The organism is Streptomyces siamensis (assembly GCF_039543605.1).
Lineage (GTDB): Bacteria > Actinomycetota > Actinomycetes > Streptomycetales > Streptomycetaceae > Streptomyces > Streptomyces siamensis.
In genome coordinates, this window is the sequence record NZ_BAABKB010000041.1 from 57,672 (window position 1) to 114,918 (window position 57,247).

48 protein-coding genes (2 of these 48 only partly in view) are annotated in these 57,247 nt (G+C 72.1%); 29 read left to right on the plus strand and 19 right to left on the minus strand.

Going from position 1 to position 57,247, the window contains the following annotated elements:
- Positions 1–383: the 5' portion of an NADH-ubiquinone oxidoreductase-F iron-sulfur binding region domain-containing protein gene (locus ABEB03_RS38135; protein ID WP_345657520.1), read on the minus strand. The gene continues 919 nt to the left of window position 1, outside the view; the window shows 383 of its 1,302 coding nt (coding positions 1–383); the start codon lies at positions 381–383; the stop codon falls past the left edge of the window.
- Positions 380–904 carry a hypothetical protein gene (locus ABEB03_RS38140; RefSeq protein WP_345657521.1) on the minus strand — a complete coding sequence of 175 codons (525 nt, stop codon included), beginning with the start codon at positions 902–904 and terminating at the stop codon, positions 380–382. Before ABEB03_RS38140 ends, ABEB03_RS38135 begins: the two co-directional genes overlap by 4 nt.
- Before the next feature lie 524 nt (positions 905–1,428).
- Between ABEB03_RS38140 and ABEB03_RS38145 the strand changes: the two genes are divergently transcribed.
- From ABEB03_RS38145 to ABEB03_RS38175, 7 genes are all read left to right on the plus strand, one after another.
- Positions 1,429–2,670, plus strand: a complete 1,242-nt coding sequence (locus tag ABEB03_RS38145) for an aromatic ring-hydroxylating oxygenase subunit alpha (RefSeq protein ID WP_345657522.1) — start codon at positions 1,429–1,431, stop codon at positions 2,668–2,670.
- A gap of 188 nt (positions 2,671–2,858) precedes the next feature.
- Positions 2,859–3,983 (plus strand): polyamine ABC transporter substrate-binding protein, encoded by a 1,125-nt coding sequence (locus ABEB03_RS38150; protein WP_345657523.1) that lies wholly within the window; start codon positions 2,859–2,861, stop codon positions 3,981–3,983.
- A gap of 1 nt (position 3,984) precedes the next feature.
- Positions 3,985–4,884 (plus strand): ABC transporter permease, encoded by a 900-nt coding sequence (locus tag ABEB03_RS38155; protein ID WP_345657524.1) that lies wholly within the window; start codon positions 3,985–3,987, stop codon positions 4,882–4,884.
- Complete coding sequence (locus ABEB03_RS38160) at positions 4,881–5,762, plus strand: ABC transporter permease (RefSeq protein WP_345657525.1); 882 nt, start codon at positions 4,881–4,883, stop codon at positions 5,760–5,762. The genes ABEB03_RS38155 and ABEB03_RS38160 overlap by 4 nt, the downstream gene beginning before the upstream one ends.
- 4 nt (positions 5,763–5,766) lie before the next feature.
- Positions 5,767–6,837: an ABC transporter ATP-binding protein gene (locus tag ABEB03_RS38165; RefSeq protein ID WP_345657526.1), complete on the plus strand. Its 1,071-nt coding sequence runs from the start codon at positions 5,767–5,769 to the stop codon at positions 6,835–6,837.
- Between the two features lie 44 nt (positions 6,838–6,881).
- The gene (locus ABEB03_RS38170; protein WP_345657527.1) at positions 6,882–8,201 is read left to right on the plus strand and encodes a flavin monoamine oxidase family protein; all 1,320 of its coding nucleotides are present in this window, start codon (positions 6,882–6,884) and stop codon (positions 8,199–8,201) included.
- The gene (locus tag ABEB03_RS38175) at positions 8,194–9,615 is read left to right on the plus strand and encodes an aminobutyraldehyde dehydrogenase (RefSeq protein ID WP_345657529.1); all 1,422 of its coding nucleotides are present in this window, start codon (positions 8,194–8,196) and stop codon (positions 9,613–9,615) included. Before ABEB03_RS38170 ends, ABEB03_RS38175 begins: the two co-directional genes overlap by 8 nt.
- A gap of 72 nt (positions 9,616–9,687) precedes the next feature.
- On the opposite strand, the gene ABEB03_RS38180 is transcribed toward ABEB03_RS38175, so the two are convergent.
- Positions 9,688–10,746 (minus strand): hypothetical protein, encoded by a 1,059-nt coding sequence (locus ABEB03_RS38180; protein ID WP_345657530.1) that lies wholly within the window; start codon positions 10,744–10,746, stop codon positions 9,688–9,690.
- A gap of 141 nt (positions 10,747–10,887) precedes the next feature.
- The gene (locus tag ABEB03_RS38185; protein WP_345657531.1) at positions 10,888–12,531 is read right to left on the minus strand and encodes a sigma-70 family RNA polymerase sigma factor; all 1,644 of its coding nucleotides are present in this window, start codon (positions 12,529–12,531) and stop codon (positions 10,888–10,890) included.
- Between the two features lie 895 nt (positions 12,532–13,426).
- Between ABEB03_RS38185 and ABEB03_RS38190 the strand changes: the two genes are divergently transcribed.
- The 7 genes from ABEB03_RS38190 (at position 13,427) to ABEB03_RS38220 (ending at position 23,588) form a co-directional block, all read left to right on the plus strand.
- The gene (locus tag ABEB03_RS38190) at positions 13,427–15,004 is read left to right on the plus strand and encodes a GMC family oxidoreductase (RefSeq protein WP_345657532.1); all 1,578 of its coding nucleotides are present in this window, start codon (positions 13,427–13,429) and stop codon (positions 15,002–15,004) included.
- A 145-nt stretch (positions 15,005–15,149) separates the two neighbouring features.
- Positions 15,150–15,422: a hypothetical protein gene (locus ABEB03_RS38195; protein WP_345657533.1), complete on the plus strand. Its 273-nt coding sequence runs from the start codon at positions 15,150–15,152 to the stop codon at positions 15,420–15,422.
- Positions 15,423–15,570: 148 nt separating this feature from the next.
- Positions 15,571–16,929 carry a diacylglycerol/lipid kinase family protein gene (locus ABEB03_RS38200; protein WP_345657534.1) on the plus strand — a complete coding sequence of 453 codons (1,359 nt, stop codon included), beginning with the start codon at positions 15,571–15,573 and terminating at the stop codon, positions 16,927–16,929.
- 165 nt (positions 16,930–17,094) lie between these two features.
- Positions 17,095–17,985 carry an MBL fold metallo-hydrolase gene (locus ABEB03_RS38205; protein ID WP_345657535.1) on the plus strand — a complete coding sequence of 297 codons (891 nt, stop codon included), beginning with the start codon at positions 17,095–17,097 and terminating at the stop codon, positions 17,983–17,985.
- A gap of 376 nt (positions 17,986–18,361) precedes the next feature.
- Entirely contained in the window at positions 18,362–21,394 is a 3,033-nt protein-coding gene (locus ABEB03_RS38210; RefSeq protein WP_345657536.1) for a SpoIIE family protein phosphatase, read from the plus strand.
- Positions 21,395–21,689: 295 nt separating this feature from the next.
- Positions 21,690–21,863, plus strand: coding sequence for a hypothetical protein (locus tag ABEB03_RS38215; protein WP_345657537.1), 174 nt, complete (start codon positions 21,690–21,692; stop codon positions 21,861–21,863).
- Between the two features lie 321 nt (positions 21,864–22,184).
- Positions 22,185–23,588: an MFS transporter gene (locus ABEB03_RS38220; RefSeq protein ID WP_345657538.1), complete on the plus strand. Its 1,404-nt coding sequence runs from the start codon at positions 22,185–22,187 to the stop codon at positions 23,586–23,588.
- Between the two features lie 81 nt (positions 23,589–23,669).
- Here ABEB03_RS38220 and ABEB03_RS38225 read toward each other — a convergent pair whose 3' ends face one another.
- The 4 genes from ABEB03_RS38225 to lnt form a co-directional block, all read right to left on the minus strand.
- Entirely contained in the window at positions 23,670–25,595 is a 1,926-nt protein-coding gene (locus ABEB03_RS38225) for a helix-turn-helix domain-containing protein (protein ID WP_345657539.1), read from the minus strand.
- Positions 25,596–25,831: 236 nt separating this feature from the next.
- On the minus strand, positions 25,832–26,632 hold the full coding sequence (locus ABEB03_RS38230) for a 3-hydroxybutyrate dehydrogenase (protein ID WP_345657540.1): 801 nt from the start codon (positions 26,630–26,632) through the stop codon (positions 25,832–25,834).
- A gap of 60 nt (positions 26,633–26,692) precedes the next feature.
- Positions 26,693–27,166, minus strand: a complete 474-nt coding sequence (locus ABEB03_RS38235) for an NUDIX hydrolase (protein WP_345657541.1) — start codon at positions 27,164–27,166, stop codon at positions 26,693–26,695.
- 94 nt (positions 27,167–27,260) lie between these two features.
- Positions 27,261–28,874, minus strand: a complete 1,614-nt coding sequence (gene lnt, locus ABEB03_RS38240; RefSeq protein WP_345657542.1) for an apolipoprotein N-acyltransferase — start codon at positions 28,872–28,874, stop codon at positions 27,261–27,263.
- A 239-nt stretch (positions 28,875–29,113) separates the two neighbouring features.
- Between lnt and ABEB03_RS38245 the strand changes: the two genes are divergently transcribed.
- Positions 29,114–30,148, plus strand: coding sequence for an O-antigen ligase family protein (locus tag ABEB03_RS38245; protein WP_345657600.1), 1,035 nt, complete (start codon positions 29,114–29,116; stop codon positions 30,146–30,148).
- A 47-nt stretch (positions 30,149–30,195) separates the two neighbouring features.
- On the opposite strand, the gene ABEB03_RS38250 is transcribed toward ABEB03_RS38245, so the two are convergent.
- On the minus strand, positions 30,196–30,741 hold the full coding sequence (locus ABEB03_RS38250; RefSeq protein WP_345657543.1) for a hypothetical protein: 546 nt from the start codon (positions 30,739–30,741) through the stop codon (positions 30,196–30,198).
- A gap of 170 nt (positions 30,742–30,911) precedes the next feature.
- On the minus strand, positions 30,912–31,721 hold the full coding sequence (locus tag ABEB03_RS38255; protein ID WP_345657544.1) for a glutamate racemase: 810 nt from the start codon (positions 31,719–31,721) through the stop codon (positions 30,912–30,914).
- 54 nt (positions 31,722–31,775) lie between these two features.
- Between ABEB03_RS38255 and ABEB03_RS38260 the strand changes: the two genes are divergently transcribed.
- A complete protein-coding gene (locus tag ABEB03_RS38260) occupies positions 31,776–32,951 on the plus strand; it encodes a glycosyltransferase (protein ID WP_345657545.1) in 1,176 nt (391 codons plus the stop codon).
- Between the two features lie 4 nt (positions 32,952–32,955).
- On the opposite strand, the gene ABEB03_RS38265 is transcribed toward ABEB03_RS38260, so the two are convergent.
- Positions 32,956–34,350, minus strand: coding sequence for a TerD family protein (locus ABEB03_RS38265; RefSeq protein WP_345657546.1), 1,395 nt, complete (start codon positions 34,348–34,350; stop codon positions 32,956–32,958).
- Positions 34,351–34,644: 294 nt separating this feature from the next.
- On the opposite strand from ABEB03_RS38265, the gene ABEB03_RS38270 reads away from it, so the two are divergent.
- From ABEB03_RS38270 to ABEB03_RS38285, 4 genes are all read left to right on the plus strand, one after another.
- Positions 34,645–35,085, plus strand: a complete 441-nt coding sequence (locus tag ABEB03_RS38270) for a DUF6643 family protein (RefSeq protein ID WP_345657547.1) — start codon at positions 34,645–34,647, stop codon at positions 35,083–35,085.
- A gap of 45 nt (positions 35,086–35,130) precedes the next feature.
- Complete coding sequence (locus ABEB03_RS38275) at positions 35,131–35,955, plus strand: MOSC domain-containing protein (protein WP_345657603.1); 825 nt, start codon at positions 35,131–35,133, stop codon at positions 35,953–35,955.
- 184 nt (positions 35,956–36,139) lie between these two features.
- Entirely contained in the window at positions 36,140–36,745 is a 606-nt protein-coding gene (locus tag ABEB03_RS38280; RefSeq protein WP_345657548.1) for an Rv1733c family protein, read from the plus strand.
- 165 nt (positions 36,746–36,910) lie between these two features.
- Positions 36,911–39,337, plus strand: a complete 2,427-nt coding sequence (locus ABEB03_RS38285) for a right-handed parallel beta-helix repeat-containing protein (protein ID WP_345657549.1) — start codon at positions 36,911–36,913, stop codon at positions 39,335–39,337.
- On the opposite strand, the gene ABEB03_RS38290 is transcribed toward ABEB03_RS38285, so the two are convergent.
- Entirely contained in the window at positions 39,307–41,670 is a 2,364-nt protein-coding gene (locus ABEB03_RS38290) for a hypothetical protein (RefSeq protein ID WP_425589358.1), read from the minus strand. The genes ABEB03_RS38285 and ABEB03_RS38290 overlap by 31 nt on opposite strands.
- 281 nt (positions 41,671–41,951) lie before the next feature.
- Between ABEB03_RS38290 and ABEB03_RS38295 the strand changes: the two genes are divergently transcribed.
- On the plus strand, positions 41,952–42,782 hold the full coding sequence (locus ABEB03_RS38295; RefSeq protein ID WP_345657550.1) for a DeoR/GlpR family DNA-binding transcription regulator: 831 nt from the start codon (positions 41,952–41,954) through the stop codon (positions 42,780–42,782).
- 155 nt (positions 42,783–42,937) lie between these two features.
- Complete coding sequence (locus ABEB03_RS38300; protein WP_345657551.1) at positions 42,938–43,417, plus strand: SRPBCC family protein; 480 nt, start codon at positions 42,938–42,940, stop codon at positions 43,415–43,417.
- 167 nt (positions 43,418–43,584) lie between these two features.
- On the opposite strand, the gene cds1 is transcribed toward ABEB03_RS38300, so the two are convergent.
- Positions 43,585–44,712, minus strand: coding sequence for an L-cysteine desulfhydrase Cds1 (gene cds1, locus ABEB03_RS38305; RefSeq protein ID WP_345657552.1), 1,128 nt, complete (start codon positions 44,710–44,712; stop codon positions 43,585–43,587).
- Between the two features lie 357 nt (positions 44,713–45,069).
- On the opposite strand from cds1, the gene ABEB03_RS38310 reads away from it, so the two are divergent.
- Together ABEB03_RS38310 and ABEB03_RS38315 are read left to right on the plus strand one after the other, a co-directional pair.
- Complete coding sequence (locus tag ABEB03_RS38310; protein ID WP_028799621.1) at positions 45,070–45,393, plus strand: hypothetical protein; 324 nt, start codon at positions 45,070–45,072, stop codon at positions 45,391–45,393.
- A 477-nt stretch (positions 45,394–45,870) separates the two neighbouring features.
- On the plus strand, positions 45,871–46,416 hold the full coding sequence (locus tag ABEB03_RS38315) for an ATP-binding protein (protein WP_345657554.1): 546 nt from the start codon (positions 45,871–45,873) through the stop codon (positions 46,414–46,416).
- Between the two features lie 98 nt (positions 46,417–46,514).
- Here ABEB03_RS38315 and ABEB03_RS38320 read toward each other — a convergent pair whose 3' ends face one another.
- The 3 genes from ABEB03_RS38320 to ABEB03_RS38330 are packed head-to-tail and all read right to left on the minus strand — an operon-like array spanning position 46,515 to position 50,133.
- Positions 46,515–49,076, minus strand: a complete 2,562-nt coding sequence (locus ABEB03_RS38320; RefSeq protein ID WP_345657555.1) for an ABC transporter permease — start codon at positions 49,074–49,076, stop codon at positions 46,515–46,517.
- Positions 49,073–49,831, minus strand: a complete 759-nt coding sequence (locus ABEB03_RS38325; RefSeq protein ID WP_345657556.1) for an ABC transporter ATP-binding protein — start codon at positions 49,829–49,831, stop codon at positions 49,073–49,075. The genes ABEB03_RS38320 and ABEB03_RS38325 overlap by 4 nt, the downstream gene beginning before the upstream one ends.
- Entirely contained in the window at positions 49,828–50,133 is a 306-nt protein-coding gene (locus tag ABEB03_RS38330; RefSeq protein ID WP_345657605.1) for an SHOCT domain-containing protein, read from the minus strand. The genes ABEB03_RS38325 and ABEB03_RS38330 overlap by 4 nt, the downstream gene beginning before the upstream one ends.
- Positions 50,134–50,303: 170 nt before the next feature.
- On the opposite strand from ABEB03_RS38330, the gene ABEB03_RS38335 reads away from it, so the two are divergent.
- Genes ABEB03_RS38335 through ABEB03_RS38345 form a run of 3 tightly spaced genes read left to right on the plus strand, consistent with a single transcriptional unit; the run spans position 50,304 to position 52,444 of the window.
- Positions 50,304–50,879, plus strand: coding sequence for a TetR/AcrR family transcriptional regulator (locus ABEB03_RS38335; RefSeq protein WP_345657557.1), 576 nt, complete (start codon positions 50,304–50,306; stop codon positions 50,877–50,879).
- Positions 50,880–50,933: 54 nt separating this feature from the next.
- A complete protein-coding gene (locus ABEB03_RS38340) occupies positions 50,934–51,518 on the plus strand; it encodes a DUF4865 family protein (protein ID WP_345657558.1) in 585 nt (194 codons plus the stop codon).
- 2 nt (positions 51,519–51,520) lie between these two features.
- Entirely contained in the window at positions 51,521–52,444 is a 924-nt protein-coding gene (locus ABEB03_RS38345; protein WP_345657559.1) for a phosphotriesterase family protein, read from the plus strand.
- 59 nt (positions 52,445–52,503) lie between these two features.
- On the opposite strand, the gene ABEB03_RS38350 is transcribed toward ABEB03_RS38345, so the two are convergent.
- Positions 52,504–53,745 carry an ROK family protein gene (locus ABEB03_RS38350; RefSeq protein ID WP_345657560.1) on the minus strand — a complete coding sequence of 414 codons (1,242 nt, stop codon included), beginning with the start codon at positions 53,743–53,745 and terminating at the stop codon, positions 52,504–52,506.
- A 13-nt stretch (positions 53,746–53,758) separates the two neighbouring features.
- On the minus strand, positions 53,759–54,469 hold the full coding sequence (locus tag ABEB03_RS38355) for an alpha-ketoglutarate-dependent dioxygenase AlkB family protein (protein WP_345657561.1): 711 nt from the start codon (positions 54,467–54,469) through the stop codon (positions 53,759–53,761).
- A 65-nt stretch (positions 54,470–54,534) separates the two neighbouring features.
- Between ABEB03_RS38355 and ABEB03_RS38360 the strand changes: the two genes are divergently transcribed.
- Positions 54,535–55,677, plus strand: coding sequence for a methyltransferase (locus ABEB03_RS38360; protein WP_345657562.1), 1,143 nt, complete (start codon positions 54,535–54,537; stop codon positions 55,675–55,677).
- Here the strand turns inward: ABEB03_RS38360 and ABEB03_RS38365 are convergent.
- Positions 55,667–56,440 carry a helix-turn-helix transcriptional regulator gene (locus ABEB03_RS38365; RefSeq protein ID WP_345657563.1) on the minus strand — a complete coding sequence of 258 codons (774 nt, stop codon included), beginning with the start codon at positions 56,438–56,440 and terminating at the stop codon, positions 55,667–55,669. The genes ABEB03_RS38360 and ABEB03_RS38365 overlap by 11 nt on opposite strands.
- A 71-nt stretch (positions 56,441–56,511) precedes the next feature.
- Between ABEB03_RS38365 and ABEB03_RS38370 the strand changes: the two genes are divergently transcribed.
- Positions 56,512–57,247, plus strand: partial view of a phytanoyl-CoA dioxygenase family protein gene (locus ABEB03_RS38370; protein ID WP_345657564.1) — the 5' portion only. 98 nt of this gene lie beyond the right edge of the window; the window shows 736 of its 834 coding nt (coding positions 1–736); its start codon is at positions 56,512–56,514; its stop codon lies beyond the right edge, outside the window.

Here is a 57,247-nt window from a genome sequence, read left to right on the forward strand (position 1 = left end):
GCCAGTCCGAGGCCGTCCAGGACCAGGTGCGGGCGGTGTCGCAGCAGCCAGCGGTCCTTGACCGACCCCGGCTCGCCCTCCTCGCCGTTGGCGACGACGACGGGACGGCCCGGCGCGTCACGTACGGCACGGATCTTGACGGCGGCGGGGAACCCGGCTCCGCCCCGGCCGCGGAGTCCGGCGGCGGCGATCCGGTCGAGGAGCAGGCCGGGCACCGGCAGCGGCGCGTATCCGCCCTCGGCGAGGTACCGGGCGAGGTCCTCGCCGCCGGAGGGGGCAACGGCCTCGGACGGCTCGCGGACACCGGGGAGCCCGGCGCCGGGCAGCGGCGCGCCGAGGAGGCCGTGCCGTCCTTCGGGGAGGAGGGAGAGGACGCCGGTCATGCGGTGCTCCTGGGCTCGGGGTGTTCGAGGGCCTCGTCCAGCCGGCGGGAAAGGCCTGCGGGACCCGTGAGGTCCGGCGGACCGAAGTGCTCGTCCGGATGCCCGGACGGTCCCGAGCCCGCGGAGAGGTCCGTGCCGTGCCGGGACCGCAGTCGCTGCAGCGCACTTTCCAGATCCCGCCGTTGCGGGGCGGTGCGGGCGTAGCCGGCCCCGGGCAGGCCGATCAGCATGCGGTGGTGGTCGAGGACGACCTCGCCGGCCACCAGCGCCGGGCGTGGGTCGGCGACGGCGGGTTCCTTCGCCGCCTCGACGACCAGGTCGGTGACCTCTCCGAGGTAGCGCAGCCAGCCGCGCTGGGTACCGCGCAGCACCAGCCGCTCGACGCGCTGCCGCTCGGCGGTGACCAGGGCCGACTGCGGGCGGCCTTCCGCCGGGGCGCGCAGGGCGGCCACCGCGGCGGGCAGCTCCTGTTCGGGTTCCGGCGTGAGGCCGAGCCATACGAGACTTCGGCGAGCGCTCATGGATGCCTCCGGGGTCGCGCCGTTTCCGGGTGGTCCGGAGACGGGTGGCGCGGCGATGGCGTGGACGGGGGTGCTCCGGCGCCGTGACGAGAGGGGCGGGGAGCGGTGCGGGGTGCCTGGCCGGGGCCGGGCACGGCGTGGACCGAGGGTGTCCGGGCCGGTGCGAGCCGCACGGCCGGACCGGGTCGGCGCGCGGCCCGAGCCGTGCGTCGTCCGGGGACCGGGGTGTCCGACGCGGACGCCCGGTGTGGCGCGGACGGTGGTCCGCGGGCTTGCGGAAGGTGCCCGGGGAGCCGTCTGCGGGCCTGGGCCATCCGCTTGCCACGACACTAACTAACTAATTAGTCAGCCCACAAGTCTTGACTTCGCTCCCCGGCGGTCCCACTCTGACTAACCAATTAGTCAGCCGGATCGCGGCAGGTCCGGAGGCTTCCAGGACGAGCGCGTCCGGATCTTCACCTGCCGCCTCTTCCGGGCACGGCCTCACCGCCCATCGCCGCCGTCGCGGCGCGGAGGAGGACTTCATGCACCCCTCGACCACACGGGCAGCCACCGTCTCCCCTGCCCCCGCGGAACCGCCCCCCGAGCATCCCGGGGAAGCGCTGTCCGCGCGCTATTACACCGACCCGGCCGTCGCCGAAGCCGAGACCGAGCACATCTTCGCCAGGTCCTGGCAGCTCGTCTGCCACGAATCCGACCTCCCCGGCCCGGGCGCACGGCTGACCGCCACCGCCGCCGGCCGGGAGGTGCTGGTCGTCCGTACCGAGGACGGCGGTCTCGCCGCCCACCTGAACGTGTGCAGACACCGCGGTACCCGCCTGGTCACCGCCCCCGAGCCGTCGGGCAAGGCGATCCGCTGCCCGTACCACGGCTGGACCTACAAACTGGACGGCCGGCTCGTCGGCGCCCCCGAAGCGCGCCGGATCCCCTGCCTGGACAAGCCCCGGCTCGGACTGCACCCGGTCAACGTGGAGTCCTTCCTCGGGTTCGTCTTCGTCAATCTCGACATGGAGGCGACCCCGCTCGCCGAGAGCTGCGCCGGGCTCGCCGAGGCCGTCGGCCGCTACGCCGGGCCCGGCCTCGTGCCCGTCGGGAAACACCGTATCCACGACCTGGCGGGCGGCGAGGAGCAGAACGCCAACTGGAAGGTGATCGTCGACAACTACCTGGAGGGCTATCACGTCCCCGTGGCCCACCCCGCGCTGATGCGCCTGCTCGACTACCAGGCGTACACGGTGGACGTCCAGGAGAACTACGTCCTGTTCGAGTCGCCGCTGCGCGACAAGCCGTCCTCGAACTGGACCGAGCGGCTCTACCAGCGGCTCGCGAGCCCCATGCCGGGACTCACCGAGGACGACCGGCGCGTCTGGCGCTACGCCGTGATCTACCCCAACACGCTCATCGACTTCTACCCTGACCACGTGCTCGCGTGGACCGCCCTGCCCACCGCCCAGGACCGGGCGGCGATCCCCGGTGCCTTCTACACCCGGCACGGGGAGAGCGTCCGCACCAGGCTGGCCCGGCGGCTGAACATCCACATCGGCTGGGTCACCAACGACGAGGACGCCGAGCTGGTCGAGCGGGTGCAGGCCGGACTGCGGACGCCCGGGTTCGAGCCGGGGCCGCTGTCACAGCGCGAGGCCGCCGTCGGATGGTTCGCCCGCCGGGTCAGGGACGACCTGGAGGGCCACATCGCGACCCCGGGCGGACGCGACCGCAACGGCCAGGCCCCGCTGCGCGGCCTACGCGACGGAGACGGCCGGTGACGCTCCGCCGTACGGCCGCCGCGTCACGCCGCCCGTACGCCGTACCCCCCGCTTCGGGCTTACCGCGCGTGAGCTGACACCCTCGCACCCTCCCCAGACCGGTCTTCACTACGGAGTCAGGGCCTCCGTGAGCCGACCAGCCGGTCCCGCCCTGGAGTTGTGCCGTTCCTCGACGGAGAGGACGTTCCATGTCCCCCGAGGTACCCCCACCGACCCGGCGCGCCCTCCTGCGGGCAGGCGCCTGCGGTCTGCTGGGCGCCGCGGTCGGCGGCTGCGGGTTCATGCCCGCGAAGAAACCCGACGCAAAGGAGCTCGCGCCGGTCCAGGCGCGCGTCGACGGCGATCTCGTCTACTTCAACTGGGCCGACTTCGTCGACCCGTCCGTGTTCAAGGGCTTCGAGAAGGAGTACGGCGTCAGGGTCGTCCAGTCGAACTTCGACTCGATGGAAGGCATGGTCGCCAAGCTCAACGCCGGCAACCGCTACGACATCGTCTTCCCGACCGCCAAGTGGGCCCAGCGCCTGGTCCGCGGCGGCCGGCTGCGCCGCATCGACCACTCCCAGCTCACCAACGCGCACGCCGTCTTCGGCGCGCACGCGTACTTCACCGACCCCTGGTACGACCCCGGCTCCGCGCACACCGTCCCCTTCACCGCGTACAAGACAGGCATCGGCTGGCGCCGCGACCGGATCGGCGAGCTGAGCGGATCCTGGAAGGACCTGTGGAGCGACCGCGCCAGGGGCAAGGTCTTCCTGCTGGACGACCGCGACGAGGTCCTCGGCATGGGCGCCCTCGCCCTCGGCCTGGACGTGAGCACCGGAGACACCGGTGACCTCGACCGCATCACCTCGCTGCTCGGCACCCTGCGCCCGCGGCTGCGCGGTTTCTCCAGCGACAGCTACAACAACCTCCTCAACGGCAACGCCGTCATGACGCAGGCGTGGAGCGGCGACATGGCCGCCATGCTCAACCAGGCCAAGGATCCCTCCGTTTTCGGCTTCGAGGCCCCCAAGGAGGGCACGCCGATCAACTCCGACTGCTACGCCATCCCCTGGAACGCCCCCCACCCGGGCACCGCGATGCTCTTCATCGACTACATGCTCCGGCCGGAGAACGTGAAGAAGAACATCGAGTACATCGGTTATCCGATGCCGGTGGCCGGATCCGAGAAGGTCTACGCCGACCTGGTCGAACCCTTCCCCGAGTGCCTCGTCACCGAGGAGGACCTGAAGGCGGACCTGTTCTTCCGCAACGGCGGCCGCGCGGCGGAGGACGCCCGTGACACCGCGTGGACCCATGTGAAGGCGGGCTGACATGGCACTGCTGCGCCCCTCCTCGCGCTCGCGCCGCCGCGGCCCGGACGCCACCGGCACCCGCATGTGGACCTGGTTCATGCTGCCCGGCACCCTGTGGATGACCGGGTTCCTGATCGCCTCGCTGGTGCTCGTCGCCGTCCTCGCGGTCGGCACCACCGACGACCTCGGCAACCCGCGCTTCGGCTTCGACCTGGCCGGCGTACGCGCCCTCGCCGATCCCGCCTACACCGAGGTCCTCGTACGCTCCCTCGGCTACGCCCTGCTGACCTGCGCAATCTGCCTGCTGATCGCCTACCCGGTGGCGTACACCATCGCCCTGCACGGCGGTCGCTACAAGCACGCGCTGATCGCCGCGATCGTGGTGCCCTTCTTCGCCAACTACCTGGTCCGGATGTACGGCTGGTCGGTCGTCCTGTCCGACGACGGTCCCCTGTTGCGGGCGCTGCGCGCGGTGGGACTGGCCGACGGCGACACCAAGATCCTCAACACCGGCGTCGGCGTGGTCGCGGGACTCGTCTACGGCTTCGTCGTCTTCATGATCATCCCCTTGTACGCGGCGCTGGAACGGCTGGACGTCTCCCTCATCGAGGCCGGCCGCGACCTCTACGGCGGCCCGGTCCGGACGTTCTTCTTCGTCACCCTGCCCGCCACCCGGCAGGGCGCGGCGGCCGGACTCGTGCTGGTCTTCCTGCCCGCCATGGGCGACTTCGTCAGCGCACAGCTCATGGGAGGACCGGACCAGATCATGATCGGCAACCTCATCCAGGACAAGTTCTTCCAGGGCCAGAACTGGCCCCTCGGTTCCGCGCTGACCATGCTGCTGATGCTGGTCCTGCTGATCGGGATGCTCGGCTATCTGCGGCGCACCCGCAAGGACGAGGCGGAGGCACGCCGATGACCCTGCTCAAGCCGCCCTCCGCCACCGCGCCGGCCCGCCCGGCCGCCCGGACCCGCGCCCGACGCGGACGTGCCGACCGCCGGCCCCGCGTCCTCATCGCGGTCACCTCCCTCTTCTTCCTCCTGCTCTACCTGCCCATCGCCGTGGTGGCCCTGTTTTCCTTCAACTCCAAGAAGTCCCTCACCGTGTTCGGCGGTTTCAGCCTGCGCTGGTACCGCACCTTCGCCCACGACGACGTCCTCATCGCGTCCTTGGGCACCAGTCTGCGGATCTCCCTGGTGGCGATGGCCGGTTCGGTCCTTCTCGGAGTGGCGCTCGCGCTCGGGCTGGTCCGCTGCCGCACCCGGCTCGGCTCGCTGGCCGGGCTGATCATGCTGGTCCCGTTGATCACCCCGGAGATCGTCACGGGCGTCGCGTCGATGCTGCTGTTCAAGGGGCTGGGTGTGGCCCTGTCCACCGGCACGGTGATGCTCGCCGAGATCACCTTCTCGATCTCCTACGTCACCGTCATCCTGCGCTCCCGGGTCGCCGCACTGAACCCGGAGGTGGAGGAGGCCGCGATGGACCTCGGCGCGACCCGCTGGCAGGCGGTCCGCCTGGTGACCCTGCCGGCCCTGCTGCCCGCCGTGCTCGCCTCCGCCGTGCTGATCTTCGCGCTCGTCTTCGACGACTTCGTCCTCGCCTACTTCACCACCGGCGTCGACCCCCAGCCGCTGTCGGTGCGGATCTACTCGGCCATCCGCTTCGGGGTGCAGCCCACGATCAACGCGGTCGGCACGCTGATGCTCGCGGGCTCCATCTGCCTGATCGCCCTGGCCCTGTTCATCCCGCGCCTCTTCGGCCGCCGCGGCGGCCTCGACATCCTCTCCGGAGAGTGACCCCATGGACGCGACCCCCGCCGTCCGGCTCGAAGGCGTCTCCAAGCAGTTCGCCGACTCCTACGCCGTCCACCACCTGGACCTCGACATCGAGGCCGGCCACTTCTTCTCCCTGCTCGGCCCCTCCGGCTGCGGCAAGACCACCTCGCTGCGCATGATCGGCGGATTCAGCGACCCCACCGAGGGCTCGGTGCTGCTCGCCGGCGAGGACGTCACCGCCCTGCCGCCGAACAGGCGCAACGTCAACACCGTCTTCCAGAGCTACGCGCTGTTCGACCACCTGAGCATCACCGACAACGTCGCCTTCGGCCTCAAGCGCAAGGGCGTGGCCAAGGCGGAGATCCGCCGGCGCGTCGGCGAGATGCTGGAGCTGGTCCAGCTCGACGGTCTGGCCGGCCGCAAGCCCCGTACGCTGTCGGGCGGCCAGCGCCAGCGCGTCGCCCTCGCCCGCGCGCTAGTCAATCGTCCGGCCGTCCTCCTCCTCGACGAGCCGCTCGCCGCCCTCGACCTGAAGCTGCGCCGGCAGATGCAGGTGGAGCTGAAGCAGATCCAGCGCGAGGTCGGCATCACCTTCGTCTTCGTGACCCACGACCAGGACGAGGCGCTGACCATGTCCGACCGGATCGCGGTGATGAACAAGGGCCGCATCGAGCAGTGCGGCACCCCCGAGGACATCTACGAACACCCCGCCACCCGCTTCGTCGCGTCCTTCATGGGCACCTCCAACCTGATGACCGGCACCTACCGCGGCGGTGAGGTCGCTCTGGACGAGGGGCCCGCCCTCGCGGTCGGGGCACGCGGCGACATCGCGGACGGCTCCGCGGTCAGCGTGTCCGTGCGCCCCGAGAAGATCTGGCTGTCCGACTTCGAGCCGGGCATGTCGAAGCTGCGCGGGGTGCTCCGCGACACCGTCTACAGCGGCCCGACCACCACCTATCTGATCGAACTCGCCCCGGGCGTCACGCTGTCGGTGCTGGAGCAGAACACGGCCCGCGCGCGCATGGAGGACCGCTGGAGCGGCGGCGAGTCGGTGGAGTTCGGCTGGCGGCCCGAGCACTGTCTCGTGCTGACCTGAACCCGCCGCACCCCGAATCCGCCGCACCGAGGAAAGCGAAGCTGATGCATCACGACGTGATCGTGCTCGGCGCCGGTCTGGCCGGGCTCGCCGCCGCCCGCGACCTGGCCGCCGCCGGCACCGACGTACTCGTCCTGGAGGCACGGGACCGCGTCGGCGGCCGGGTCGAGCAGACCCGTACGCCCGACGGCCGCACCGTCCAGCTGGGCGGCGAAGTGGTCGGCCACGGGCACACCTCCTACCTTCAACTGGCCAAGGAACTGGGCCTCGAACTGGTCCCCAGCTATGTCGCCGAGCCCGGCCGTATCACCCGGACCACGCCGGAGGGCCGCTCGGCCGGTGATCCACCGCACTGGTTCGGTCCCGGCGACGCGGCCCTGCACGAGCGGCTCGGCGCGGAGTTCACCGCCCTGGCCGCCACCGTCGATCCCGACGACCCCTGGTCGCATCCGGACGCCGCCGCCCTGGACCGGCTGTCCGTGGCCGGCTGGCTGCGTTCCCGGCACGCCACGCCCGCGGTCGTCCGCCTGTGGGACATCGGTCAACTCGCCCTGGCCGGTGGCTCCTACGAGCGGATCTCGCTGCTGGCCGCGCTGCGCAAGAGCGCGGCGGTACCCGGCTCCGGCACGGGTGACTACGACTACGACGACTGGGAGGGACTGCGCCTCGCGGAGGGATCGGCGACGCTCGCCGAGGTCATGGCCCGCGAACTGGGGCCGCGCATCCGGCTCGGCTCCCCCGTCGCCGCCCTGGACGTACGCCCCGGCGGCTGCTCCGTGCGCCTGGCCACCGGCGAGGTCCTCACCGCGGCGGCCGTGGTGAGCGCCCTGCCCGTGGGACCGCTGCGGGACGTGGCCGTCAGCGGTGTGAGCGAGGCCCGCCTCGCCTCCCTGCACCGTCAACGCCACGCGACGGCAGCCAAGTTCGCCGCCGTCTACGACCGTCCCTTCTGGCGCGCCGCCGGTCTGAACGGCCTCTCCGAGTCGGAGGGCGTACTGGGCAGCACCTGGCCGCAGAACGAAGTCGTGTTGTCGGCCCTGATCCCGCCCGAGCGCTACGGCGTCCTGCTCGGCACCCCGCCGCATCTGCGCACCCCCGAGCTGCTCGCCGAGATGGCCGTCATGTTCGGCGGCGAGGCACTGCGGCCGGCCGCCTGCCATCTGCGGCTGTGGGGCACCGATCCGTGGACCCAGGGCTACGTCACCCAGTGGCCGCCGGGCGAGGTCATGGCGGTCGGTCCGCTGCACGGAACGCATGAACCGCCGTTCTACGTCTGCGGCTCCGACCAGTGGGTCGCCGGATACATGGAGGGCGCCGTCCGCACCGGCCGCGCCGCCGCCGAGGAGGCGCTGCGCCGTGGCTGACACCGAACGCCTCAACCACGTGGGCGGCAAGGACGTACCGGCCGCCTCCGGTACGACGCTCCGCCTGGTCGACCCGGCCACCGGACTCCCCCAGGCCACGGCCCCGCTCTCCGGCCCCGAGGACGTGGACGCGGCGTGCCGGGCGGCCGGGGACGCGCTGCCCGGCTGGTCGGCGACGACTCCGGGACAACGGCAGACCGCGCTGTTGCGCATCGCCGACGCCCTGGAGCGGCACGCGGACGTGGTGGCGCACGCCGAGGTGACCGACACGGGCAAGCCCCGGGCCCTGTTCCTGGCGGACGAACTGCCCGCGATCGTGGACGTGTTGCGGTACTTCGCCGGAGCGGCGCGGAACCTGCCGGGCGCCGCGGCAGCCGAGTACACACCGGGCCGTACCTCAATGCTGCGACGTGAGCCGATCGGCGTGTGCGCCCAGATCACGCCGTGGAACTACCCGCTGATGATGGCCGTGTGGAAGATCGCGCCCGCGCTCGCCGCCGGCAACACCGTCGTCCTGAAGCCGTCCGACACCACGCCGTCATCGGCCACGCTCCTCGCCGGGCTGGCCGCCGAGCACCTGCCGCCCGGGGTGCTCAACGTGGTGTGCGGCGACCGCGACACCGGGCGGGCCCTCGTCGCCCACCCCGAGGTCCGGCTGGTGGCCGTCACCGGCAGTGTGCGCGCCGGCCGGGAGATCGCCGCGGCCGCGGCCGCCGACCTCAAGCGGCTCCACCTGGAACTGGGCGGCAACGCACCGGTGCTGATCCACGAGGACGCCGATCTCGACGACGCGGTCGAGCAGTTGGCCTCGCTCGCCTTCTACAACGCGGGGCAGGACTGCACGGCGGCGACCAGGATCATGGTCCACCACGGGGTCCACGACGCCTTCCTGGAGGCGTTCGCCGCCCGGGCCGCAGGGCTGCGGCCCGGGGCCCCGGACGAGGAGGGCGCTGATTTCGGGCCGCTCGCCAACGCGGCTCAACTCGCCTCTGTGCAAGGGCTGTTGGCTCGGCTGCCGGATCATGCGGAGGTCGTCACCGGTGGCGCCGCCGTGGACCGGCCGGGCTACTTCCACCAGGCCACGGTGATCGCCGGGGCACGTCAGCGGGACGAGATCGTGCAGAGCGAGGTGTTCGGCCCGGTCGTCACCGTCCAGCCCTTCGCCGACGAGGCGGAGGCATTCCGGATGGCGAACGACGTGCCGCAGGGCCTCGCCGCGAGCGTCTGGACGCGCGACCACGACCGGGCCATGCGGGCGAGCCGGGCGCTCCACACCGGCATCGTCTGGGTCAACACCCATGGCACGACGGTGTCGGAGATGCCGCACGGCGGCGTCCGCCACTCCGGCCACGGCAGCGACCTCTCCCTCACCGGGCTGCTCGACTACACGCAGGTCAAGCACGTCATGCTGTGACGGCGCCGCCCGCGCGGCGCCCGTCCCTCTCAACTTGTCTTCGTTCAAGGCCCCATTCGACGTCGGACAAGCTCAACGGGCGCCCTTCTTCTGCAGGACCCATACGTAGTGCCACTTGCCATGCGTGCGTTTGGGTTTGATGTCGGCGAACGCCTGGATGGTGGGCCACAGACCGGTCGCACCGGCCGCCATCGTCGCGCTGAAGGCGAGCGCACCTTGGAGCGCCTCGGGACGGACGGCGGCAAGGACGGCGCTCGTCGTACCCAAGACGGCACCGGAACGGTTGAGGGCCCGGGAACGGGCCGCGCTGCTCATCTCAACGGTCGCGACGTTCAGCTCGTCACGCATGGAGAGCGCGACGCGTTCCAGGGCCACCTGGGAGTCGACAGCTTCCAGTGCGTCGTCGAGTTCGAGGAGCCGGGAGCGCATGAAGTCGCGGTACTGGCGGTAGGAGTCGAACTCCTCACTGGTGACTTGTGCGAAGTCGCTGAGGCTGAGCCCGTCGATGAAAGGGAGATCGATCTCCAGGATCGGCCGGACCACCCGGCTGGCGAGAGGCTTCGCGCTCGCCAGATCCACGGCTCGGCCGTGCTCCACCACAAAGTCGATGGACCGGTCACTGAACGAAGGAAGCGGGCCCGCCTGCGAATTCATCTCCTGCTCGCCGCGCAACGTCCACTCCGTTCCGACGCTCCCTTCCGTGAAGACGGGTCCGTACCAGACCAACCCACTGCGCAGCAGAGGCTCGGCGTCCAGAAGCCACTGACCCAACTCGACAAGATCTCCGGTCACCATCCCATAGCGCCATGTCGACCGAATGGTTTGGGATGGTTGACCCACATCCAGGTTGCCCTCGGTGTGATAGGTATCTGCGTACTCCCCCAGTTCGTGAACCGCTCCAACACCGTGGTCGGACAACAGCATCGTGTCCGCGACCAGGACCATCCGCTTGGTCACATGCGTGAAGCTCCTCCTGTCTGAGGACAGCCCGACGTAATACGGCGAGGTCGAGGCGACCTTCGCGCTCAGGAGCCGCCTGTAGTCGCGCTTGACCGTGCGCCCGTACGTGAGAGCAACATCTTGTACGGACGCCCGCTCCTGCCCTGAGAGTGAGTCGTAGAACCGGTTCATGCAGGTCGCCACAGGCCTGTTCTGCCAGGCTTGGTGGTTCTGCCACGCTCGCCGTACACGTCGGAACATGCGCAAAGCATGAGGGCTGGCCGAGCACCCGGTCCAGCAGTCGACATCCCCCGCAGACCATGAAGGACAAGCTCAGAGCTTGGCGCCGAAGTCCTGCGTCCACCACGGGCCGCCGGACCCCCTGTGGACACCCACGCCGATGTTCTTGAACGAGCAGTTGAGGATGTTGGCGCGGTGGCCGGGGCTGTTCATCCAGGACTCCATCACCGCCTCGGGGGTCTGCTGCCCCTGGGCGATGTTCTCGCCGTACGTGGACCAGCGGTAGCCGGCGGCGGTGATGCGCTGGCCGGGGTCGGCACCGTCCGGGTTGGTGTGCTCGAAGAAGTCGCGGGCCGCCATGTCGTCGGAGTGGGCCTGCGCGGCGTCCTCCAGTTGCGGGTCCTCCGTGAGGGGCCCGCAACCGGCGGCCGCCCGCTCCTTGTTCACCAGCGCGACCACCTGCGTGACGGTGTTCGTCGGCGCCGACTGGGCCTCGATCGTCCTGGAGGGAGTCGGAGTCGGCCGTGCCGTCTGCCGGGAGGTCGACACGCTCTCCTTGGCGTGGGTCGGAGTCTTGGAGGGGCTCGGCTTCTTGGACGCGGACGCGGATACGGAGGGCGACGGGGAGGCCGGCGGTGAGCTGTCGGCGGGACCGGACGCGGAGAGGTCCACCACGTGCTGGTCGTCGGGCTGCACGGCGGTCGCCTCGTCGGATCCGCCGCCGTTGCCCGGGTCGGTGCCGAAGTACCAGAGACCACCGCCCGCGACACAGACCGCCACCACCGCTCCGCCGACGGCCCGGCGCCGGACACGCCGCTGCCGACGGGCCTCGCTGCGGGAGGTGCCCCGGCCGCGTCCGGCACGGTGGCGCGCCCCGCCACCCGGCCCGGCGTGGCCGCCGGACGCGCCGAGCGAGGAGGCCGAGCCGACCGGCTCCAACTCCCGGCAGGCGGCGCGCACTCCTTCCAGCAGCGCGGGCGAGGCCGCCACCAGCGCCAGGCCGGCGAGCAGTCCCTCGGCGGGCATCAGCCCGCTCCACAGTCCGGAGCAGTACACGCAGCCGCGGGCGTGCCGGGCTATTCGCTTGCGCCACAGGGCCGAGGGCCGGCCGTCCCAGGAGGCCAGCCCGCCCCGCAGTTCCTCGCACGGCGGCTGGGCGTCGAGCGCGCGCACCACCACGCGCGCGGCCTCCAGTTGCGCCTTCATCCGCTGGACGCGGACCGCCGCGTGCTGGGGTGACAGCTCCAGCGCCGCGGCCACCTCGTCGCGGGTCAGTTCGCCGGCGCACTCCAGCCACCACAGCGACAGGAGTCCGCGGTCGTCGGGCTCCAGCCAGCGTGTCGCACGCGCCGTCTCCTGCCGCTGACCGGACAGCTGGAGCCGCACCATCGTCAGATCCACGAAGTCGGCGCCCGGGTCGGCGAAGTCCTTGGTGTCCTCCACGGCGTCCGGCGCGACCTGCCGGTCCTGCCAGTGCGCCCGGACCTGATTCATCGCGATCGCCACGAGCCAGGAGCGGAAGCTCTCGGGGGTGCGCAGGTCCTCGAGCGCGTCGAGGGCGCGGAGCATGGTCTCCTGCACCACGTCGTCGACGTCGACCGAGCCGTTCAGCGCCCGCCCCACGATGTTGTAGACCAGCGGGAGGTACGCGCTGACCAAGGCGTCCTGGGCTTCCGGGTCGCCTTCCCGCGCGGCGGTCACCAGTGCCGTCGACGCCGCCGTGCGCTGTGTGCTCATCAAAACTTCCCCGTCCTCGACTCCGAACGATGCTGTCCGACACATGGGAGACCGCTCGGCGAGCCCCGGATAACAGTTATTCGGTCACTCGTTTCACGAGAGGTTGTCGGCACGGGCGGGCGACCGCAATGGAGGACGTCACATCGGCGCACTCCGCGGACGGGAATGCCGATCCCGGCCGATGCTCAAACATGGACGAATTGCTATGACTTGGCGGATACAGGCCGCCCTACCGGCTCCGCGTGGCGAGCAACGGTGCGGCGGCCACCGGCCAATGGGAGTTCCGCCCCTCGGTCGAGCCGCAGCGGGCCCGTCCCCCGGGTCGTCGCGAGCTCCGGGCCCCGCGCCGGGTTCGGCGCCGGCCGGCGTGACACCGGCTGCATGACGCGGCTCGCGCCCTCAGTGCACGAGCGCGGCGCCACATACCGGTTGTCGGGGAGCCGGGGTCACTGGTGATGATGAGCCTCCCCGACGCCTTGGAGATCCGCGCATCGTTCGCCCGGACCCACCTTCCGCAACGAGGTCCCCGCACGCGAGGCACTGAAGGTTGGCCTGAAGCGGCCCACCACCTTCGCGGGACGCGTGGCGTGCCCGATCCTGGTGCAGGTCGGCACGAACGACCGCATCGCGCCTGCCGGCGCGGCGCGCCGGACGGCTCGGAAGGCAGGTCCGTGGGCTCAGTTGCGCGAGCACCCCGTCGACCATCTCGGCGTCTACGGAGGGCCGTGGCGGCAGCGGACGCCGGCCGATCAGCTCGACTTCCTGCTGAGCCTCCTCATTTCCCCGCGTTCTCCCCGTCACCACCGGGGACGGACGGCACCGGGCTCCGCGCCCGAAGCGAGGCCGACCGCACCTCTTCACCCGTGAAACCACCTTTTCCGTCGAGGAGATGGGCATGAACACGTACGACTACGTCATCGTCGGCGCCGGATCCGCGGGCTGCGTCCTGGCCGCACGTCTGTCGGAGGACCCCGACGTCCGGGTGGCGGTGATCGAGGCGGGCGGCCCCGACATCGCGCAGGAGATCCATGTGCCCGCCGCCTTCCCCCAATTGTTCAAGTCCGGCCTCGACTGGGACCTCGACTCCGACCCGGAGCCCGGGATCGGCGGGAGGCGGGCCTACCTGCCCCGGGGCAGGATGTTCGGCGGTTCCAGCTCGATGAACGCGATGATCTACATACGCGGAAATCGCGCCGACTACGACGGCTGGGCCGCGGCCGGGGCCACGGGCTGGGGTTACGCCGACGTGCTGCCGTACTTCCGGCGCTCCGAGGACAACGAGCGCGGCGAGGACGAGTTCCACGGCGTGGGCGGGCCGCTGACGGTGAGCGACGGCAGGTCCGGGCACCCGCTCGCCTCGGCCTTCGTGCGGGCCGCCGAGCAGGCGGGGCACAAGGCGAACGACGACTTCAACGGCGAGTCGCAGTTCGGGGTCGGGCGCTACCAGGTGACGCAGCGCGGCGGCCTGCGCTGCAGCACGGCCGTGGCCTATCTCCACCCGGCCCTCGAACGGCCGAACCTCACCGTGCTCTCCTCGGCCCGTGCCCACCGTGTCGTGATCGAGGACGGCAGGGCGACCGGCGTGGAACTGGAGCGGGGCGGCGCCGTCGAGGTCGTCCGCGCCGAGCGTGAGGTGGTCCTGTCCGCGGGCGCCTACGAGTCGCCGAAGCTGCTGATGCTGTCAGGGATCGGGCCGGCTGCCACCCTGTCGGCCTTCGGCATCGACGTCGTACGCGATCTGCCGGTCGGCGAGGGTCTGCAGGACCACTACATGTCGCTGCTGAACTTCCGTACCGACGTCGAGTCACTGATCGGCGCGGCGAGCGCCGCGAACGCCGCGCTGCTGCAGAGCGAGGGCCGCGGCCCACTGACCTCCAACATCGGCGAGGCCGGCGGCTTCTTCCGCAGCCGTGACGGCCTTGCCGCTCCCGACGTGCAGTTCCACGCCGCGCCCGTGCTCTTCCACCAGGAGGGGCTCGGCGCGCCCACCGAGCACGGTTTCGCCTTCGGCCCCTGCGTTCTCGCCCCGACCAGCCGCGGCGCGGTGACGCTGCGCTCGCTCCGCCCGGACGCCGCGCCCCGGATCGTGCACAACTACCTGACGACGGCCGCGGACCAGGACTGCATCGTCGCCGGGGTCCGGATCGCCCTGGAGATCGCGGGGCAGCGGGCGGTGGCCGACATCGCGACCGGATCGTACGGGGACAGGCCGGACTCCGATTCCGACGCGGACATCCTCGCCTGGGCGCGGCGGTCCGGGCAGACGCTGTACCACCCGACGTCGACCTGTGCCATCGGCTCGGTGGTCGACCCCGAGCTGCGGGTGTTCGACGTGGCCGGTCTGCGGGTCGTCGACGCCTCGGTGTTCCCGACGGTGCCGCGGGGCAACACCAACGCCCCGACGATCATGGCCGCGGAGAAGGCGGCCGACCTCATCAAGGCGGACAACGGCGCGGAGGGAGCCGGACGATGACGACATCCCCGCCGGCGATCGACCAGGCACGGGCGATCGACCGGGCCGTCGACGACCTGGCCCGCGGCGAGGCGGCCAGCGACCTGGGCGGCCGTCGCGAACTGCTGGAAGAGGTGCACACGGCCATCGGTGAGCGGGCGGAGGCGTGGGGGCGTGCGGCCGTCGCGTACCAGCGGCTGTCGGACCACATGTCGCCCCGGTCCTCGCTGCCCTCGAACTGCCCGGCGGCACCCGGACGTTTCTCGACAAGGCGGTCCGCACCGCGAACGAGGAATTCACCGGCACACTCGGTGCGAACCTGGTCGCGCACCCGCGCTCCCGCGCACCGCTGCCGCACTGGGACCCGCACTGGACGACCTCGGGAGCGTTCGACACGGTGACGGTGGCGAACCCGGTGTCCTCCCTGGGTGGTGGTTGACTTCGGGGTGACGTTTCGGCGGCGGCCCCGACGGGGACTGCTCCCGGCACATCGGGCAAGACGTGAGTGACCGCGCTGTCTTCCTTCAGGGCCTCGGCCTCGCTCGCACGCGCGGGTCGGAACGGGATCGGCACGTCGGGAGGGCGACATGAGCAGGACACGGGTGACGAGCCCGGGCGGCGGGCCGGCCGGACGGGCGCTCGCCCGGTGCGCCCTCCTGGCGGCGGTCGCCGCAGCGGTGGTCCTGATGGTCGCGCTGGGAGCGGGCGGGCTGATCGTCCTCGGAGCAGGGCTTCTCGGGCTGATCGTCTGCGCGGTCGGCGGCTGGTGGTTCCTGGCGCACCGGGGCGCGGTGCGGCTGTTCGGGGCCCTTGTCGCGGTCGCCGCACCCGTCGGCGTCCTGGTGCTGTTCACCCACGGCGGCCTGTGGCTGCCGACGCTCGCCTCGACCCTGTGCTGGAGCGCGGCCCTGGCCTGCGGCCGGTCGGCGCTGCGCAGGGCGCGTCCGCGACGGTCACAGCGCCCCGTCCCCGCACCCCGCCCGAGGCGGGCGGTCATCGTCATGAACCCGAAGTCCGGTGACGGGAAGGTCGGCCGATTCGGTCTCGTCGAGCGCGCGGAGGAGCTCGGGGCGCGGGTGATCCTGCTCGATCCCTCCGCGCCGGCCGACGTCGCCGAGCTGGCCCGTCAGGCCGTGGCCGAGGGCGCCGATCTGCTCGGTGTCGCGGGCGGCGACGGCACGCAGGCGCTGGTCGCGGCGGTCGCCGCCGAGCACGACCTGCCCTTCCTGGTCGTCTCCGCCGGTACCCGCAACCACTTCGCCATGGACCTCGGCCTCGACCGGTCCGACCCGGCACGCTGCCTCGACGCGCTCTCGGACGGCGAGGAGATCCGGGTCGACCTGGGCGACGTCGCGGGCCGCGCCTTCGTCAACACGGTGTCGTTCGGTGTGTACGCGGACATCGTGCAAAGCCCCGAGTACCGCGACGCCAAGACGGCCACCGCACTGAACCTCATGCCGGATCTGCTGGCGGGCGACCAGGCACGAAGGCTCGACGCGCGGGTCGACGACACCGTGCTCTCCTCCCAGCAGGCGCTGCTCGTCAGCAACAACCCGTACGTCTCCCCCGAGGAACTGGGCGGCGCCGGCCGCAGAGCCCGCCTCGACGGCGGTGAACTGGGCGTCCTGGGAATGCTGGTGGAGGGCGCGGTGCAGGCGGCGGACGTGGCCGTGCGGGGCACACAGGCGGAGGGTCTGAGCGTCATGACCGCGCATCGGGTCGAGGTGACCTCCGACGAGGACACGATCCCGGTGGCGGTGGACGGTGAGGCGCTGCGGATGCCCACGCCGGTCGTGTGCTCGCTGCGGGCCGGCGCTCTGCGGGTCCTGGTGCCGCGCGACCGCCCGGGCGTCGCGGTCCCCGCACCGCCCGTGAACTGGCGGCGGCTCGTCGACCTCGCGTTCGCGCCCACGGAGCGGAAGCCCGCGGCAGAGACCCGCACCTGACCGGAGCTCGGCCCCGGTCGCCGATCCCGCCGGGGCATGGCTGCGCACCGGTGCCCACGGCCGGAGCTCGGCACGGGTGGCTGCTACGGTCTCGGACCATGTTCGAGTTCGCTCGGGTGCGAGGCTCGGACGATTGCCGGATCGAAGGGTGGGACGGCCGCGAGCATGCACTCCAGGGGACACACGGCGGTGAAATACGGTGAGGTCACCGTGCTCGTCGGCGCCCGGCAGGGCGCCTACCCCTACGGCAACTCGCTGCTCGTGCGAGGCACCTCCGCATCGCTGCTCATCGACCCTTCGCTGTCGCTCGTCGGGGACGCGCCGGCCGTGGACGCGATCCTCGTGAGTCACGCGCACGAGGACCACATCGCCGGCCTCGCGGGCTACGACGTGCCGGTCCATACCCATGTGGGCGACCTCGACGCGGTGCGGTCCCGTGAGGTCATGGTCGCCGGGTTCGGCATCCCGTCCGACGCGGTCGAGGCCTTCGACAAGAGGCTGCGCGACGAGTTCCACGTGGAGAGTTGTCCGGACGCGCTGGGGTTCGAGGACGGCGCCACGTTCGACCTGGGCGGGCGCACGGTGACCGTCGTGCACCTCCCCGGTCACACGGCGGGCCACAGCGGCTTCCTGATCGAGCCGGACGGGTTCCTCTTCACCGCGGACATCGACCTGACGTCCTTCGGCCCGTTCTACGGCGACCTCGGCAGCGACGTCGAGGCGTTCGAGGCGTCGATCCGCCGGTGCCGGGAGATCGACGCCCGCTGGTACGGCACCTCGCACCAGAAGGGCGTGATCGAGGGCGCCGCGGACTTCCGGCATCGCCTGGACGCATTCGCCGGAGTCGTCGAGCGGCGGGAGGCGGCGCTGCTCTCGTTCCTCGGCGAGCCGCGGACCGTCGAGGAGATCGCGGAGCACAGGCTCGTCTACCGCCCGCACGTCGAGGGACCGCATGTGCGGCCGGTGGAACGACGGACGGCGGTCCAGCACCTGGACCGGCTGATCGGACAAGGGCTGGTCGAGAAGGTGGAGCCGGGGCGCTTCCGGGCGGCCTGACCCGTCGCGCCGCAGCACACGCGTACCGCACCGACCCTTGACCGAAGCGCCCGTCACGCGACACGGAACCGCCTTCGGCACCGCCGCCCACCGACGGATTCACCGCCCTGCCGGCACCGCTCTCCACCGCCGGATTCACCGCCCTCCGGGCACCGCCGCGACGCCGAGCCCGCGGACGAATTCCCGCCGGTGACACAGCGTGAGCCGGCCCCACATACAGTTGCTTGGTCATAGACGGTTCACCTGAGCGGATGAAATCGCCTAAGTTGTTCTAATTAGGTTGGATGCGATGAATGTAGACCGCTGTAGGTCCATATCCGATCGCATACGGCTCAGCCGGTACCCAAGCGGTGAGCGGAGGCGACAGTCGACAGTGGTGAACACTAGAGGCGGCGACGCGGAGAACACCGACTCGTCCACACCCCACGTCCCACGTCCGCTGCGCCAGACGCACGACCTGCGGACCCTGCAGGCCGTACAGCCCATGAACCGGCACCACATGCGGATGCAACTGCTCGACGCCGTCGACGAGGACCGGCGCGGTGTCGACGTGCTGCTGACCGCGCTCCAGCACGCGGTGGCCGAGGTGCACGGCCTGGGCGGCATGGTGCATCTCCCGGGCGCCGGCATGAGCGGGATCCTCTACCTGGTCGCCGACAGCGGCCTGCCGGAGTCGATCACCCGCCCCTGGCTCATCATCCCGATACGGGGCACGGCGCCGCCCAGCAAGGCCGCCCGCAACGACACCATCGCCTGGCAGCCCGACCTGGCCCCGCCCGACCCGGTGCCGGGCCGGGACCCCGCGGCCATGTGGCCTGCCCGGCTCACCGCCGGCATCGGTCACCTGGCCGTCCCCATCGCGAGCGGTGGCTCGCGCCGCGGCGCGCTCTCCGTCCTGTTCGCGCCGGGCACCACGGTCGGCGCGGCGGAGCGCGCGTTCCTGAGCCAGGTGGCGGCCTGGATGTCCGGACGCCTCAGGTCGTCCGGAATCCTCAATCCGTCCCCCACTCTGCTGCGCGCCCCGGAGAACAAGCCAGTACCGCGGGAGGCCGCCTCCCCGTCGGACGTGGAAGAGGCACCCTCCCTCACATACACCTGGGACCTGCACACCGGCGAGCTGACCTCCGAGGTGCCCGTCGAAGAGGTGCTGGCCGGAATCGATCCGAAGGTGATGAGCGGCGGCATCGAGGCGTGGGCGGAGCTGATCCACCCGGACGACCTGCCGGACGCGGTGGCCGGCTTCGACACAGGCATCCAGCGCCGCGGCGGCTTCCGGAACGAGTACCGGATCCGGCGCCAGGACGGAACATACGTCTGGATCGAAGCCAGCGCCAGGACGATCACGGACGCGGAGGGGAAGCCGGTGAAGGTGATCGGCACCCTTCGCGACAGCAGCGAAACGCATGCCGCCGCCGAAACGGTCGGGCGGGCGCTGCAACACATGAGCGACGGCTTCGTCTCCCTGGGCACGGACTGGCGCATCGAATTCCTCAACCAGGCCGCCGAACGGCTCCTCGGCGCCGCCGGAGATGTGGCCGGAGCCCTGCTCTGGGACATTCCCTTGGTGCATGCCGCGCCGGAGCTGGAGCAGCGGTGCCGGGCCACGGCCGCCGAGGGCCGACCGGCCGGATTCGACATACCCGGGCCGGACGGGGCGTCCTGGTACCACTTGCGGCTGGTACCCGTGCCGGAAGGTCTCACGCTCTACATCACCGACACCACCGAGCGGCATCTGCGGGAGGCCGAGCGCGTCGCCGCCGAGCGGGCGGCCGCGGAGCGCGCTTCCGTGGTGCAGAGGATCACGCGGGAGCTGGCCGAGGCCGTCACCGCCCAGGACGTGATGACAGCGGTGGCCGACGTCGTGATGGCACCCCTCGGGGCCAGCGGACTCATCATGCTCGGCGTGGTCGGCGACCGACTGGACGTGATCGGCTCACAGGGGTATTCGGAGCATTTCGCCCGACTGCTGGACGGGCAGTGGACACTGCGGGACACCGCGAGCCCCGTGGTGGACGCCCTGCGGACCCACACGCCGCTCTGCGTCTCCTCCCCGGAGGAGTTCCTGAAGCGGTACCCGGGGACCGAGATGCTGGTCAAGGAGGGCGGCAAGCAGGCGTGGGCCTTCCTGCCACTGGCCGTATCAGGGCGCGGGATCGGCGCGGCGGTGATCGGCTTCCAGGAGCCGCGCGTGCTGGACGACGAAGAACGAACCCTGCTGACCGCGCTCAGCGGACTGATCGCACAGGCCCTGGAGCGAGCCGGGCTCTACGACGACGCGACGACCCGGGCCCGTACGCTCCAGCGCAGCCTGCTTCCGCAGGCGCTCCCCGAGCTGCCCGAGGTGACGACGGCGGCGCGCTACCAGTCGGCCAAACAGGGAGCCGACGTCGGCGGCGACTGGTACGACGTCATCCCGCTCTCCGCGGCCCGCGTGGCGCTCGTGATCGGCGACGTGATGGGCCACGGCATGGCCGAGGCCGCCACCATGGGCAGGCTGCGCACCGCCGTCCGCACCCTCTCGGAGCTGGAGCTGCCGCCCGACGAGATCCTCGGCCACCTCAACGACATCGTCGGCGAACTGGACACCGATGCCTTCGTGACCTGTCTGTACGGCATCTACGACCCTGTGACCCGGTGCCTGTCGTACGCCAGCGCCGGTCAGCCGCCCCCGGCGGTGGCCCACCCCGACGGCACCGTCACCTTCTTGTCCATGACCCCCGACCCGCCGCTGGGCGTGGCCGCTCCGCCCTTCGAGACCCGCGAGACCCTCCTGCCCGCCGACAGCCTGCTCGCCCTCTACAGCGACGGCCTGGTCGAGAGCAAGGACAGGGACGTCACCAGCGGCATGAACCGCCTCGCCGAGCTTCTCGGTGAGTCCGTGCAGGCCATGCCGGACTCGACGGCGGACGCATCGGACCTGGACGCCCTGTGCGCCGCCCTCACCTCCGCGCTCCTCCCCGCCCACGGCGCGCTGATCGACGACGCCGCCCTGCTGCTGGTCCGCACCCACTCGCTGGACGCGGAGAACGTCGCCGAGTGGCCGTTGCCCGAGGACCCGGTGGCCGCGGGACAGGCCCGCAGCCTGGTCCGCGCCCAGCTCACCGACTGGGACCTCGCCGACGAGGACCTGATCATGACCACCGAACTCCTGGTCAGCGAGCTGGTCGGGAACGTCGTCCGGCACGCCTACGGTCCCATCCGGCTGCGCATGCTCCGCAGCCGCGCACTGATCTGCGAGGTCTCCGACGCCAGCCTGACCACACCGCACATCCGCCACTCCTCCGCCACCGACGAGGGCGGCCGCGGCCTCCAGCTCATCTCCGCGCTCTGCCAGCGCTGGGGCACCCGCCACACCCCCGCCGGCAAATCGATCTGGACCGAACAGCCCCTTCCCGCCGCCTCGGGCTGACCTCTGGCCTGCTATGTCACCCAGGGCGGTGGCGATCTTCAACGCCCCCCGTTAGGCTCCCAGTTGCTCATTTCGAGAGCCACAGAGCACTGGCGACGTGTCCGATGGGGGACAGTGCTCTCATCTCGACAAGCAATGAGCACGATGAGTCTCTGATCGTCGCGGAGCCTCAGCAGGCCATCGCAAGCGGTGGTCGAGCTGAGGCTGCCCGCCGACTGGTCGACCACCTTCGTGAAGGGGTTGACTGATGAGGCCGACTTTTCCCGTCCAGGTACTTCTCGCACTCCTGTCCTTCGTGTCGTCGCTGCTGGCGGCAGTGGTGGCGGGGGTGCTTTCGCATGAAACCGGGGCGTCGCCGGCCGGTGCGGTGCTGTACGGCGGCGGCGCTTTCGTCGGCTGGATGTCGCTCTGTGTCACCGTGCTGACGGCGCTCGGCCTGCTCGGACATCAAGGCGGTCCCGGCGAGTGAGGGTTGCACAGCGATCAGAAGCGCGATCCCCGACAAGACCCAGGACAGGGCGAGGCGCACGGCCCGACGGTGGCGTCCGGTGCTCGTCGAGCGGTCGAACGGCAGGAAGCGCGAGGCCGTCCCGCGGAAGCGTCGCGCCCGCCCTGCCCCTCCGTGTCCACTGCGCCAGCCCCTGAACCGCCCTTCCGCACGCCGGCATGGAGGTTGCGCGCACAGACCGCCCTCGAAGTATGGTGTCCCACCACATGTGCGCCCGACCTGCATGTTCCTACCGTGTGCCGACACGTACCCGTCCCCACCGCACACGAGGAAGTGGCGCACATGGCCTCCGCAGCAACCGCTCCCCCATCCCCGGGCACTCCCGCCAATCTCAAGCGCATCGTCGCCGCGAGCCTCATCGGCACGACCATCGAGTGGTACGACTTCTTCCTCTACGGCTCCGCCGCCGCCCTGGTGTTCAACAAGCTCTTCTTCCCTGATTCCGACCCGCTCGTCGGCACGCTGCTCTCGTTCCTGACGTACGCGGTCGGCTTCGCGGCCCGGCCCTTCGGCGCGCTCGTCTTCGGGCACTACGGCGACCGGCTCGGACGCAAGAAGCTGCTGGTGATCAGCCTGTTGATGATGGGCGGGGCGACGTTCGCGATCGGGCTGCTGCCCACACACGCCACGGTCGGCTCGGCCGCGCCGGTGCTGCTGACCACGCTCCGCCTCGTGCAGGGATTCGCGCTGGGCGGCGAATGGGGCGGCGCCGTCCTGCTGGTGTCCGAGCACGGAGACGCCAAGCGCCGTGGATTCTGGGCCTCGTGGCCGCAGACCGGCGCACCGGCGGGGCAGCTCCTCGCCACCGGTGTGCTGTCGCTGCTCACCGCCACCCTGTCGGACGATGCGTTCGGCTCCTGGGGCTGGCGCATCCCGTTCCTGCTCTCCGGCCTCCTGGTGATGGTCGGTTTGTGGATACGTCTTTCTGTCGATGAATCCCCGGTGTTCAAGCAGGCGTTGGCGCAGGCCGAGGCCCGCAAGGCGGCCCGTGCCTCGGACGACTCGGAGGTGGAGAAGCTGCCGCTGGTCGCGGTACTGCGGCACCACTGGCGAGACGTGATCATCGCGATGGGCGCCCGGATGGCGGAGAACATCAGCTACTACGTGATCACCGCCTTCGTCCTCGTGTACGCGACGACCGCCGCGGACGTCTCCAAGCAGACGGCACTGAACGCCGTACTCATCGCGTCCGCCGTGCACTTCGCGGTGATTCCGGCCTGGGGGGCGCTCTCGGACCGGATCGGCCGCAGGCCCGTCTATCTGCTGGGCGCCGCCGGCGTCGGCCTGTGGGCCTTCCCCTTCTTCTCGCTCGTGGACACCGGCAGCTTCGGGAACCTGATCCTCGCCATCACGGTCGGCCTCGTGCTGCACGGCGCGATGTACGCGCCGCAGGCGGCCTTCTTCTCCGAGATGTTCGCGACGCGGATGCGCTACTCCGGCGCCTCCATCGGCGCGCAGTTCGCCTCGGTCGCCGCCGGTGCGCCCGCGCCCCTCATCGCCACCGCGCTGCTGGACTCCACCGGCGGCTCCACCATGATCTCCCTCTACGTGATCGCGGCGGCCGTCCTGACACTGGTCGCGGTGGGCTGCGCCAAGGAGACCAGGCACCGCGATCTGGCCGACGTGGACGCGCCGGTCGAGGACCGTCCCGCCCCGGCGGAGAAGGCGGACGCCCGCACCGCCTGAGCCCCGGCGTTCGGCGCGGCCCTCGTACCGCGCCGAAGGGAAACCCTTCGCTGACCCCCGTGCGCGCGACGCGCACGGGGGTCAGCGCCGTGCGGTGGTCGACAACCGGTGCAGCCGCAGGGCGAGTTGGATCTCCAGGGCGCGCGCGGGGCTCTGCCAGTCGTCACCCAGCAGCCGTCCGACCCGCTCCAGCCGCTGCGCCACCGTGTTCACATGCACATGCAGGTCGTCCTTCGTGCGGGCCGGGCTCATGCCGCACGCGAAATAGGCGTCCATGGTGCGCAGCAGATCGGTCCCGCGGCGTTCGTCGTAGTCCACGACGCCGCCGATGGTGCGCTCGACGAATCCCGAGATGTCCCGGTCCCCGGCGAGCAGCAGTCCCAGGAACCCGAAGTCCTCGGCGGCCGCGCCGTCCCCGGTGCGGCCGAGCAGCCGCAGGGCCTCCAGACAGCGCTGCCCCTCCGCGTACGCCGACGCCACCGCGTCGGGGCGGGCGGCGAGCTGCTCGACCGGGGCGGACGCGCCCACGGTGACCCCTTCGCTCACCGCGCCGCCGAGGTGCCGCGCCGTACGCCGGGCCAGGTCCGTCGCGGTGTCACCGGACTCCAGGGGAAGCAGCAGTACGGTGCCGCCGTCCCGGGCGGCGGCCAGTCCGTGCCGGGTGGTGGCGAGGTGGGAGGCGGCGGCCCACAGGCGTCTGCGTCCGGCCGCCTCGCGGTCGGCGTCCAGGGCGGCGGTGTCCAGCCGGGCGGCCAGCACGACATGGGGCCGGTCGAGATCGGCCTGGAGCCGGGACGCCCGCTCGCGCAGCAGACGCGGGTCACGGTCACGGGAGTCCAGCAGGTCGTCCAGCAGCTCGCCGCGGACGCGCTGCTCGGCGTCGGACGCCGAGCGTCGGGCGAGCAGGAGGAGCGAGGTGACCATCGCCGCGCGCTCCAGGGTGCGTTGGTCGACCGGGTCCAGACCCGGATGCCCGTGCAGCACCAGCGCGCCGAGCAGCTCGCCACCGGCGGCGACCGCGGCGACCCAGTCGTCCTTGTGCCGCACGGCGTGGCCGTCGGCGCGGGACGCCTCCACCGCGGCGGCCGGTGCCTCGTCGGCCTCGGTGAACTCGACGGCTCCGTCGAGGACCTCCGACACGGCGGCGGCCACATCGTGCACTCCGCCGCCGCGCAGCACGAGTTCGGCGAGCCGGTCGTGGATGTCCGACGCGCGCTCGATCACTCCGCTGCGGTCCCTGATGATCTCGTGGGCCCGGCCGAGGCGGTCCAGTGCGGAACGGGTCTCCGCGAGCCGGTTCGCCGTGTCGATGGCGGCGGCGGCCAGGGCCGCGAACGAGCCGAGCAGGGCGATCTGCTCACGCTCGAACACCCGTGCACGGCGGTCCGCGGCGAACAGAACGCCGATGACCTGGGAACCGATCATCAGCGGCACACCGAGGATCGCGACGAGCCCTTCGTCCCGCACGCCCGCGTCGATGGTGTGGGTGTGCTGGAAGCGCGCGTCCTTGAAGTAGTCGTCGGTGACATAGGGGCGGGCGGTCTGCGCGACGAGGCCGCCGAGGCCCTCGCCCATGCCGAGGCGCAGTTGCTGGAAGCGCGCGGCGACCGAGCCCTCGGTGACCCTCATATAGGTGTCCCCGCGGTCCGAGTCGTTCAGGCTGAGGTAGGCGACGTCGGTGCTCAGCAGTGAGCGGGCCCGCTGGACGATCGCCTGCAGCACGGCATCGAGGTCGCGCAGGCCCGCCAGGTCGTGCGCCGTCTCGAACAGCGCCGAGAGCTCCGCCTCACGCCGGCGCCGGCCCTCCATGTCCGAGCGGACGCGCAGGGCGAGCAGCCGGGCCCGGTCGAGCGCGGCGACGCGCTCGGCGGACCGGCCCTCGGCGCGGGCGAGCAGCACCGGCTGCTCGTACGCGTCGGCGGACGCGCCGCGGGCCAGGAGCTCCAGGAACGGCGCCTCGGCGCTGTCGGCGGAGGACTCGACGGAGGGGACGTGATCGCGGGACATGGTCAAAGGATTGCGCATCTCAGGGCCGGTGCGACCGGCCTGTGGACAACTCCCGGCCCGCACCGGTCCCCGGCCGGTCGCGACCGGCACGGCTCGGCTCGGGTCGCTGCCTGCGACCGGCGGCCGTCCGCGCGCGGGGCGCTACGACAGGCGCCCGACGGCGCGGACACCGGTGCGGGTGGCACCCCGGCCGGCGGCAGGCGGTGCGGTCGGTGTGCGGGAGGGGGAATCACGGTTCAGTGGGCGGTCCAGCCCCCGTCCAGCACCAGGGACGTACCGGTGATGAAGGCCGCCTGCGGGCTGCACAGATAGGCCACCGCCTCGGCGACCTCCTCCGGCTCGATCAGCCGCTTGACCGCGCTGTCCTGGAGCAGCACCTCGCTGAGGACCTGCTCGCGCGGGATCCCGTGCGCCCGCGCCTGATCGGCGAGCTGCTTCTCCACCAGGGGGGTCCGTACGTAGGCGGGGTTCACACAGTTCGAGGTGACCCCGTGGGTCGCGCCTTCCAGCGCGGTGGTCTTGGAGAGCCCTTCGAGACCGTGCTTCGCGGCCACATAGGCCGACTTGAACGCCGAGGCGCGCAGCCCGTGGACCGAGGAGACGTTGACGACGCGGCCCCAGCCCTGCCCGTACATGTGGGGCAGGGCGCCGCGGATGAGCCGGAACGGCGCCTCCAGCATCACGGTGAGCACGGTGTGGAAGACCTCGGGCGGAAACTCCTCGATCGGGCGCACCAGTTGCAGTCCGGCGTTGTTGACCAGGACGTCGGTGCCCGCCGCGGCCTGTTCCGCCGCGTCGAGGTCGGTGAGGTCGAGGACGTGCGGTTCGACGGTTCCGGCGAGGCCGTGTGCCTGCTCGGCGAGCACGTCCAGGCCCGCGGAGTCCCGGTCCACCGCTCTGACCTTGGCTCCGGCGGCGGCCAGCCGCAGGGCACAGGCACGGCCGATGCCGCCCGCGGCGCCGGTGACGAGCGCGGTGCGGCCGCCGAGATCGAATGCGGGGGCGTGGGGGCCCTGGTGGGCGCTGGGCGCGGTCATGACTTGACCCTAAGCAGCGCCCACGCGCCAACCGATGTGGTCACCACACACAGTTCGGTGTCAGGTCGTAGGGTCGAACCATGTGGGTCCGTCGGAGAGGGCCTGCTTGATCCGGAAGAGCGCGGTGTCCCGCAGTTCCGGCAGGGCGTCCACGTCGAACCAGCCGACCTCCAGCGACTCGTCGTCGTTGACCCGGGCCTCGCCGCCGACCGCACGGCACCGGAACGTGGTGTCCATGAACTGGCAGATGTCGCCGTTGTCGAAGGTGACCTGCTTCCCCGCCTGGACCAGGACGACGCGCTCGACCACGCAGCGCACGGCGGTCTCCTCGTACACCTCGCGCACGGCGCAGGCCGCCGGCTGCTCCCCGGGGTCCGGGATACCGGAGATCAGCGCCCAATCGTGGTTGTCCGAACGCTGCCCGAGCAGCACTCTGCCGTCGTCGTCGAAGACCACGGCGCTGACTCCGGGGAGCCAGAGCAGCTGGTGCCCCGCGGAGGCCCGGACCGTACGGATGAAGTCGGGAGTAGCCATGCCTCGACCCTAACGGCCCGGCTCGGCCGCGCCTCCCGGGTCCTGTCCGACGATTCCCGCCCGCCCGGCGACGCCGCGCATGGTCGGGCAGGCCCTAGGCAGCGGAGCCGCGCCGCCCGCGGACGGCCGTGGCCGCGCCCCAGCCGAGCCCGCCCGCGGCGAGCACGACCAGGACCATCTCGGGAAGGATGCCGAGCTTCGTCGCCGGGGTCTCGGAGGTGCGCAGGGGCACCTTCTGGACGAGCGAGTCGGCCACGAACATCCCGGTCCTCTGGGTGATCCTGCCGTCCGGCATGATCACGGCGCTGACGCCGCTCGTCACCGGCACCGTGACCGTGCGGCTGTGCTCGACGGCACGGATGCGCGACATGGCGAGCTGCTGGTAGGTCATCTCGCTGCGGTCGAAGGTCGCGTTGTTGCTGGGGACCGAGATCATCTGCGCGCCGTCCGTGACGGTGTCGCGCACGGCCCAGTCGAAGGCCGCTTCGTAGCAGGTCGCGAGGCCGACCTTCGCGCCGTCCATGGTGAACACGCCCGGCTCGGTGCCGCGGCTGAAGTCCTGGCGCACCATGGTCGTCCAGTTCTTGTTGATGGCGCCGAGGAGCGAGCGCAGCGGGAGATACTCGCCGAAGGGCTGCACCTGCCGCTTGTCGTACGTGTCGACGGCACCCTTCTCGGGGTCCCACAGGATCTGCTCGTTGTAGAGCTTGCCGTCCCGTTCGACGACGCCGCCCACCGAGATGGGGGCACCGATCGCCCGGGCGGCACCGTCGATCACGGCGCGCGCGTCGGGGTTGGTGAACGGGTCGATGTCGGAGGAGTTCTCGGGCCACAGGACGATGTCGGGCTTGGCGACCTTGCCGGCCCTGACCTCGGCGGCGAGTCGTTCCGTCTCGCGCGCGTGGTGGTCGAGAACGGCACGCCGCTGGGAGTTGAAGTCCAGTCCCGCGCGCGGCACGTTGCCCTGGATGACCGCGACGGTCGTCGTGCCCTTCTCCGCCTTGTCGCTGACGAGCGCCCGCGCGGCGAGCGCACCGACGACGGGCACGGCCACACCGAGCAGCGCCACCGCCGCGGCACCCTTGCGGACCGCTCCGGTGCGCCGGCCCTCGACGGCCAGGCGCACGATCTCGTACAGCCCGAATCCGCAGAGGACGACCGCGAAACTCAGCACCGGAGTACCGCCCACCGCGGCGAGCGGCAGAAAGACGCCGTCGGCCTGGCCGAACGCGATCTTGCCCCAGGGGAAGCCGCCGAAGGGGGCACGCGCGCGTGCCGCCTCTCCCGCGATCCACACGGCGGCCGCCCACAACGGCCAGGCGGGCAGCCGGGACACGAGCGTGATGCCCGCGCCGACCAGTGCGACGTACACCGCTTCCACGGCGACCAGCGCCAGCCACGGACCGGGGCCGACCTCGACGCCGGTCCAGACGAGCAGCGGCAGCAGGAATCCGAGGCCGAACAGGTAGCCGAGGCCCAGTCCCGCCTTCCAGGTGCGACCGCGCAGGATCCAGGCGAAGAGCGCGAAGGCCGGAAGGGCCAGCCACCACAGCGTGCGGGGCGGGAAGCTGACGTACAGCAGCACTCCGGAGAGCGCCGCTACGGCGGCCGGGACGAGGCGTCGCACCCATGCGGCCCCGCGCGAGGCGGGCGCGGCCTGGGGTTCGAGCTGGTCCGGCTCGTCTACGGTGGTTGCGGTGGCGGTCACTCGGGGAGTGTACGGCGCGTGACCAAGGCGCCGACAGCACGGTCTCGTCCGCTCCGCGGGAGTCCGGCCGGCCGCCGGGGCTCTCCTCACACGCGCGCTGCAACGTTTCTGCGCAACATGTCCACAAACCGGCGCATCACCCGTTACGGTGTGCCCGAGCCTCTGACGTGCGGCCGGATGTGGTCACGACGGCCGGGGCCCGACAGAGTCGGGGGGTCGACGCAGTGGGGTCCACCGGGATGGCGTCCGCGGCCGATCCCGCCGCCGCGGGCGAAAGACGCAGCGCTTCGGACGGTCTGGGTGTCGTCGTGCTCGCGGCCTGCGCCGTCTGGTCACTGGTCACGGCGACCGCGCACGGCGGCCGGCCCGAGGGCGTCCTGCTGGCGGTGCTCGCCGTGGCGGCCGGTTACGCGGCGGGGCGGATCTTCGGCGTGCTCCTTCCGGTCGCCGCCCCGTGCGCGGGTGCGCTCGCCGGACTCGGGCTCGCGATCGCCACTCCCGGCCCGCAGATCACCCTCCAGCTCGGGCACTCCGGCGCCACGGCGGCACTGCTGACACTCGCCACGGGCGCGGCCTGCTGCGCGGCCTGGGCGGCACAGACTCCGGGACCTCGCCTCGCCCTGCGTCTGCTCGCCGCCGGGATCACCGTGGCCGCGGCGGTGCTGGGGGCGACCACCGGTTTCGTCACCTGCGCCGGGGTCCTGCTCTGCTCGCTCGCCGCCGCCCGGATGCACCACCGGGCTCTGGGACTCATGGGTCTCGCCGGCGCGGCGGCGCTGGTGACGGGACTGACCTGGGCGATCGCCGAGGACGCCCTGCCCGACGGTCCGACGGCCTCCCTGGAAGGGCAGCTGACCCCGCACCGGGTCCTGCTCTGGCACGACGCTCTCCGGCTGGCCCGCCAGGAACTGGTCCTGGGCGTGGGACCCGGACGTTACGGAGAGCTCAGCCCGACGGTCACACAGTCGCTGCTCCCCGACGGCAAGCCCCATTCCGCTCCCCTGCAGCAGGCGGCCGAGCAGGGGGTGATCGGCGTGGCGCTGCTCGCGGCGGTGTTCTGCTGGATGCTGTACGCGCTGTGGCGCACCCCGCGCTCCACTGCGGTCGCGCTGACGGCCGGCGCGTCACTGACCGCGCTGGCGGCCATCGCCTCGATCGGCAACGCGCTGAGCTTCACCACGGTGACGGCGGGTGCGGGGCTGCTGGCGGGCCTGGCCACGGCACGGCCGCTGGCAGCCGAGGGGCCGGACGACCTCCCTGACACCATCCGCTGATCCGGCGGCCTTCGGATCGGTGAGGGCCGCGCCGACCTGCGCAAGCGTCAGTGCGCCGTGCCGGGCGTGCCGGGCCGCAGGCGGTCCCGGATGATGCGTACCGCGGCTTCGGCGTTGTCCACCGTGATCGTGAAGGTGTGTCCGTCGCCGAGGCGCAGCACCACGCCCTCGCCGCGCCGGACGATCACCGCGGTCCCCTTCTCGGGCCGCCAGCGGTAACCGAAGCCGCCCCACTGGCGCGGGGTGACCTTGGGCGCGAAATCGGCGCCGACGACACTGGAGAGCGGGATGCGGCGGCGCGGCAGTCCGATGTGACCGCAGCGCACTTCGAGGCAGTCCTTGTCCACCTTCACGGCGACGTGCAGGAAGGCGAGCGTGCCGAAGATGATCAGCAGTCCGGCGGCGATGCAGCCGACGACGGACATGATGAGCGGGGCCGATCCCGACGTCCATGCGGAGTCGACGGCCAGCTCGATACCGAGCGCCAGAAAGGCGGCTCCGCCGAGGGCGGGCAGCCACTGGACGCGGTTCGTCGCACGCCCGGTCCAGATCTCCGGATGCGGGGTGCCTTCGCCGTGGGGGTGGTCCCTCATGTCTATGAGAGTACTCAGCTTCCGCTGCGCGGGCACGGGCTTGCGGAGCGTCACCGGCCCCGGCGCGCGGTCCCCGTACGGAGGGGATTCACACCGTGACCGGCAGTGCTCGCACGTCGCACGGAGCGTGTCCGGCCCGTGACGGGAAGTGGCCTCGGGGCCGGCCCTGCTCAGCGTGTCGGACGGTGGCCTTCGGTCAGCGCGGGACCGACGGCCGAGAGCACGCGGCCTTCCTCGTAGCTGAGCGCGGTCGCGAGCAGCGACCCTTCTTCGCCGCCGAGGAGCACCGTCACGACGGAGTCGGCGGGCGCCTCCGGCCTCGGCGCCTCTCCGATCCTGCGCAGTGCCTGCGCCGCGACCGCACCGGCCGAGCCGTGCAGGACGAGCGGCGGACGTCCGGGCCGCTGCACGGCGGCGCGGATGCGCTCGGCGACCAGTTCGTAATGGGTGCAGCCGAGGACGACGGCCCTTACATCCTCGGGTGTGTGCGCGGCGGCCGCCGCGATCGCGGCGTCGATGGCGTCCTGGTCCGCGTGCTCCACCGCGTCGGCGAGCCCCGGGCAGGCCACCTCGGTGACGCTCACCCCGTCCGCGAACTCGGCGATGAGTCCGCGCTGGTAGGGGCTTCCGGTCGTGGCGGGCGTGGCCCAGATCGCGACGGGGCCGCCGCCGGCGGCGGCCGGCTTGATCGCGGGCACCGTGCCGATGACGGGCACTTCCGGCTCCAGGCGGGCCCGCAGCGCGGGCAGGGCGCGTACGGAGGCCGTGTTGCAGGCCACGATCAGGGCGTCGGGACGGTGTCGCGCGGCGGCCTCGGCGACGGCGAGGGCGCGTGCGGTGACGTCCTCCGGTGTGCGGGGTCCCCAGGGCATGGAGCCGGGGTCCGAGGAGAGCACGAGATCGGCGTCGGGCCGCAGTCGACGTACCGCGGCGGCAGCAGCGAGCAGTCCGATTCCGGAGTCCATCAGCGCGATCTTCACCCGGTCACCATAGACGATCCGCCTCGTCACCCGTCCTGGGGCAGACTGCGGTGGGTGAGCGCCGTGGTGTTTGTCGCTGTGATATCGCTGATCGCGTGGCTCTGGCTGCTGCTCGGCCAGGGCTATTTCTGGCGTACGGATGTACGACTGCCGTCACGCCAGGACCCGGACGAATGGCCGAGCGTCTGTGTCGTCGTGCCCGCGCGCGACGAGGCCGGCGTCCTGCCCCAGAGCCTGCCGTCCCTCCTCGCCCAGGACTATCCGGGGCGCGCCGAGGTCTTCCTCGTCGACGACGGCAGTTCGGACGGCACCGGGCAGCTGGCCCGGGAGCTGGCGGAACGCCACGGCGGGCTGCCGCTCACCGTGGACTCTCCCGGGGAGCCGCCCGCGGGCTGGACGGGCAAGCTCTGGGCCGTGCGGCACGGGATCACCCTGGCACGCGCGCGTGAACCCGAGTATCTGCTGCTGACGGACGCGGACATCGCGCACGCTCCCGACAGCCTGCGGGAACTGGTGGCGGCGGCCCGCACCGGGGCGTACGACCTCGTCTCGCAGATGGCGCGCCTGCGCGTGGAGAGCACCTGGGAACGGCTCGTCGTGCCCGCGTTCGTCTACTTCTTCGCCCAGCTCTACCCCTTCCGCTGGATCTCCGTGTGGAGGGCGCGCACGGCGGCCGCGGCGGGCGGCTGCGTCCTGCTGCGCGCGGACGCCGCCGAGCGGGCACAGGTCCCGGACGCCATCCGGCACGCCGTGATCGACGACGTCGCGCTCGCGCAGGCGGTGAAGCGGAGCGGCGGTCACATCTGGCTGGGGCTCGCCGAGCGGGTGGACAGTGTGCGCCCCTACCCGCGACTGCACGACCTGTGGCGCATGGTCTCGCGCAGCGCCTACGCGCAACTGCGGCACAGCCCGCTGCTGCTGGCCGGGACGGTCCTGGGCCTCGCCGTCGTGTACCTGATGCCGCCGGCCGCCTTCGTCGCCGGCCTCGCCGCCGGGAGCGTGTGGGCGGCGGTGGCCGGCGGGCTCGCGTGGATCGTGATGGGCGCGACGTACGTGCCGATGCTCCGTTACTACCGGCAGCCCGCGTGGCAGGCCCCGCTGCTGCCGGTCACCGCCTTCCTGTACCTCCTCATGACGGTCGACTCGGCGGTGCAGCACTACAGGGGGCGCGGTGCCGCCTGGAAGGGCCGCACCTACGCCCGCCCCGACACCGCGCTCGACGAGAGCTGAGTGACTACTTTCTGCCGGGAGTCCAGTTCATGCCCCACCCGTAGGCGTAGTCGACGGTGCGCTGGGGGCTCACTCCGCGCTCCGGGACCAGGTAGCGGGCCTCACGCTGGACGATGAGGTCGTTGCCGGTGTTGGTGATGAGGGCGAGGGCGCACACCGTCGACGGCACGGTGCACTCGTCGAGGGAGAACTCGACCGGAGCGCCGCTGAACGGCTGGAGCGTCACCGTGGCGTGCAGATCGGCGAAGGAACGCGCCCCTTCATAGATGGTGACGAAGATGAGGATGCGCCGGAAGCTCTGCTTGTGGTCGAGGTTGATCGTGAGGTTCTCCCCACTGGCCACGGCACCCGTGCGGTCGTCCCCGTCGAGATGGATGTACGGCGGCTGGTGCAGCGCCCCGAAGGCGTTGCCCAGGGCCTGCACGACACCCTTGCGTCCGTCGGACAGCTCGTACAGCGCGCACAGGTCGAGGTCGAGGTCCGCGTGCATCGCGACGGCACGGCCGCGCTTGCTGCCCCATCCCGAGAACTGCTTGCGCACCTGCCAGTTGAGGTTGACGCGCATCGCGCCGGAGGTGCCGCCCTGCTTGGTCAGCGAGACCGAGGGAGCCTCCTTGGTCAGCGTCACCTTGGAGAGGCTGACCGGGACGGTGGGAGGCGGGGGCGTGCTCCCGTACGGGGCGGGAGGCGGCGGGCTGCCGTAGGGGGCCGGCGGCGGAGTGCTGCCGTAGGGAGCGGGAGGAGGCGTGCTCCCGTACGGCGCGGGCGGCGGGGTGGCCGCGTAGGGCGAGGGGGCGACGGGCGGGGCCGGCGGCGGCATGGTCACGGGCGGGGCCACCGGCGGTGCGGTGGGGGCCGGGGGTGCGGCGTGCTGGGGTTCGTCCACCGTGATCCCGTAGTCGGTGGCCAGTCCTTCGAGCCCGCTGCCGTAGCCCTGCCCCACGGCGCGGAACTTCCAGGCGCCCTGGCGCCGGTAGAACTCGCCGAGGACGAAGGCGGTCTCGACGGTGGCGTCGGCGCTGTCGAACCGCGCGATCTCCGTGCCCCGCTGCGCGTCGAGCACCCGGATGCCGAGGCCGGGCACCTGCCCGAAGGCGCCGCCGTCGCTGGAGGCGGCGAGCACCACCGTCTCGATGGCGGGCTCCACCCGCGTCAGGTCGACGAGCAGCGCGTCCGTGACCTGCCCGCCCGCGTTCCGCTTGCCTTCGTGTCGCACGGCGCCGGACGCGTGCGCGGGCTGGTTGTAGAAGACGAAGTCGCCGTCCGAACGGACCTTGCCCGAGACCAGCAGCAGCGCCGAGGCGTCCGCGTCCGGCACACCGGGTCCTGAACGCCATCCCAATTCGACGCGCAGCGCGGTCGTCGGCACGGGAACATTGGCTCCCTTTGACATTGACATGTACGCCCCCATCACGTGTCTCCGTACCGGGCCGCCGCGCGGCCGGTCCGCCGGCTCCGTTTCCCGCACAACCTAATCCCCCACCCCGGAGAACTCCCATGACCCGTGCAGGAAGATCCGTGGTCAACCGCCGGTAACCCGCCGCGAACTCGGCCTTTACACGATCCGAGCGCCGTTCGACGTCCTTTTTTGCCGAGTTCGCTCGGATTGGGGATCCCGCGTCACTGCGGACACGGAAAACAACCCTCTTATCGGTCTCCCCAACCAGCACATCGTGGGCTTAACTTATGTGCCATGACCTCCCCCCGCTCCACATACGGCGGCGGTTACTACTCCGCGCCGTCCTTCTTCCCGGACACCCCGATCTACGACTCTCTCGTCGCCGAGCGGGGCACTCCCCAGATCGCACCGATCCGGGTCCCCTCCGCCTACGAGACGGGCAGCCATCTCCCTGCCCTGCCGTCGGCACTCCCCGCTCTGCCCGCCGGCCCGTCCCAGCAGGCACCCGTCTACGGGTACCCGCAGGCCCAGCAGCCCGCTCCGCTGCAACAGGCTCCCGCTCCCTACATCCCGCAGCAGGCGGCCGGCCCGCGTGGCTACCCCGGCCCCCAGCCGCAGCAGCAGCGCCCGATGGCGACCGGCACGGGCTACGAGGCGATGCGCCCCGCGGCCCCGCGCCCCGCACCGGCTCCCTACCAGGATCCGTACAACGGGCAGCAGTACCGCGGCTACTGAGGTATCCGCGACGATTGACCGATGCCTGCTGGCACCATGGCGGTCATGGGGAACGCGCAACTGCACTCGATCCATGTCCATCCGGTCAAGGCGTTCCGGGGCCAGTCGCCCCGGGAGGCCGTCGTGGAGCCCTGGGGGCTGGCCGGAGACCGCCGCTGGGCACTGATCGACGACGGGGGAAAGGTCGTCACGCAACGCCAGCAGCCACGTCTCGCACTGGCCGCCGCCGAGCTCCTGCCCGGCGGCGGCCTGCGGCTGTCCGGGCCCGGCCGCGAACCGATCGACGTCGCCGTGCCCGCGCCGGCCGGCACGACCGTGCTCGACATCTTCGGGGACAAGGTGGAGGGCGTCCTCGCCGACGGCGCCGCCCATGCGTGGTGCAGCGCCTATCTGGGCACCGACGTGCGTCTCGTCCACATGGACGACCCGGCCACCTGCCGCCCCGTCGACCCGGACTTCGCGCGCCCGGGTGAGACCGTCAGCTTCGCCGACGGCTATCCGCTGCTCGTCACCACGCTCGCCTCGCTGGACGCCCTCAACTCACTGATCGCGCAGGGCGACCACGCCCACGAGGGCCCCCTCCCCATGAACCGCTTCCGGCCGAACGTGGTCGTGTCCGGAACCGACCCCTGGGCCGAGGACGACTGGTCGAGGATCGCCATCGGCCAGGTCACCTTCCGGGTGGCCAAGATGTGCGGCCGATGCGTCGTCACCACCACGGACCAGAGCTCGGCGGAACGCGGCAAGGAGCCCTTGCGGACGCTCGGGCGCCACCGTCGCGTGGGGAACCAGCTGATCTTCGGTCAGAATCTGGTGCCCGAGTCCCGCGGCACGCTGCGCGTCGGGGACCCGGTCACCGTCCTCGAATAGTCTCGCGGCCGAGTTCCGTGAGTGGGGGCGTCGAGGGGGAACCCCTGCCCGGGGCACGATCGTTGAGAGTATGAGAAGTCCATGAGAGGGCCACGGGGAGGGTGATTTCGCTCTCTCTTCCCCGGGCCCCCGCGTGGACGGACCGGCTGCGGGTTATCACGGACGCGGAAGGGGGTGCGGGACGGTGCGAGCAATCAGCGGACTCTGGCGCTGGCGGCACAATCCGCTGCGCCGCACGACCGATCTCGTGGAGGCCTGGCTGGGCTTGGCGGCCGTGCTGTTGGTCCTCGCCGTCGCGCCCCTCGTCGGGGCCGCGGTCGGCGCCCTTGCCCAGGACGCCCTCCAGCAGTCCGTCCGGGACCAGCACAGGACGCACCACCTGGTGGCGGCCACCGTCGTCAAGGAGCTGTCCCGCAGTCCCCTGGAGCCCGATCCGGAGACGTCGTCCTCGCGAGACGCCCACAGCCGCGTCCTCGCCGACTGGACGGCACCGGACGGCACGGCCCAGCACGGCGCGGTGATAGCCGACCTCAAGTCCCCCCGTCACGGGGACCACTTCAGGCTCTGGACCGACACCCACGGCACCATAGTCGGCCGCCCGCTGGACAGCGCCACCGCGACGACACACGCCGTGCTGGCCGGATTCGGAGCGGGACTGCTGTGCGCGGGACTTGTCGAAGGGGCCAGGCGCATGATCGTCTGGCGCATGGTCCGCAGACGGTACGCCCGTTGGGACCAGGCATGGGACAAGGCGGGTCCCGACTGGGGCAGGGCCGGCACCGGCAGCTGACGGCCTTCCCGCTACGGTCATCCCGGCGTCCCCGCGCACGCTACGGTGGACCGGCCGAGCGGTTCGGCACCGTCGTGAGAGGCTGTTCGGCAGGGACCCGGGCGACGGGCTGTCAGCAGGGCCTCGCAGGACCCGCGTACGACGAGGTGGGGGCACAACAGCGCCATGGCACAGGGCACGGTCCAGGTGACGCACACCGGCACCTCGCGGTGGCGGCGCCGCACGGGTGAGTACGCATCGCTGGCCGCCGCCCTGGAGGCCGCGGCCGACGGAGACGTCCTCACCGTCGCTCCCGGCACCTACCGGGAGAACCTGGTGGTGCAGCGCGCGGTGACACTGCGCGGCCCCGAGGGCTCCCCCGGCTCCGTGCGCATCGCCCCCGTGGACGGGGTGCCGCTGACCGTGCGCGCCTCCGCCGTGGTCCAGGACCTGCACGTGGAGGGCCAGGACTCGGCCGCACCCGCGCTGCTCGTCGAGGAGGGCACCCCCGAGCTGCTGGACGTCCGGATCGTCACGCGGTCCGCGGCGGGGATCGAGGTGCGGTCCGGTGCCCGGCCCACCGCGCGCCGTTGCACGGTCGACAACCCCGCCGGCATCGGCATCGCCGTACTGGACGGCGGCGGTGGGGTGTTCGAGGAGTGCGAGGTCGTCGCGGCCGGCCAGTCGGGAGTCGTGGTCCGCGGCGGAGCCCGTCCGCGCCTGGACCGCTGCCGGGTGCACCACGCCTCCGGTGCCGGCCTGTCCGCCACCGGCGAGGGCTCCTCGCTCGAAGCGGTGGGCTGCGAGGTGTACGAGGTGAAGGGCTCCGGCGTGCAGATCACGGGGCGGGCCACGGCCCATCTCACCGACTGCGACGTGCACCGCACGACGGCGGACGGCGTCACGCTCGACACGGACGCGGTCCTCACGCTCGCCGACTGCCGCATCCACGACATCCCCGAGAACGCGGTGGATCTGCGCTCGCGTTCCGTGCTCACGCTGACGCGCACCACCGTGCGGCAGTTCGGGCGCAACGGCCTGTCGGTGTGGGACCCCGGCACCCGCGTCGACGCCAACCAGTGCGAGATCTTCGACAGCACCGGCGACTATCCGGCGGTGTGGGTCAGCGACGGCGCGACCGCGGTCCTCGACTCCTGCCGTGTGCACGACGTGCCCGACGCCCTGTTCGTCCTCGACCGCGGCTCCCGCGCGGACGTCGTCGACAGCGACATCTCCCAAGTACGCAACACGGCGGTCTCGGTGAGCGACGGCGCCACCGCCCAACTCGACGACTGCCGGATCCGGGACGCCGCGACGGGCGCGTGGTTCCGTGACCACGGCAGCGGCGGCACCCTGTCCGGCTGCACCGTCGACGGCACACAGACCGGTGTGATCGTCACCAAGGGCGCCGATCCCACCATCGAGCGCTGCACGGTCACTGCGACCGCCGAGGCCGGTTTCTACGTGTCGGCCGACGGCCGGGGCAGTTTCCTCAACTGCCGGGTCACCGACAGCGGGGGCTACGGCTTCCATGTGATCGACGGCTGCCGCTCGACGCTGCGGAAGTGCCGCACCGAGCGGTGCGCGCGCGGGGGGTACGAGTTCGCGGACGGCGGCGCACCCGGTGGGGGCCCGGTCGTCGAGGACTGCACGAGCGACGAGAGCGCCGGGCTGCGTCCGCCGGTGCCCGAGACGGCCGTCCAGACGTCGAGTCCGTCGTCGGGTCTGCTGGGTGCCATCCCGGGCCAGCGGACCACCGAGCACGAGCCCCTCGTCACCGCGGAGGCGCCGGCGCAGCCCGCACGCACCTCCAAGGCGGTCCTCGGCGAACTCGACGCGCTGGTGGGCCTGGAGAGCGTCAAGCGGGAGGTTCGGGCGCTCACCGACATGATCGAGGTGGGCCGGCGCCGGCAGGAGGCGGGCCTGAAGGCCGCGTCGGTCCGCCGCCATCTGGTCTTCACCGGCTCCCCCGGTACCGGCAAGACGACGGTGGCCCGGCTGTACGGCGAGATCCTCGCCTCGCTGGGCGTCCTGGAACAGGGCCATCTCGTCGAGGTGTCCCGGGTGGACCTGGTCGGCGAGCACATCGGCTCCACCGCGATCCGCACCCAGGAGGCGTTCGACCGGGCACGCGGCGGTGTCCTGTTCATCGACGAGGCGTACGCGCTGTCGCCGGAGGACTCGGGGCGGGACTTCGGGCGCGAGGCCATCGACACCCTGGTGAAGCTCATGGAGGACCACCGGGACGCGGTCGTGGTGATCGTCGCCGGGTACACGGAGGAGATGGAGCGGTTCCTCTCGGTCAACCCCGGTGTGGCGTCCCGGTTCTCACGCACCATCACCTTCGGCGACTACGCGCCCGACGAGTTGCTGCGGATCGTGGAGCAGCAGGCCGAGGAGCACGAGTACCGGCTCGCCCCGGGCGCGGCCGAGGCATTGCAGAAGTACTTCACGGCGATCCCGAAGGGCCCCGCTTTCGGCAACGGCCGCACCGCGCGGCAGACCTTCGAGGCGATGGTGGAGCGGCACGCGGGACGGGTCGCCCAGCTGGCGGAGCCGGACACCGACGACCTCACGCTGCTCTACCCGGAGGACCTGCCGGAGCTGCCCTGAGAACCGCCGTCCTGCGGACGGGGAGCGGGGACATCGGGCCTCAGCCGGCTCAGCAGCCACGCCCGCTCGACGTCGAAGACCGGGTCCGCCTGGTAGTCGGAGTGGCCGAGGATCGGTGCGGGCAAAGGGTGTTGTTCGGTCCGTCCGTAGGCGAGCGGGTCTTTCAGGGGTTCGTGGTCGACCTGGGGGCCGCAGTCGCCCGGCAGCAGGACCGGGCCGCCGATGGGGTCGGTCGGACGATAGAGATTGCGCCAGCAGGCGACCTCGTGGTGCAGAGCGGTCAGGGCGGCCGGGCCGAAGTGGGCCGGGAACCAGCGGCCGTACAGGCGCTCCAGCGGCGAGCCGTAGGTGAGCAGGGCGATCCGCTTGCGGACCGAGGGTTTCAGCTGCCAGGCCGCCGCGGCCGCCAGCACACTGCCCTGGGAGTGTCCGGACAGGACGAGCCGTCCGCCGGTGGTACGGATCCACGTGGCCATGCGCCAGGTCAGGTCGGGCACGGCGCGCTCGGCGTAGCAGGGCGGTGCGAAGGGGTGGGCGGCGCGCGGCCAGAACGTGCCGACGTCCCACAGAATGCCGATGGTGCGGCGGGCCGCGGGGTCCTTGTAGGCACGGCGGCCCCAGGTGACGAACAGTATGAAACCGAAGCCGATCAGCCAGGAGCCGAGCGCCTGCGCGGTCTGTGCTCCGCCCCGCACGAAGCCGTACGCACCGTGCGCGGCGTCGCCCGGGGCGTCGCCGGTGGCGAAGGCCCCGACCAGCGCGGCGGCGCCGAGCAGCAGCGTGACGGACGACAGGACGCCGGTCATGACGGGGGCCAGGTCGGTGAGCGTGGCCATCGCGCGGGCGCCCGCGATGCGGCGGGTACGGGTGATGTCCCGGGGCTGTCCCTCGTGGTCGAGTGCGACGGCGGCCATCTCGCGCTCGCGCAGCCGCCAGGTGTGCCGGGCGAGCCGGCCGCCGAGCACGAGGAGGACGAGGAGCAGCGGCGGGATCGCCGAGGCCTGCCAGGTCAGCAGGACGGGCGGGCCGGGGAGCGAGTCACGGGTGCCGTCCAGCCAGTCGGCCATACGCTGGGAGACGCCTCCGGACATGACGCCGCCGAGCGCGCAGGCGAGCATCGCGACGGCGGGTCCGGCGATGCCGCGCATCGCGGTGCGCGGGTCGGGACGTGTGCGGTACAGCGTGTGGGCCACCCCGCACAGGGCGATGACGATCAGGCCTTGGAGGAAGGCGATGGCGCCGAACGTCAGGTCGCCGGGCAGTCGTCCCGTGGAACGCCAGCCCGGCCGGGACCAGCCGGCGTACACCGAGGTCAGGACGAGGAGGACGAGCGATCCGACGGGCAGCCGGCGCACGAGCACGTGGTCCAGCTCCTTGTCGAGCCGGTTCTCGCTGCGCCCGCGTCGGCAGACCACCCAGAGCACGAAGAAGGCGCCCGTCACGAGCGTCGCCTCCAGGAGCGCGCCCAGGGCTTCGAGGACGGCGGGACCGCCGGGCCTTCGGTCGTGGCGGGCCGCGGAGCTGCCGACCGCCGCGGCGACGGTCAGGAAGCCCGCCGCCGCGTGGGCCGCGCGCAGCCGCGCCACCAGGCGGCGCCCGTACCAGAAGCCGGGACGGCCGAGTCCGGTACGGCCGGTCTCCTCGGCGGGCTCCGCGGTGCGGCTCATCGGCCGGTGCGACTCGTAGGCGCTCCAGGTGCGGTGCGACAGGTACCAGAGCAGTCCGGTCAGCGCGGCGGGCACGATGCCGGCGAGGGCGAGCCGGCGACCCGGCTGGCTCCACCATCCACCGCCGGACACGGTCGGTGAGAGGAACCCGAGCCAGGTGTGCTCGCGGGCGCACGCGCGCGTGCCCGCGCACTGCCAGGCGGTGAGGTCGAGGGCCACCTCGCAGACGGCGGCCACCAGGAGCACGGTCAGGCTGAGCGCGGCGAGGCGCACGAGGAGGCCGTAGAGGCGGACGGTGCGCGTGCGTCCGCGTGTGGCGGGCCGCATCCAGTGAGCGAGATTGACGACCATGAACGGCAGCAGCAACAGCCACAGGGCGCGGGTCCCGTTGCCGGACGTGAGGTTGCACCACACGTAGGCCTCGCGCACCGGCCCGTCCCGGTGCTCCTCGGGACGCCGTTCCGCCTCCGCGTCGTCGACGCGGCGGTAGACGGCGGCCGTCTCGTCCCCGGTGACGCGGACCGTCCGTGGATCGTTCAGCATCACCTCGGGTGTCGTGCCGCCCACTCCGTGGACCAGGAGTTCCAGGGCGGCTCCGCCTGCCGTGGGCCGCTGCGCGGGGGTGTCCGGCTCCCCCGTCGAGGCATGTTCCCTTGCACGTTCCACTGTTTCGCACTTCCCCCGTGCCGCGTGTGTCGCATGCGTCGTGTGCCGGCACCAGGATCTCCACTCCGCGGGGTGTGCACACGCGTAGTCACCGAATCTCCCCGATACGTGTGACAGTCGCGCCGCGCGACGCTCGCGATGTCCGTGCGGGCAGTGGAGCGACTGTCGGTGACCCGTGCGAGGATGGGACGTCCTCCAGACCTCGGACAAGGAGAATGTCCACGTGGGAGTGGGTTCGGACGGAGTGTCGGACAGCGTGCGGCGAAAGGACCGGAGCGGACGTGAGTGAGAATCAGAACCTCCTCGCGGAGCAGCGCCGCGCCCTGATCCTTGACGAGGTGCGCCGCCGCGGTGGCGTCCGTGTGAACGAGCTGACGCGCAGGCTCGGCGTCTCCGACATGACGGTCCGCCGCGACCTCGACGCCCTCGCCCGCCAGGGGGTCGTGGAGAAGGTGCACGGGGGTGCCGTGCCGGTGGTCGAGGCGAGCACGCACGAGCCGGGCTTCGAGGCCAAGTCCGGGCTCGAACTGACCGCCAAGGAGGACATCGCGCGCGCCGCCGCCGAGTTGGTCGCGCCGGGCTCGGCGATCGCGCTCTCGGGCGGTACGACGACGTACGCGCTGGCCCATCAGCTCCTCGACGTCCCGGACCTGACGGTGGTCACCAACTCGGTGCGGGTGGCGGACGTGTTCCACACGGCGCAGCGCACGTCGGGTCAGCGGCAGGGGGCCGCGACGGTCGTCCTGACCGGTGGTGTGCGCACGCCGTCGGACTCCCTGGTCGGGCCCGTGGCCGATCAGGCCATCGGGGCTCTCCATTTCGACGTGCTGTTCCTCGGCGTGCACGGCATATCGATCGAGGCTGGTCTGTCGACTCCGAACCTCGCGGAGGCCGAGACGAACCGGCGGCTCGTGCAGTCCGCACGGCGCGTCGTCGTGGTCGCCGACCACACGAAGTGGGGCACGGTGGGCCTGAGTTCGTTCGCCGCGCTCGATCAGGTCGACACGCTGGTCACCGATGCCGGGATGCCCGCGGCGGCGCGTGTGGAGATCGCGGAACACCTGAGGCGCCTGGTGGTGGCCGGTGAGCCCGGAGACGGTACAGACATCTGACGGTCCGACAGCTATGGTGACGTGGCCCGTGCCGCCGCCGCTGTGCCGATCGCACAGCGGACGCCGTCGCCCGTGCGGCCGGTGGGGCGGGTGCGTACTGGTCATCGCCCGCTGACTGCCACCCGGGACTCCGTTCCCGCTAGGGGGTTTCGTTCATGGCACGCCGTCTGCGTCCCGTGGGACCCGACTTCGTCGAGACCGCACCGCTGCGTCTGGTGTTCGCGCGGGTGGTGAAGGCCCCTCCCGAAGCCGTCTTCCACTCGCTCGCGGAGGACGTGCCCGGCTGGAGCGAGTGGTTCTCGGCGGTGACGCTCGCCCGGCCCATCGCGGACGGCGCCGGCCGCGAGGTCCGCCTCAGGGGCGGCACGCGCTTCACGGAGTCGGTCCTGACATCCCGGGCGCCGGAGGTGTACGCGTACCGGGTGGACGCCACGAACGCGCCGGGGCTGCGTGCCCTCGTCGAGGAGTGGCGGCTCTCCCCCGACCCGTCGGGCACCCGGGTGCAGTGGACCTTCGCGGCGGACGGGACGGCTCTGTTCCGAGCGGCTCTCACGCTCGGCCGCGCGGGTCTCGGCCGCGCCTTCCGCGACGCGGTGACGGCCCTGGACCGCCGATTGGCGTCGGCGCCCGCCTGACGTCGACGGACGTCGCCCGAAACGTGGTGCCGGGCCGGCTGCCCGCGGCGCGCCCTTGCCGCGGTCCGGCCGCCCCGCCCGTGCCACAGGCCCGGCCACCCGCGCCGTCGGTGCGGCCCCCGCAACCCGCCCTGGCCCCCGATGCCCCCGGCGCGGCACCCGTGCCGTCAGTCCGGCCAGACGCCCGTCTCCAGCAGCGACGTGATGGCCGCCGTGTACGGCTCGATGTCCAGTCCCTGTTCGGCCAGCCATTCGTCGGAGTAGTACTTGTCGAGATAGCGGTCCCCGGGATCGCACAGGAGCGTGACCACGCTCCCCTTGCGTCCCTCGGCCACCATCTCGGCGACGATCTTCAGGGCGCTCCACAGGCCGGTGCCGGTCGAGCCTCCCGCCTTGCGCCCGATGGCCTGTTCCAGGGCGCGTACCGCGGCGACGCTCGCCGCGTCCGGCACCTTCATCATCCGGTCGATGGCGCCGGGCACGAAGCTCGGCTCCATGCGCGGTCGGCCGATGCCCTCGATCCGCGAACCGCAGTCGCAGGTGACCTCGGGATCACCGGTCGTCCACCCCTCGAAGAAGCAGGAGTTGTCCGGGTCGGCGACGCAGATGCGGGTGTCGTACTGCATGTAGTGGACGTAGCGCGCGAGGGTGGCCGAGGTGCCACCGGTGCCGGCCGTGGCGACGATCCACGCGGGCTCCGGGAAGCGCTCCAACTCCAGCTGACGGAAGATGGATTCGGCGATGTTGTTGTTGCCGCGCCAGTCCGTGGCCCGTTCCGCGTAGGTGAACTGGTCCATGTAGTGCCCACCGGTGTCGACCGCGAGCGCGGCCGACTCCTCGTACATCTTGCGCGAGTCGTCAACGAAGTGGCATTGCCCGCCGTGGAATTCGATCAGGCGGCACTTCTCCGCGCTCGTCGTGCGCGGCATGACCGCGATGAACGGCACCCCGATGAGCTTGGCGAAATAGGCCTCGGAGACGGCGGTCGAACCGCTGGAGGCCTCGATGACGGGGCGGCCGGGACGGATCCAGCCGTTGCACAGCCCGTACAGGAACAGCGAGCGGGCGAGCCGGTGCTTGAGGCTGCCGGTGGGGTGGGTCGACTCGTCCTTCAAGTAGAGGTCGATGCCCCACTTCTCGGGCAGCGGGAAGCGCAGCAGGTGTGTGTCGGCCGAGCGGTTCGCGTCCGCCTGGACCTTGCGGACGGCTTCTTTCAGCCAGGCCCGGTAGTCCGCGTCACTACGGTCGACGTCGAGGGTTGCGCCGGTCCGGATCTGCTGGGGAGGGGTGCTCACGGCGGGGCTCCTTATGCGTCGTGCCGACGCCGTTCAACTGTGTCGGACACCTCGATCATAATCAGCTTCCACACGCTTCTCACCTGCATAAACACACCTTTGAGCGCCTCAAAGACGGGCCTGGGGAGCGGGCCGTGCGGCCATGGGGGCGCACACCGGCGCGCGCTCCCGTCGCGACCACCGGACCGTCATGCGCACTGGTGCTCGCCGCGACCTGCGGGCAGACTGCACCGCACGGAAGCGTCCCGCGTGCCGCCCGCGGCGCGGGACCATGGTCCGGTGCGGTGCACACTGGATCGCGGATCGACGCGGGACCGCGACAGGGCAGAGCCGAAGCGCACAAGGGGGCGGGGCATCATGGCGGAGCCGGAGTTCACGGCCACGGGCGTGCGGATCGGGAAGAGGCTGCGCTCGCTCACCCGGGCGGGACAGGTCCGGATCAGCGACGGCAGGCTGCAACTGCTCACCAGCTACGGCAGCGAGATCGACAGCGCTCCCGTGCAGGCGGTGCGCGCGTCCAAGCCGTGGTTCGCGCACGAGGACCGTGCGTTGGCGGACGTCAACGGCACCCGCTACTCGCTCACCCTCGGCGAGCACGACCCCGCGCCCGGCGCTCCGGGGCCGCCCTCGGCGCGCCGTTTCATCGAGGCGGTGCGCAAGGCGGCGGGGCGCAGCGGCTGAAGCGGTATCCGGCGGCGGCGCATCCGGGCCACGGCCCGGAGCGCACGGCGGCCGGGCGGCAGCAGCCCGGCCGCGGCGGGCCGAACGGCCGCAGGGCACGGCTCCCGCGCTCCTCCCGCCGCGCAGCCGCGGGGCTCCGCGGCCTCGGGAGCCTCGGGCAGAGGAACGAAAGGGCACCCGGAACGGACCGGCGGCACCGACGGACCCGAGCCGGTCGGCACCTCAGGACACAGCATCCGAAGCAGTACACGAGGGCGGTCGGCCCAGGTGGACGCACACGGCGTAGGCGACTGACAGCGCCGCGAGTTGCGGGACCGCACCCCCTGAGTCACGCTGTTCTCACATCACTCTGGGTTTACCGGCGATAACGCTGCGAACCAGCCCGCCGGCCACCACAGCAGGCGGCCGTTCCACTCAGCCACTCTGCTGGATCCGATCTCCGCCTTCTTCCGGACCTCAATTCGGGGAGTCGCAGCCGTGATCAGCGAGCCAAGCAGGCATTGCACGGTGGAGCTCCAAGCCCTGCCGTCGCGGATCGGCCAGGTCCGCAGAATCGTATCTGCGCAGTTGCGCTACTGGCATATGGACGCCCTGATAGACCGGGCCGCGCTCGGCGTGACCGAGCTGCTGTCCAACGTCCATCAGCACGCCCAGCCCGACAAGCTGTGCACCGTGAGCATCGAGCTGTTGCTCGACCGGCTCACGGTCTCGGTGTACGACCACGACCCCCGCCTGCCCGAGGTGCGGGACGTGGACCCCACCTCCACCTGTGGCCGTGGCCTCGCCATGGTCGCCGCGGTGAGCGAGAGCTGGGGTGTGCGGCCCGAGGGCGAGTCGGGCAAGGTCGTGTGGTTCACGCTCCCGGCGCCCTCGGCGCCGGCCCCGACGCCGGTGATCGCGGCGCCCGCGGTGGCCTCGCCCGCCCGCACCCCGTACGACGCCGCCTGCGCGACCGCGCTCCGCCAGACCGTCGACGGACTCCGGCCCGAACACGCTCCCGCCCGGTCAGCCGTTCCCGGCTGACCGGGCGGTGAACAACCTCTCGCGCATCGCGGGAGCATGTGCGCCGTTCGGCCTCCCGCGGCACACCCCGCCGCCGGGGCCGCACGTCACTCAGCGGCTCACTCGGTGGCGATGGCGCGCAGCACGTCCAGGCGTGCGGCCCTTCGCGCCGGGCGCAGGCCCGCGAGGGCGCCGGCGGCGAGGCCCACCAGCGCCACCACGACCAGCTGCACGGGCGGCATCGCGAAGGCGAAGCTGCTGTCCGACGCGCCGTCGGACGCCTTGACGAGCACCCAGCCGAGGAAGGCACCGAGGGCGAGTCCGCCCGCCGTGCCGAAGGCGGCCACGAGGACCGACTCCCAGCGGACCATGGCGCGCAGCTGGGCCCGGGTCTGTCCGACCGCCCGCAGCAGGCCCAGTTCACGGGTCCGCTCGTGGACCGCGAGCGTGAGCGTGTTGGCGATGCCGAGCAGGGCGATGAGCACGGCGAGCGCGAGCAGTGCGTAGACGAGGGTCAGCATCATGTCGATGCCGCCGGCCGAGGACCGCGCGTACTCGTCACGGGTCTGCACCTCGGGGTTGCCGAACCTCTGGGCGACCTTTTCCACCGCCGCCCTGCCGTCAGCCGTGCTCACCCCGTCCTTGAAGGAGACCGCCACGAGGGTGTCGGAGTCCTGGATGCGGTGCGGGGCCCAGGCCGCGCGCGTGATGACGTAGTCGCCCGCCAGTTCGGACCGGCCGTAGACGGCGCGGACGGTGAAGTCCCGCTGCCGGCCGTCGGTGAAGGTGAGCCGGGCCGTGCCGCCGGGCCTGAGGTGCTGCCGGTCGGCCTCCTGCTCGGTGACCGCGATGCCGTCGGTGCCCAGGCCGGCCAGGGAGCCGCGGACCTCGCCGAGGTCGAAGACCTTGCCGAGTGCGACCGGATCGGTGACGGTGAGGGCGCGCCCGCTGCCGTTGACCTCCGCGACACCGCGGCCCAGGCCGACGGCGTGCTCGACGGTGGGCTGCCGGGCGATCGCGGGAGCCAGTTTCGGACTCAGCCCACTGCCTCCGGCGCCGAACGACGGGGTACTCACCGCCACGTCACCCGCGAAGGACCGGGAGACGGTCTGGTCCATGGTGGCCTTGAGCGAGGCGCCGAAGACCGTGAAGAGCGAGACGACGGCGACGCCGATCATCAGCGCGCTCGCGGTGGCGGCGGTCCGTCCGGGGCTGCGGAGGGCGTTGCGGCGGGCGAGTCCCCCGGTGACGCCGCGCAGTGCTGCGAGCGGGCTGCCGAGGATCCGTACGGCGGTCGTGGACGCGATGGGGCCGAGCACCACGAAGGCGGCGAGGGCCAGCACCGCGCCGAGCCCGGCGAGCCACAGGGACGGATCCGCCAGCACGCCGGTGAGGGTGCTGCCGAGCGCCAGCGCGGCCAGACCGCCACCGGCCACGGCACGCGTGCGCGAGGTCCCGGACCGGTCCACCGACGTCTCCCGCAGGGCGGCGAGCGGCGCGGTGCGCCCGGCGCGGACGGCGGGGAGCAGCGCGGAACCGAGGCAGACCACCACGCCGACCGCGAGCGGCAGCAGCATGGACAGGGCCCCGATCACCAACTCCCCCTCCGGGAAGGGGAATCCGATGGCCGGGAACAGTGCCTGGAGGCCGGCGGCGATGCCGACGCCGCCCGCGAGTCCCACGGCCGACGCGATCACGGCGACGACGCTCGCCTCGGCGAGGGTCGAGACGGTCACCTGGCGGCGGGAGGCTCCGAGGGCGCGCAACAGGGCGTTCTCACGGGCGCGTTGGGCGACGACGATCGCGAAGGTGTTGTGGATGGAGAAGGTCGCGACGAGGAGCGCGATGCCGGAGAAGACGAGCAGGAAGGTGGTGAAGAGGGTCAGGAACTGACTGGAGATCATGTCGGTGTTCTCCTGCGCCGACTCCTGGCCGGTGATCGCCTCGACTCCCTCGGGCAGGACGGGTTCCAGGTCCCTGACGAGGGTGCGCTGATCGACACCCGGGCCTGCCCGCACGCGAATGCTCGCCGCCTCGCCGGGCTTCGCGGTGAGGTACTTCTCGGCGTCGGCCTGCGTCATTCCCGTGAACGTCACCTGCGCCATGCCGTCCTCGCCACCGAAGGTGGCGAGGCCCACGATCGTGACCGGGACGGGGTCGGGTGTGCGCAGGGTCGTCGTGTCACCGATCTTCAGGTGGCCCTTCTCGGCGGCACCCCGGTTGACGACGACCTCGCCGGACTTCGCGGGGGCGCGGCCCTCGGCGAGCCGGTAGGCGTTGAGCCGCGGGTCGTCGATCCAGTTGCCCGCGAGGGTGGGAGGGCCCTGGCCGCCGACGGGTTCGCCGTCGGAGCCGACGAGTTGGCCCGCTCCCTGGATGTCGGGCGCGGCTGCGGCGACCCCCGGAGTTTGCTCGATGGTCTTCACCAGGGCGGTGTCGACGGGCCGGCGTACACCCTGGCTCTCGCCGGGTGTGGTGATGGTGTCGGCGCTGCGGACGACGGCGTCGGTGCCCTCGGCCGCGTTGCCGAACATCGAGTCGAAGCCGGCGCGCAGCGTGTCACCCATGACGAGGGTTCCGGCCAGGAAGGCGACGCCGAGGAAGACGGCGAAGAACGTGCCGGCGAAGCGGCGCTTGTGTGCCCTCAGGGAGGACACGCTGATGCGGAGCGCGGCGTTCATGACGGTGCCCCCTTGGCGTCGAAGGCCTTCATCCGGTCGAGGACCCTGTCGGCCGTCGGAGACTCCATCCGGTCCACGAGGCGTCCGTCGGCGAGGAAGACGACCTCGTCGGCGTGCGCGGCGGCGACCGGGTCGTGCGTGACCATGACGACGGTGCGGTCCATCTGACGCACCGCGCGGCCGAGGAGGTTCAGGACCTCCTCGCCGGAACGGGAGTCGAGATTGCCCGTGGGCTCGTCGGCGAAGACGACCTCGGGCTGTCCGGCGAACGCCCTTGCCACGGCGACGCGTTGCTGCTGTCCTCCGGAGAGCTCGGCGGGGCGGTGGTGGAGCCGGTCGCGCAGCCCGACCACGTCGACGAGAGCGTCGATCCAGTCGCGCGAGCCCTTGATCCCGGCGAGGTCCATGGGCAGGGTGATGTTCTCCGCGACGGTCAGTGTCGGGACCAGGTTGAAGGCCTGGAACACGAAGCCAATACGGTCGCGGCGCAGCAGCGTCAGACGACGGTCGTCGAGGGAGCCCAGTTCGGTGCCGCCGATGCGGGCGGTGCCCGAGGTCAGGGTGTCCAGGCCGGCCGCGCAGTGCATGAGGGTGGACTTGCCGGAGCCCGAGGGCCCCATGATCGCGGTGAAGCGGCCGGCCGGGAAGCCGACGCTCACCCCGTCCAGGGCCCGCACGGCGGTGTCCCCGCTGCCGTACACCTTGACGGCGTCGGTGACGCGGGCCGCGTCCCGGGTGGCGGTCGTGGTGGTCACACCGCACCGCCCTTGCCCGTGCGGCCGAACTGCTCGTCGAGGACGGAGAGACGGCGCCAGTACTCGTCCTCGTCGATCTCGCCGGAGGCGAAGCGGCGGCCGAGCACGGCGATCGGCTCGTCGCCGACCGGACGGCCGTCGGCGGGGCCGAAGGCGCCCGTCCCGCGCCACGGGCCACGTCGGCCGCGCCAGGCGGTGCGACGCAGGACGGTCACGACGCCGATCACGACGGCCGCCCAGATCAGCGGAAAGAAGAGGATCCACGGGCCGGGCCCGCCGTCCCAGTTCGCCAGGGTCTGCATCTCGGTCATCTCCTCGGTGGGATGCGATGGGTTCGTTGCGATGCATCGAGACTGGCTCCGGGAGGGGGCCCGAGTCGTCGTACGGCCAGCGGCCGTACGCGTACCTCCCCGGGAGTACGCGAGACGCCTTCGGCTGCTTCCTGCACGCCCTCGACTCTGTACCTATCAGTATGTACAGTTGGGTCATGAGCACCCAGGAGCGACTGATCGAGTCCACACGCGAGCTGCTGTGGGAGCGCGGCTACGTGGGCACGAGCCCCAAGGCCATCCTGGAGCGCGCGGGTGCCGGCCAGGGCAGCATGTACCACCACTTCAAGGGCAAGCCCGATCTGGCTCTCGCCGCGATCCGGCGCACCGCCGAGGAGATGTGGGCGGGCGCGGAGGCCGTGCTGAGCGCGCCGAGGTCACCGTACGAGCGCATCGAGGCGTATCTGCGCCGCGAGCGCGACGTGCTGCGCGGCTGCCCCGTCGGGCGGCTGACGATGGATCCGGAGGTGATCGCGAGCGACGAACTGCGCGCGCCCGTCGACGAGACGCTCGACCGGCTGCGCGAGCGCCTGGCCGGGATCGTCGAAGAGGGCAAGGAGCAGGGCCAGTTCGCGCCGGCACTCGACGCGGAGGAGATCGCCGCGACGATCCTCGCGACCGTCCAGGGCGGCTACGTGCTGGCACGCGCGTCCGGGTCGCCCGCCGCCTTCGACACAGCGGTGAGAGGACTGCTCGCCCTGCTCACCCCGCTGCGTTGACACCACGCGCGGACGCTCCCCCGGATCCGACACCTCTCCCCGAAGGGGCATCGCATGCACGCCATGCAGTACGAGCTGACCTTCCCCGCCGACTACGACATGGGCATCATCCGCGACCGTGTCGCCAGGGTCGGGCACCTGCTGGACGACTGGGACGGACTCGGCTTCAAGACGTATCTGATGCGCGAGCGCGGAGTGGACGGCTCGCCGGTGAACCAGTACGCGCCCTTCTACCTGTGGAACACCACCGAAGGCATGAACCGGTTCCTCTGGGGCGGCCCGTTCCAGGGGCTCGTCGACGACTTCGGCCGGCCCACGGTCCAGCACTGGACCGGTCTGGCGTACGAGGAGGGCGGCGCCGCACGCTCACCCGCCCGGGTCGCGGTGCGCCGAAGGGAGCACCTGGAGCCGGGAGTGGAGCTGTCCGAGGCCATGGAGGAAGCGGTGCGCGAGGCCGGGCGGACCGCCGCGCTGGACGGGGCGGTCTGCGCCGCCGCGGCCGTCGACCCGAGGCACTGGCAGCTCGTCCACTTCTCGTTGTGGGACCACGACTCCCCCAAGGTCACGGGCGACACCTACCAGGTGCTGCACATGTCGGCGCCGGGCCGTGACAGGCTGCCGCGCGGACGGCAGTGGTGAGCATGCCTCCCGCCACGGCCGCCGCGACGGTGCGCACGGTCCTCGGTGACGTGCGCCCCGAGGACCTCGGGGTGTGCGACGCCCACGACCACCTCTTCTTCGCCAGCCCGCGGCTCCCCGGCCAGGAGTTGAACGACGCGTCGGCCGCCCGCGCCGAACTGGCCGCGTTCCGCGACCGTGGAGGCGCTGCCGTGGTGCAGTGGACGCCGTACGGTCTCGGACGGCGCGCCGCGGACCTGCCACTGCTCGCCCGCGACACCGGAGTCCATGTGGTGGCCGCGACCGGGCTCCACCAAGCGGTGCACTACGGGCCGGAGTTGCTCGCCGAGCTGCGCGGCGGGCTGGCCGAGGTGTTCGTCGCCGAACTCACCTCGGGCATCGGCACATCGGGGGTGCGGGCCGGTCTGATCAAGGTCGCGGGCGGTTTCCACGCCCTGGACGCGCACGCCCGCTGGACGATGAGCGCTGCGGCCGAGGCCCACCACGCGACGGGCGCGCCGATCGCCGTCCACCTGGAGCTGGGCACCGGGGCCCTCGACGTACTCGACCTGCTGTGCGGCGCGTTGGGGGTGCCACCGGACCGGGTGGTGCTGGGCCACCTCAATCGCTCACCGGACTTCGTGGTGCAGCGCGAGGCCGCCGAGTCGGGAGCCTTCCTCGCCTTCGACGGCCCCTCCCGCACCCATCACGCCACCGACTGGCGCATGCCCGACGCCCTGCGGGCCCTCGCCGACGCCGGCTTCGGCCACCGGCTCCTGCTCGGCGGGGACACGACGACCGCCGCGGCACGCTCGGTCGACGGCGGTCCGGGCATGCCGTATCTGCTGCGGCGGGTGCGTCCGCGGCTCGAACTCGCCGTCGGCAAGGACCTGGTGGCCCGCATCCTCACCGAGAACCCCGCGCGGGCGTTCGCCACCGCGTGGTGAGGTGCCCTCTCTCGGGGGAGGGCACCGTCACACCCGTGGCCGTCGCGGGGGCAATACGCCTAGACCCCGGCCAGGGCGGCGGGCGGATCGTCGAGCACCGGTTGCCAGGCCAACTCGGCCGCGCCCACCAGGCTGTTGTGGTCGAGGGTGCAGGCGAGGATGGGTACGCCTCCGCTCTGGCCCCACAGACTGCGGTCGGCTACGACGGCGCGCAGCCGGTCCGGGTCGGCGTCGAGAAGGGTCCGGTGCAGTCCGCCGAGGATGATGCGGTCCGGGTTCAGGATGTTGACGAGACCGGCGAGTCCGAGACCCAGCCGGTCGATCAGCGCCTCGACGGCCGTACGGACCCCCGGATCGGCGGACTCGTCGCGGATCAGGTCGTTCGCCTGCTGGAGCAGTGACACCTCGGGGCCGGGTTCGCGGCCCGCCGCCGTGAGGAAGGCCAGCGGGTCCGCCTCGACGTCGAGGCAGCCGCGGCTGCCGCAGTAGCAGGGGCGTCCCTCGGGGTTCACCGTCAGGTGGCCGACCTCCAGGGCGAGGCCCGAACTGCCGGTGTGCAGCCGTCCGTCGAGCACCAGGGCGCCGCCGACACCCCGGTGGCCGGTGGCCACGCACAGCAGGTCGCGGGAGCCTCGGCCCGCGCCGTGCCGGTGCTCGGCCAGGGCGGCGAGGTTCACGTCGTTGGCGGCGAACGCGGGCCCCTGGATACCCGCGGCGCGCACCCGTTCCGCGAAGATCCGGCGCACCGGGGAGCCGGCGGGCCAGGCGAGGTGCAGGGGGTTGAGGGCGAGCCCGTCGGGTTCGGCGACGGCGGACGGCACGGCGAGTCCGGCACCCACGCAGCGCCGCCCCGTCTCGCGCAGCAGCTCCGCGCCCGCCTCGACGACCGAGCCAAGGACCTTCGCCGGGTCGGCGTCGACGGTCTCGCAGCCGGGCGCGGTCGCCACGATCCGGCCGCCCAGGCCGACGAGCGCGGCACGGAAGCCGTCGGCGTGCACCTGCGCCGCCAGCGCGACGGGTCCGTCCTCGGCGACCTCCAGCCGGTGCGAGGGCCGGCCCTGCGAACCCGCGGCCGCCCCGGGGCGCGCGTCGACCCGGATCAGCCCCAGTGCCTCCAGCTCCGCGGCGACCGCACCCGCGGTCGCGCGGGTGACGCCCAGCTCGGCGGTGAGCACGGCTCGCGTCGGCGCACGCCCGGTGTGCACGAGCTCCAGCGCCGGCCCGAGCGCCCCGCGCCCCCGGTCCAGCCGCGTCCGCGTGTTCCCTTCCCCCGTCGCCCGGGGGCCCGCCTTGCCGTTCATGAGGGCGAGTCTGTCATGATCCGCTCGTTCGGTCGCCCGTGCGGTCGCCGGGCGGCCGCGTGCGGCCCGGTGTCCGGAATCCGCTGACCCTGAGGGTGACGTTCAGGCGTCCGGTCAGCCCCAACTCGGGCGGCGCGGTGCCCGCGTGCACCCGCGGCACTCCGTGGTACGCGAGCCGCGACGCCCCGCCGAACACGAAGAGGTCGCCGCTGCGCAGGTCCACGTCCCGGTAGGGGCGGGCCCTCGACGCGGTGTTCCCGAAGCGGAAGACGCAGGTGTCACCGAGGCTCAGCGACACCACGGGGGCGTCCGACTTCTCGTCGCTGTCGCGGTGCATGCCCATGCGGGCGTCGGCGCCGTAGAAGTTGATCAGGGCGATGTCGTACGGCGCTGTCGTGGCGGCTTCGGGCCCCAGGGCGGCGTGGACGGCGTCGCGGCCGAGTGCGGCCAGCCACGGCGGGAGGGGCTTGACCGGGGACCCGTCACCGTCGACCACCGTGCGGGCGTACCCGTACGGGTACCAATGCCAGCCGAGGCAGACCTGCCGGGCGGTCATGGCGCCGCCGCCGGGGGTACGGACGGTGCGCAGCCCCGCCGGTGGGCGGGCCCACGCGCGGCAGGCCTCCAGGAGCCGCCGCTGGCGGTCCACGTCGAGCCAGTCCGGGACGTGCACCGCGCCCGGCGCGATCTCCGTACAGGCGCGCGGAAACAGCTCACTGTCCATGGAACCCATCATCACGCACCCGGCGGACGGGTACTGAGCTGCGGCTCCGATAGCCTTGACGCACCATGAACGACCGTATGACCACTCCGTGGGGCGAGTACGCACTGGCCCGCTTCCCCGAGGACCCCCGCGACCGGCTGCGTGCCTGGGACGCCGCCGACACGTATCTGCTGCGGCACCTCGCCGAGAGCGGGACCCCGCTGACGGGGTCGGTCGTGGTCGTCGGCGACCGGTGGGGCGCGCTCACGACGGCGCTTTCGGCGCACCGGCCGACGCAGATCACCGACTCGTTCCTCGGGCAGGAGGCGACGCGGGCGAATCTGGCGCGTGCCGGTGCCGAGGAGGCCGGTGTACGTCTTCTCACCACGCAGGACGCCCCTCCCGGGCGGATCGACGTGCTGTTGGTCCGGGTACCGAAGAGCCTCGCCCTCCTGGAGGACCAGCTGCACCGGCTGGCACCCGGCGTGCACGAGGGCACGGTCGTCGTGGGCACCGGGATGGTCAAGGAGATCCACACCTCGACGCTGCACCTGTTCGAGCGGATCATCGGTCCGACCCGCACGTCGCTCGCGGAGAAGAAGGCCCGGCTGATCTTCTGCACCCCGTATCCGGGCATCGCGCGGGAAGCCAACCCGTGGCCGTACAGCTACCGGCTCCCCGACGGCGTCGGGCCGGTCTCGGGCCGCACCGTCGTCAATCACGCGGGCGTCTTCTGCGCCGACCGGCTCGACATCGGCACCCGGTTCTTCCTCCAGCATCTGCCGCGCAGCCGCGGCGCCGAGCGGGTCGCGGACCTGGGCTGCGGAAACGGCGTGCTCGGCACGGCGGTCGCGCTGGCCAATCCCGAGGCCGAGGTGCTGTTCGTGGACGAGTCGTACCAGGCGGTGGCGTCGGCGGAGGCGACCTACCGGGCGAACGCCGACGGGAGGGCCGAGTTCCGGGTGGGTGACGGTCTGGCGGACGTCCCCGCCGGGAGCGTCGATCTCGTCCTGAACAACCCGCCGTTCCACTCGCACATGGCGACGACGGACACCACCGCGTGGCGGATGTTCACCGGGGCCCGGCGGGCGCTGCGGCCGGGCGGTGAGCTGTGGGTGATCGGCAACCGCCACCTCGGCTACCACCTGAAGCTGCGCCGGCTGTTCGGCAACAGTGAACTCGTGGCCGGTGACGCCAAGTTCGTGATCCTCAGGGCCGTCAGGAAGTAGTCCCGCGCAGCGCGCGCGGGGAGGCGCCCAGTTCGCGGCGGCACGCCTTGTTGAAGGCCTGCAGGTCGGGGATGCCGACGGAGGCGGCCACGGCCGGGATGGACAGCGTCGAGGCGCGCAGCAGGTGATGGGCGCGTTCCAGCCGGCGGCGACGGATGTACGCCACGACCGTGGTGCCCGTCTCGGCGCGGAAGAGCCGGGTGAGGTGGTTGTGGGACACCCCGGCGGCCCGCGCGATCCGGGGGATCGTGAGCGGGGCGGCGAGGTGGGCCTCGATGTGGGCGATCGCCGTGCCGACCGCGGGGTGCGGGCCTGCTTCGGCGGCGGCCCGCGGGGTGAGGTCGGCGATGCGCCACAGCGCCGTCCAGATCTCGGCCCGGGTGCGCTCGGGCGTGCCGGGGGCCGCCGCGATCGCCTGCCGCATCAGCTGGGAGAGCGCGGGGAGTTCGGCCCCGGTGTCCTGCACGACGGGGAGCGTTCGCGAAGGGCCGCGGGGTGCGATGCGCAGATGGGCGTAGAGGTGTTCGGAGCGGCCCTGGTAGCGGTAGCGGACGGTGGCACCGGGCGGTACGAGGCTCACCCGGCCGGGGCGGACGAGGTGTGCGGTGCCGTCGACGGTCAGTTCGGCGTCGTACTGGTACAGGTGCAACTGCCACAGCTCGGGCAGCCGGAAGACGTCCGTGGGGCTCGCGACCCCGTGCACGCCGACCCCCGCGTTGACGACGGCGGGCGGCTCCCCGAGGTGCAGCTGCGTCTCCCGCATGGTGAGAAATTACCAGCAGTGGTGAATGGGGCCAACGCGCCGAGGACGCGCGCGGACCTACGTTGGCGCTCATGACCACCACGTGGGAGCAATCGACAGGCAGCACCCTTCTCAGTTCGGTCGCGATGGCGCACTTCGTGGCCCACGGCTCCTTGCGACTGGATGCCGTGGTGCCCGCCGAGATGAACGCCGAAGGGATGGAGGTGCTGCGCGGGGGACTTCCCGACGTGCCGTACGGCACACCCGTCGCGGACGCCTACCCGGAGGGGTCGTTCGTCCGCCGGCTCCTGGAACTGCCGGTCGTCGCCGGTGCGCTGCGGAGTCTCGTCGGCCCGGGCCCGTCCGTCGACCATCATGCCGTGCACATCCGCGAGCCGCGCGAGGGCCAGGCGCAGCCGCTGCACGGTGACGCGATCATCGACGTGCGCACCGACGCCTTCGACGTCCAGTTGATGTACTACCCCCAGGACGTCACGCTCGACATGGGCGGCACCCTCAGCGTCCCGGGCAGTCATCTGCGTCGCACGAACGAGTCGGACACCGGGCGCTACCAGAATCTGCGCGGGCAGAGCCGGCTCGTCTGCCCGGCGGGCACCGTGGTGTTTCTGCACCATGGGCTGTGGCACGGCGGGCGGCGCAACGACAGCGACACGGCGCGCTACATGTTCAAGATCCGTTTCAACCCGGCGGTACGCCAGCGGCGGCTGTGGGACACCTCGGACCTCGGGGACGCCCGGGTGGCGGAGGAACTCGCCACGACGTTCCCCTGGTACGAGCCGGCGACCGGCCGGCTGGAGGTCTACAACC

Bases quoted from the DNA above. Each gene is read 5' to 3' on its own strand.
- ABEB03_RS38140 (WP_345657521.1), bottom strand. From the start codon at position 904: ATGAGCGCTCGCCGAAGTCTCGTATGGCTCGGCCTCACGCCGGAACCC.
- ABEB03_RS38145 (WP_345657522.1), top strand. From the start codon at position 1,429: ATGCACCCCTCGACCACACGGGCAGCCACCGTCTCCCCTGCCCCCGCG.
- ABEB03_RS38150 (WP_345657523.1), top strand. From the start codon at position 2,859: ATGTCCCCCGAGGTACCCCCACCGACCCGGCGCGCCCTCCTGCGGGCA.
- ABEB03_RS38155 (WP_345657524.1), top strand. From the start codon at position 3,985: ATGGCACTGCTGCGCCCCTCCTCGCGCTCGCGCCGCCGCGGCCCGGAC.
- ABEB03_RS38160 (WP_345657525.1), top strand. From the start codon at position 4,881: ATGACCCTGCTCAAGCCGCCCTCCGCCACCGCGCCGGCCCGCCCGGCC.
- ABEB03_RS38165 (WP_345657526.1), top strand. From the start codon at position 5,767: ATGGACGCGACCCCCGCCGTCCGGCTCGAAGGCGTCTCCAAGCAGTTC.
- ABEB03_RS38170 (WP_345657527.1), top strand. From the start codon at position 6,882: ATGCATCACGACGTGATCGTGCTCGGCGCCGGTCTGGCCGGGCTCGCC.
- ABEB03_RS38180 (WP_345657530.1), bottom strand. From the start codon at position 10,746: ATGAACCGGTTCTACGACTCACTCTCAGGGCAGGAGCGGGCGTCCGTA.
- ABEB03_RS38185 (WP_345657531.1), bottom strand. From the start codon at position 12,531: ATGAGCACACAGCGCACGGCGGCGTCGACGGCACTGGTGACCGCCGCG.
- ABEB03_RS38190 (WP_345657532.1), top strand. From the start codon at position 13,427: ATGAACACGTACGACTACGTCATCGTCGGCGCCGGATCCGCGGGCTGC.
- ABEB03_RS38200 (WP_345657534.1), top strand. From the start codon at position 15,571: ATGAGCAGGACACGGGTGACGAGCCCGGGCGGCGGGCCGGCCGGACGG.
- ABEB03_RS38205 (WP_345657535.1), top strand. From the start codon at position 17,095: ATGCACTCCAGGGGACACACGGCGGTGAAATACGGTGAGGTCACCGTG.
- ABEB03_RS38220 (WP_345657538.1), top strand. From the start codon at position 22,185: ATGGCCTCCGCAGCAACCGCTCCCCCATCCCCGGGCACTCCCGCCAAT.
- ABEB03_RS38225 (WP_345657539.1), bottom strand. From the start codon at position 25,595: ATGTCCCGCGATCACGTCCCCTCCGTCGAGTCCTCCGCCGACAGCGCC.
- ABEB03_RS38230 (WP_345657540.1), bottom strand. From the start codon at position 26,632: ATGACCGCGCCCAGCGCCCACCAGGGCCCCCACGCCCCCGCATTCGAT.
- ABEB03_RS38235 (WP_345657541.1), bottom strand. From the start codon at position 27,166: ATGGCTACTCCCGACTTCATCCGTACGGTCCGGGCCTCCGCGGGGCAC.
- ABEB03_RS38245 (WP_345657600.1), top strand. From the start codon at position 29,114: ATGGCGTCCGCGGCCGATCCCGCCGCCGCGGGCGAAAGACGCAGCGCT.
- ABEB03_RS38250 (WP_345657543.1), bottom strand. From the start codon at position 30,741: ATGAGGGACCACCCCCACGGCGAAGGCACCCCGCATCCGGAGATCTGG.
- ABEB03_RS38265 (WP_345657546.1), bottom strand. From the start codon at position 34,350: ATGTCAATGTCAAAGGGAGCCAATGTTCCCGTGCCGACGACCGCGCTG.
- ABEB03_RS38270 (WP_345657547.1), top strand. From the start codon at position 34,645: ATGACCTCCCCCCGCTCCACATACGGCGGCGGTTACTACTCCGCGCCG.
- ABEB03_RS38275 (WP_345657603.1), top strand. From the start codon at position 35,131: ATGGGGAACGCGCAACTGCACTCGATCCATGTCCATCCGGTCAAGGCG.
- ABEB03_RS38285 (WP_345657549.1), top strand. From the start codon at position 36,911: ATGGCACAGGGCACGGTCCAGGTGACGCACACCGGCACCTCGCGGTGG.
- ABEB03_RS38300 (WP_345657551.1), top strand. From the start codon at position 42,938: ATGGCACGCCGTCTGCGTCCCGTGGGACCCGACTTCGTCGAGACCGCA.
- ABEB03_RS38310 (WP_028799621.1), top strand. From the start codon at position 45,070: ATGGCGGAGCCGGAGTTCACGGCCACGGGCGTGCGGATCGGGAAGAGG.
- ABEB03_RS38320 (WP_345657555.1), bottom strand. From the start codon at position 49,076: ATGAACGCCGCGCTCCGCATCAGCGTGTCCTCCCTGAGGGCACACAAG.
- ABEB03_RS38330 (WP_345657605.1), bottom strand. From the start codon at position 50,133: ATGCAGACCCTGGCGAACTGGGACGGCGGGCCCGGCCCGTGGATCCTC.
- ABEB03_RS38335 (WP_345657557.1), top strand. From the start codon at position 50,304: ATGTACAGTTGGGTCATGAGCACCCAGGAGCGACTGATCGAGTCCACA.
- ABEB03_RS38340 (WP_345657558.1), top strand. From the start codon at position 50,934: ATGCACGCCATGCAGTACGAGCTGACCTTCCCCGCCGACTACGACATG.
- ABEB03_RS38345 (WP_345657559.1), top strand. From the start codon at position 51,521: ATGCCTCCCGCCACGGCCGCCGCGACGGTGCGCACGGTCCTCGGTGAC.
- ABEB03_RS38350 (WP_345657560.1), bottom strand. From the start codon at position 53,745: ATGAACGGCAAGGCGGGCCCCCGGGCGACGGGGGAAGGGAACACGCGG.
- ABEB03_RS38355 (WP_345657561.1), bottom strand. From the start codon at position 54,469: ATGGACAGTGAGCTGTTTCCGCGCGCCTGTACGGAGATCGCGCCGGGC.
- ABEB03_RS38360 (WP_345657562.1), top strand. From the start codon at position 54,535: ATGAACGACCGTATGACCACTCCGTGGGGCGAGTACGCACTGGCCCGC.
- ABEB03_RS38365 (WP_345657563.1), bottom strand. From the start codon at position 56,440: ATGCGGGAGACGCAGCTGCACCTCGGGGAGCCGCCCGCCGTCGTCAAC.